This window comes from Mesorhizobium sp. WSM4840 (assembly GCF_055811755.1).
Genome location: NZ_JBVVQD010000009.1, coordinates 109106 through 165410, shown reverse-complemented (window position 1 = coordinate 165410; position 56305 = coordinate 109106). Strand labels below are relative to the sequence as shown.

Below are 56305 nucleotides of genomic sequence, written 5' to 3'. Positions count from 1 at the left end.
TTAACCTTCGCTAGCGCAGCCGCATGAAACCGCGGTGTCGGATTGATGTCAGTTTTGTTACCGTCCACAGGTGCAGAGGCGACGCGCTGTCAACCCAGGACCAGGGGGTCCTCGAGAATGTATGGCAGACGACAGTTTGCCGGGCTCGACGAGCAAATTGTATGCGCTGTTGGAGCGCTTGCCGAGATGCACGGGAGGGTTCGGGTTAGAGCCGGCAAAAATCCGGCTAGCGAAGGTTTCACGGAGTGAAGCATGGCGATCTCCAGGGAAGACCGCCTCCTGTCCGAGTCATGTGTCATGCATATGAAAGGAACCTTCAAAGACAGGGGTTTAACAAGGGCTCGCGATCGACTTCGAGCAACTTGTCCATGTTGGCGGTGCTCTGGCTGGGATCGACAGACTTGAGCGAATTGTAGAGTGCCATGCTCTCGCCCTCCAGCTCACAAGAGGCGGTGCCGCGTTGAGCTTGGCGCGCACGGATCTGGTTCTGCCGTTCGTCCAGCGCAGCTTGCGTGGTGTCCGAGTTCCTGATGATGAAGGCGTTCATGCGGTCGATCCCTGACTGAAGGAAGTCGAGAAAATCACGATCTTGCTTCGGAGCGCAGTTTTCACCGATCGCGTGGATTGATGCATAGATCATCCAGATGCAAAGGACCGCGCCGCGAGGATCCATCTTCGGCACCTGGTTGGCAGGCGCTTGTTGAGGCAAGAGAGTCACCAGCGCAACCAGGCAAAATCCTACCCATCGTCTGATCATGCCAATCCTTACGTTTTTTTCTTACGACTTTTTGCCCGGCAATCGTCAATTAAAAGGCGACAGCGTTGAGCAAGGGACGTTAGCCGCCATATTTTTCCAGAAACGCTTCCGCCGCAAGCGCGCGGAAATCGTCGAGCGCGGCGCGTAGTTGGGCGTGGTCCCAATCCCACCAGGCGAGTGCCTGATAGCGTTCCACCGTGCGGCGGTCGAAACGTTCGCGGATCGGTTTGGCCGGCACGCCGCCGACGATGGTGTAGGGCGCGACGTCCTTCGACACCACGGCGCCGGCGCCGACCGCCGCGCCATCGCCTATGGTGACGCTGGGCAGGATGGTCGAGCCGTGGCCAAGCCAGGTGTCGTGGCCGATGGTGACGCGCCTGGCACGGCGCTGGGCAAAGAATTTGCTCTCGTGCTCGGCGTCGTCCCAATAGTCCGAGGCACGATAGGTGAAATGGTGCAGCGTTGGCCGCCAGGTCGGATGGTTGGTGGCGTTGATGCGCACGCTGGCGGCGATGTTGGCGAATTTGCCGATCGTCGCGCACCAGGCGCTGCAGTCCTGCATCATGTAGGAATAGTCGCCGATCGTGCTCTCCGAAACCCGGCAGCGTTCGGCGATCTCGGTCCAGCGACCGAGCGTCGAGTTCTCGACTTCCGCCGTTTCGTGGACCAGCGGCGTTTCCGACAGTTTTCGGGTCACGCGGCGATTTTTCCGGCGGCAAAAGCGGTCACGTCGATGACGCGGTCGGCCACTGCCTCGCGCACGTCGTGGTCGTGGAAGATGCCGAGCAGGGCGACGCCGGCCGCCTTCTTGGCGGCGATCAGCGCAATCACCACGTCGCGGTTCCTGGCATCGAGCGAAGCGGTCGGCTCGTCGAGCAGCAGGATCGGGTGCTCGGTGATGAAGCCGCGCGCGATGTTGACGCGCTGCTGCTCGCCGCCGGAAAAGGTCGCCGGGGGCAGCGCCCAGAGTTTCTCCGGCAGGTTGAGCTGCGCCAGCAAGGCGCACGCCTTGCCGCGCGCGACCTCACGGTCCTCGCCGCGTTCGACCAGCGGTTCGGCAACGACGTCGAGGGCGGAGACGCGCGGCACGGTGCGCAGGAACTGGCTGACATAGCCGATCGTGAGCCGGCGCACGGCAAGCACGGTGCGCGGGCTGGCCGTCGCGAGATCGATGAGCCCGTCCTCGTGCTGGACGATGATCTGGCCTACGTCGACGGCGTAGTTGCCGTAGAGCATCTTCAGGATCGAGCTCTTGCCGGCACCGGACGGGCCGCCGAGCACGGCACATTCGCCGCTCCTGATCGAGAACGACACGCCGGCGACGACAGGCAGTTTGATGCCGTCGCGCAGATGCATGGTGAAGCTCTTGGCGACATCGGAGACGACGAGCGGGGTTGCCATCAGAATGTGCTCCATTCGCCATTCGTTTGCGGGCCAACATCCCCCTCTGGCCTGCCGGCCATCTCCCCCTCAAGGGGGGAGATTGGATGTCGCGCACGGTTTCGCCACTCTTCAAGGTTGCAGAACAAGCGAGACGGAGAGACAGCCGATCTCCCCCCTTGAGGGGGAGATGGCCGGCAGGCCAGAGGGGGGTACGCCGGAGCAATCATCTTCACACCTGCAATATCGAAGAAACAAGGAGTTGGGTGTAGGGCGCGCGTGGATCGTCAAGCACGCGGTCGGTGAGGCCGCTTTCGACGACGCGGCCGTCCTTCATCACCATCATGCGTTGCGACAGCAGACGCGCCACCGCAAGATCGTGGGTGACGACGATCGCCGCCAGGCCGAGATCGGTGACCAGGCCGCGCAACAAATCGAGCAGGCGCGCCTGCACGGAGACGTCGAGGCCGCCGGTCGGCTCGTCCATGAACACCAGCCGCGGCCCGGTGACGAGGTTGCGGGCGATCTGCAGGCGCTGGCGCATGCCGCCGGAAAAGGCGCGTGGTTCGTCGTCGATGCGGTCCTCGTCGATCTCGACGCGCGATAGCCAGTCGACGGCGGTAGCGCGGATTTTTCCATAGTGGCGGTCACCCACCGCCATCAGCCGCTCGCCGACATTGGCGCCGGCCGACACCGTCATGCGCAGTCCGTCGGCAGGGTTCTGGTGGACGAAGCCCCAGTCGGTGCGCATCAGAAAACGGCGCTCGGCCTCGCTCATGCGGTAGAGCTCGCGGAACTGGCCGTCGCGCATACGGTAGCTGGCGGTGCCAGAACTCGGCAGCAATCTGGTCGAGAGGCAGTTGAGCAGCGTCGTCTTGCCGGAACCGGATTCGCCGACCACCGCCAGCACCTCGCCCGGCCACAGGTCGAAGGTCACGTTCTCGCAACCAACGCGCGAGCCGTAGAATTTGGACAGCGCTGAAACGCGCAGCAGTGGTTCGTCGGTCATTGCGCCGGCTCCCTTTTTTCCAGGGCAGGAGGGGTTTCGGCCGCAAGGTGGCCGCGATGGCCTTGTTCGCGCCGTTTCTCGCAATGATCGGTGTCGGAGCAGACGAACATGTGGCCGCCATGGTCGTCGAGGATGACCTCGTCGAGATAGACGTTTTCGGCCGCGCACAGCGCGCAGGGCTGGTCGAAGGTCTGCACCTCGAACGGATGGTCCTCGAAGTCGAGGCTGACCACTTCGGTAAAGGGCGGCAGCGCATAGATGCGCTTCTCGCGGCCCGCGCCGAACAGTTGCAGAGCCGGCGAACGGTGCATCTTCGGATTGTCGAACTTCGGCGTCGGCGAGGGATCCATCACATAGCGGCCCTCGACCTTGACCGGATAGGCGTAGGTGGTGGCGATGCGGCCGTGCCTGGCGATATCTTCGTAGAGTTTTACATGCATGAGGCCGTATTCTTCCAGCGCATGCATTTTCCGCGTTTCCGTCTCGCGCGGCTCGAGGAAGCGCAGCGGCTCGGGAATCGGCACCTGATAGACCAGCACCTGGCCCGATGTCAGCGGATGTTCGGGGATGCGGTGGCGGGTCTGGATAATGGTCGCCTTGGCCGTCTCGGTGGTGACGGCGACATTGGCGACCTTCTTGAAGAAGGCGCGGATCGAAACGGCATTGGTGGTGTCGTCGGCGCCCTGGTCGATGACCTTCAGCACGTCGTCGGGCCCGATGATCGATGCGGTGACCTGGACGCCGCCGGTGCCCCAGCCATAGGGCATCGGCATCTCGCGCGAGGCGAACGGCACCTGATAGCCGGGAATGGCGATGCCCTTGAGGATCGCGCGGCGGATCATCCGCTTGGTCTGCTCGTCGAGATAGGCGAAGTTGTAGCTGGCGATGTCAGCTGGTCGCGCGGTCATTCCGCGGCCTCCCTTTTTTCTTCCATCTTGCCGTTCTCGCGGGCGTCATGCTCGGCGCGCATGCGGCGCACCAGGTCGAGCTCTGCCTGGAAGTCGACATAGTGCGGCAGCTTGAGGTGCTCGACGAAACCGGTCGCCTGGACATTGTCGGAATGCGAGATGACGAATTCTTCGTCCTGGGCAGCGGCGACGACATCTTCGCCGAATTCGGTTGCACGAAGCGCGCGGTCGCATAGCGCCATGGCCATCGCCTTGCGCTCGCTCTGGCCGAAGACGAGGCCGTAGCCGCGGGTGAATTGCGGCGGCGCCTTGGCCGAGCCCTTGAACTGGTTGACCATCTGGCACTCGGTGACACGCGCAGTACCCAGCGGTACGGCGAATGGCAGCTCCGGCACGTCGAGTTCCAGCTCGACCTCGCCGATGCGAACCTCGCCGACGAACGGATGGTTGCGGGCATAGCCGCGCTGGGTGGAATAGCCGAGCGCCAGCAAAAAACCCTCATCGCCGCGTGACAGCGCCTGCAGGCGGATGTCGCGCGCCATCGGGAATTCCAGCGGCTCGCGGGTGATATCGCCGGGGACATGGTCCTGCGGCATGTCACCATCGGGTTCGATCAGGCCTTCGCGGGCGAGGATGGCGGAGACGCGCGGCATGGCTTCCGCCTCGCTGGCGCGCTGCAGCGGCTCGGCGACATCGCCGCCGGCCGCAAGTTCGGGATCGAGCAGCCGGTGGGTGTAGTCGAAGGTCGGGCCGAGCAGCTGGCCGCCGGGCAGGTCCTTGTAGGTCGCCGACACGCGCCGCTCGACCAGCATCGCGCCGGTGTCGATCGCCCTGGTATAGCCGAAGCGTGGCAGCGTGGTGCGATAGGCGCGAACCAGGAAGATCGCCTCGATCATGTCGCCGCGCGCCTGAACGATGGCGAGCGCCGCCAATTCCCTATCATAGAGCGAACCTTCGCTCATCACCCGGTCGACGCCGAGCGCCAGCTGCTCGACGATCTGGTCGAGGCGAAGCGCCGGCACCGAACGGTCGCCGCGGCGGCGGTCGGCGAGCAGGGCGTGGGCGTTGGCAATGGCCGCTTCGCCGCCTTTTACTGCGACATACATATCACGCCTCCATCGTCTTGATGCGCGTCGTGCGCGGCAGGCAGGCAACGCCTTCCGGGGTGGCGAGGATGATGTCGACACCACGGGGAAAACGCTGATTGTTCTGCTTCCATTGTTCGACGAAGTGGCGCGGCATCTGCGCCGGCGCGATTGTCGCGGTTGTTTCGATGCCAGGACCTTCGAGTAGCAGAGGGGCGCCCGAGACGAGATCGCTCACCTGCAGGATCAGCGTCGTCGAGCGGTCGGGATAGTCCTGGGTGCCTTGTGAAAAGCCGTCGAGCGCCATCATCTCGGCCGGCGTGGCGATCAGCGCGAAATGCGCATCGGCTGGCGTGTTGGCCAGTGGTGCGCCGGTGTGGAAACCAAGCCAGGATTTCACCGCTGCCGGGGCCTGCAAAACGAGATCGAGCCAGAGCGGCGTGTCGTTGTCGCACAGCGCCAGCGCGATGGCGCCCGCGGTGGCCGACAGCGGCGCGGGCGGGCTGGCAAAGACCGGCAGGGGTTGCAGGATGCCCGGCCGCGCCATTGCGTCCATCACGGCGCGGAACACCGTCTGGGCGTCGAACACCGGATCGGCAAAGCCGCCCTCGATCGCTTGGGTTGCGATTTCCATCAGTCTTCTCCGCGTACCATGGTGAAGAAATCGACCTTGGTTGCCGCCGTCTCGGCGCGCCGCCGTTCACGTGCGCTGGCCAGCGCGGCCTGCAGAGGCGCAATGAGTTTGGTCTCGACCTCGTTGCGGCGGGCGGGATCCTGCCAGAGCGCGTCGGCGATCGCCGCCAGTTTTGCTTTCTGCTTGTCACGGCCGAGCGCGTAGCAGTGGCCGACCTGTCCGGATGCGAGCCGGACGGTGGCGCGGGTGACCGTCGCCTCGCCGACGTTGAACGGCGCGCCGCCGCCGCCGATGCGGCCACGCACGGTGACCAGGCCGGTTTCGGGGCCGCGCAGGAGTTCTGCTTGCGAAGGCAGGCCGGCTTGGTTCCAGAGGCGGACGATATCGTCGCCGGTCGATTGCGCCAGCGTCGCCATGACGGCCTTGCGCTCAAGCTGCTGATCGCGCGCTTCCTGTTCTCGCATGGCCGCCGTTCCTTCTCGTTCCAATTTGTATAATGATGTAGACAATTATACAAATTATACCTATTCTCTAAAGCCTGTCCATGACGGATGGATGACACGGCGAAAAAGCTCGGGGCAAAGAGATGATCGGTCAGCAGATCGCCAGCAGCTTGGAGCGGCGCAGCGGCGTCTCGCTGTGGCGGCAGATCGCCGAGCAGATCCTGCATTCGATCGCCGTCGGCGACTTCGCCGAGAATGCTGCGTTGCCACCGGAAGTTGCACTGGCCGAGCGCTATGGCGTCAACCGCCATACGGTGCGCAGCGCCATCGCCGCACTGGTGCAGGATGGCGTGCTCAGGGCCGAACAGGGGCGCGGCACCTTCGTGCTGTCGCGCAAGCGCCTGTCCTATCCGATCGGCGCCCGCACCCGGTTTTCGGAGGGCTTGCAAGGGCAGGCGTCGGAGCGTCGCAGCGTGCTACTCGAATCGGCGGTCGAGCCGGCCAGCCGGCGCGTCGCCGAAGGGCTGGGGGTTACCAAGGGTTCGACTGTCATACGCCTCGAGACACGCGGCGAAGCCGATGGGCAACCGGTCTCGCGTGCCACCGGCTGGTTTGATGCGGCTCGCTTCGCCGGCATCGATGCCGCCATGGCCGAAACCGGATCGGTGACGGCCTCATTGCGGCGTTTCGGCATCGGCGACTATCTCAGGCAATCGACGGTGCTGTCGGCCCGCCACGCGGACGCCGCCGACCTTGCCGATCTCGATCTGCAGCCCGGCGCCATCGTGCTGGTCACGGTCGCGGTCAACGTTACGCCGGACGGCGAGCCGATCCAGTTTGCGGAGTCGCGCTTTTCAGCGGAGCGCGTGGAGCTGAGGCTGTCGGTGAACGATTAGCCTTCAACGTCGTCATCCTTGGGCGAAGCAGGAGCGCAGCTCCGTCGCGAAGACCCAAGGATCCATGCCGTGACCTCGCGCGAAGAGTAAAGACGGCGCAAGACAGAGGTCGTTCGGTACTGCTGCAACGCTCGTATGTAACGGCATGGATCCTATGGTCTTCGCCGCGTCGCTTCGCTCCTTTGCTCCGCCATAGGATGACGAAGTGATGGATGTTTCGGCTAATCGCCAAGGCATGCGCTCTGCCAATCCTGCAATATCGCCCGCCGAATTTTTCGTGCCAGACCGACATCTCATCCGACCTGAATGACGGCCTTGATGAGGCCGGATTTCTCATGCGCCCAGCGGGCGAGGTCGCGCGGTGTGTCGCCAAGCGTCGTGCGATGGGTGACGAGCTTTGCCAGCGGCACAGCACCGTCGCGGATCGAAGCGGCGACATGGTCGAAGTCGGCGCGCAGCGCGTTGCGGCTGCCGATCAGCGTCATCTCGCGCTTGTGGAATTCGGGGTCGGAAAAGACGATGTCGTCCTTGACGACGCTGACCAGGACCAGCGTCCCGCCATGCGCGACATGGGCAAAGGCCGACTGCACGGACTGGGTGTTGCCGGTAGCATCGAAGACCGCGTCAAAGCCTTCGCCGCCGGTCGCCTCGCGCACCAGGTCGGTCGCAGACTGCCGCGAACCGTCGAGGGTGGCGAAGCCGAGTTCGCTTGCGGCAAAACCCAGCCTCTCGGCACTCATGTCGAGCAGCGTCACGTCGAGACCGGCGATACGGGCAAACAGCGCCGTGCCGAGGCCGATCGGCCCGGCGCCGATGACCAGCGTGCGCGCGCCAGGATCAGCCAGCGAGCGCCGCACGGCGTGCGCCCCGATCGCCAGGAATTCGACAGCGGCGGCATCCGCCAGCGACAGGCCGTTTGCCGGATAAAGATTTTGCGCCGGCACCAGGATCCGTTCGCACATGGCGCCGTCGCGGTGGACGCCGAGCACTTCGATCCTGACGCAGCAATTCGGCTTGCCTTGGCGGCAGGCGATGCATTTGCCGCAGGCGAGATACGGGTTGATGATCACCGGCTCGCCGATGGCCAGATCGACGTCCTCGCCAATTTCGATCACGGTGCCGGAGACCTCGTGACCCATGATGCGGGGATAGGCGAGGAATGGATGCTTGCCCTCGAAGATGTGATAGTCGGTGCCGCAGATGCCGACATGACTGACCGCGACCAGCGCCCAGCCCGGCGGTGGTGTGCTTGGCGCCGGGCGGTCTTCCACAACAAGATTGCCGGGCGAACGGCAGACGACGGCTTTCATGCTTCAATCCAGTTGGTTCATGGCACCGCCGGTCCCGTTAGCGCCGGGCCGGCGGATGTTAAGATAGTCTACTTGCCGCGGCGGCGCAGGCCGTCGAAATAGACGATGACGATGATCAGCACGCCGGTAATGATGCGCTGCCAGAAGGCATTGACGTTCAAGAGATTGGCGCCGTTGTTGATGGTGGCGAGGATGAAGGCGCCGAGCAGCGGTCCATGCACCGAGCCGACGGCGCCGAACAGCGAGGTGCCGCCGATCACCGACGAGGCGATCGCCTGCAACTCCCAGCCCTCGGCCTGTGTCGGATTGCCGATGCCGATGCGCGAGGCAAGCAGCACGCCGACAAAAGCTGCACAGAGGCCCGACAGCGTATAGGCCAGGTAGATGGTGCGCTGGACGTTGACACCGGACAGACGCGATGCCTCGGCGTTGGAGCCGACCGAGAACAGATATCGGCCCCAGCGGCTGTGATGCAGGAAGATGTAGGCGGGGATGCCGACCAGGATCACCATCCAGAACAGATTGGGGACGCCGAGGAAAGAGCTGCGCGAAAACAGCTGGAATGCGTCGCTGTTGATCGAGATCGAGTTGCCGTTGGTCATCAAGAGGCCGATGCCGCGCAAGGATGTCAATGTCGCCAGCGTGATGATGAAGGGTGGCAGGCCCATCTTTACGATGCCGAAACCGTGGAACAGACCGATTGCGACGCCGACCAGCAAGGTGATCAGGATGGCGAGGAAGATCGGCACGCCGGCATTGATCAACATCGCTGCGATGACGGTGGCGAAGCCGACCACGGCGCCGACGGAAAGGTCGATGCCTCCGGTGATGATGACGAAGGTCTGGCCGACCGCCAGGATGGCGATCATCGAACCTTGCCGCAGCAGGTTCGAGATGTTGTTGGCGGAGGCGAAGCTCGGCGTCGCCACCGACAGGATGACCCACAACAATACCAGCAGCGCCAGCAGTGTCAGCCCGAACAGGGCGTTGTAGTTGCGTTTCGGCCTTTCGGCCGGTATCGCCTCGGTGCTCATATCTGTCCTCCCGGTTTTTCTTGTTTCTCGGCCAGCGCTTGGGTGAGGATCTCCTCATGGTTGGCAGTGTGGAAACCATGAGTGGCCACCAGTTTGCCGCGCCGGAACACATGCAGTGTGTCGGCCAGTTCATAGACCTCGGGCAGATAGGACGAGATAAGGATGATGCCGGCGCCATTGGACAAAAGCGCACTGAACAGGCGGTAGATCTCTGCCTTGGTGCCGACATCGACGCCAACTGTCGGCTCGTCGAAGATGAACAGCTTGGCGCCGTGCGCCAGCCATTTGCCGATGACGATCTTCTGCTGGTTGCCGCCGGACAGGCTGGAGGCGAGCGCGTTGCGCGTCGGCGTCTTGATCCTGAGATTGGCGATCTGGCGATCCGCCTCGGCCTTCTCCTGCGCGCTGGAGATCAGCAGGTTGCTGGAGATGCGCTTGTAGATCGGCAGATTGAGATTGAGACCGACCGGCAGGTTGAGGCAGAGGCCCTGGTCGCGGCGGCTTTCCGGCGCCAGCGCCATGCCGAGCCTGATAGCGTCATGCTCGGAGTTGACCTGAACATCCTTGCCCTCCCAGAGGATCTGGCCGGCCGACTTGCGATGACGGCCGTAGAGGGTGGTGACGAACTCGCTGCGCCCGGCGCCGATCAGGCCGTAGAGCCCGACGATTTCGCCGGCGCGGACCGTCATCGAGACATTTTCGAAGCCCTTGCCGGAAAGATTTCGGGCTTCGAGGAGCGTCACGCCCGGGGTAAAATGCTCCTTGTGATAGACCTGCTCGATCGAGCGGTTGATCATCATCTTGACCAGCTCGGCGTCATTGGTCTCGGCGATGTTCCTGGTGCCGACAAGCGTGCCGTCGCGCAGCACCGAGACGCGGTCGGCGAGCTCGAACACCTCTTCCATGCGGTGGCTGATGTAGATGATGGTGACGCCTTCGCCCTTCAGCCGACGGATCAGCGTGAACAGCTGGTCGGCTTCCTTGCGGGTGAGGTAGGCGGTCGGTTCGTCGAAGATCAGGAACTTGGTGCCGCGCACGGTGGCACGGGCGGCGGCGATCAGTTGCTGCTGGCCTATGGTCAGGTCACCCAGCACGACATGCGCCGGCAGATCGAAGCCGAGATCGTCGATGATCTTCTGCGCTTCCCTGACCATGGCCCGCTGCTGCAGGATGCCGAAGCGGGAATCCTCTTCGCCGAGAAACATGTTGGCCGCGACGGTGAGATGGCGGCACAGGACGACCTCCTGATGCACGGCATTGATGCCGAGCGCCATCGCCTCATGCGGCGTCGCCAGCGCTGCCGGCTTGCCCTCCCAGATGACGTCGCCGGAGGTGCGCGGCATGACGCCGGTCAAAAGCTTGATCAGGGTGGATTTGCCGGCACCGTTCTCGCCGACGATGGCGTGGATTTCACCGGATTTGAAGGCAAGGTTAATCGGCTTCAGCGCGTGCGTGCCGGGATACTGCTTTTCCAGTCCCTTGAGTTCGAGGATCGTCCTGCCCGGTTCCAGCGTTGGGGCCGGATGCAGTTCCTGCGCCGTCGACGTCATGACAGTCCTCCCAGATCGGCCTCACGAGTGGCACGAGTGTAGGTCGTTTCCGGGGCAAAAAGCCCCGGAAACGGTGCGCCAATGCCGATGCTCAGTCGAGCTTCGGATTGAGCAGTGCGTCGATCTTCGGATCCTTCATGTTGGCCTTGGTGACGAGGTTGGCGCCGGTGTCGACATTGGCCTCGACCTTCTCGCCCTTCGAGGCAGCGAGCGCCGTCTTGATGCCGTCATAGCCCATCCGGTACGGATCCTGGACGACGAGGCCGGAAATGACGCCGTCATTGAGGAACTTGACCAGCTTCTCGTCGCTGTCGAAGCCGATCAGCCCGACCTTGCCGGCAAGGCTGTTCTCGGCGATCGCCTGACCGACGCCCTGCGCCATGATCAGGTTGGAGGCGAAGATGCCCTTGAGGTTCGGGTTGGCGGTGATCAGGTCGGTCGCGATGTTGAGGCCGGTCGTGGCTTGGCCGTCGGCGTATTTGTCGGCAATGAGCTTGAGGCCGGGATATTTGGCGGCAAGCTGTTCCTTGAAGCCCTGGGCGCGCTGTTCGAGCGAGCCAGCGCCCGGAAGCGCGGTGATCAGGGCGACGTCGCCCTCGATTTTGCCGCCATTGGCTTCGGCGATCGCGGCCGCCAGCCCGTCAGCGGCGACGCGGCCGCCCTGGATATTGTCTGTGGTCAGGAACGAAGTGAAGGCCTTGGAGTCGGCGCCGGAGTCGATGCCGATGATCTTGACCTTGGTGGCTGCCTCGTCGATCGGCTTGCCGAGCGCCTTGGCTTCGGTCGGTGCGATGACGACGGCAGCCGGGGTGCCGGCGACGGCGTTTTCAAGGATCGAGATCTGGCCGTTGACGTCGGTCTCCGCCTGGGCGCCGAGCTCCGGCACGTCGACGCCGAGGTCCTTGCCGGCCTTGCGGGCACCGGCCAGGACGATCTGCCAGTAGAAAGAGGTGGTGTCCTTGACGATGATCGGAATGGTTACGTCCGCCGCCGAAGCCGGCGCCGAATGCATCACGCCGGCAAGCATCGAGGCGGCGGCGAGCGCCACGAATGCGCGGCGGTTGAGAATGCTGGTCACGAATTTCATTAGACTTCCTCCCTAAGTCGCCCGGTGAACGTTGCGGAAGCCCGGTTTGGATAGGCGCTGCCCAAACAGAACTTTATCAATAAAAAACATTTACCGCATTTTGATAGTGCATAGGTTGGGTCGACGCAAGCGGTGTTTCGCATCGCCCTCCGTATGCCTCGACCGGAAGGAGTGCCGATCCTCATCGGAAACCCTCCAGATCCTCTCCGAAAAGGAATGGAATATTAATTCCAGAAACCAGTCAAGATGGAATATTCATTCTTTTCTTGAGGGCACGATTGTGACGCCTCCTGATCGCACCGTCCGCCGTTTAACCGGGGAAGGCCGCAGCGCATCAGCCGAGTTTCTGTACGACCGTGTAGGGATCATATTTGGCGAATTCTGTTTCGGGCACCTGGATGTCGAGCAGTTGCAGATTTCGTTCCAGATTGGCCGGTTTGGCGGTGCCCGTCAGCACAGAAGCCACCACAGGCTCGTGCAGCGGGAACTGGAACGCCGCCGCTGCAAGCGGGTAGCCGCCCTCGGCGGCGATTTTTTCCATGGCGCCGACGCGGTCGAGAATGTCCTCGGTGGCCGGCAGGTAGTCGAAATGCGCACCCGGCACCGGGCCGGTTGCCAGGATGCCGGAATTGAAGACGCCGCCTATGATCAGCGAGGTCTGGCGTTGTCGGCAAAGCGGCAGCAATTCGGCTTCGGCGGTGCGGTCGAGCAGCGAATAGCGGCTGGCGAGCAGGATGCAGTCGAGCGGCGCCTGGCGCAGCACATCGAGACAGATCTGAACCTCGTTGACGCCAAGGCCGTAGGCGGAAATGACCTTGGACGACTTCAGCTCTTCCAGCGCCTTCAGCCCGCCATCCATAAACTGGCGGAAATGCAGCTTCGTTTTCTCGACGCCATGCGTGTAGACGCCGATGTCGTGGACGAACAGGATGTCGATTCGATTGAGGCCAAGCCGCGCATAGCTGAACTCGACCGAGCGCATGATGCCGTCGTAGGAATAGTCGTAGTCGGGCGCAAAGGGCAGTGGATCGACATAGGAATGGTCCGGAATCCGGTCTTCCGGCACCGGCCGCAACAGGCGCCCGACCTTGGTCGACAGCACGTAGGAATCCCGCGGCTTGTCACGCAGGAAATCGCCGAAGCGGCGTTCCGAGAGGCCGAAGCCGTAGAAGGGCGCCGTATCGAAATAGCGCAAGCCGGCATCCCAGGCGACCTGCAGCGTCTGCATCGCCGCCTCGCGCGGGCAAGCTCGGTAGAGCCCGCCGACCGCCGCGCCGCCGAAGCTGACCTCGGTTATTTCCAGCGCGGTGCTGCCGACACGGCGTTTTTTCATACGAAGCCTCCCACCGGCCGTTGTCCGGCCTGTCTATTGTCGTTGTCGGTTAGCGGTCGGGCTAGAGGGTCGCCCCGAGATGCCACGGCACGAATTCATTGTCGCCGTAGCCGAACTCCTCGCTCTTGGTCTTGCGGCCGGAAGCCGTCTCGACGATCAGTTCGAAGATCTCGCGGCCCATGCCGGCGATGGTCTTTTCGCCCGAGGCGATGACGCCGCAATTCACGTCCATGTCCTCTTCCATGATGTGGTACATGGTCGAGTTGCTGGCGACCTTGATCGACGGTGTCGGCCGGCAGCCGAAGCAGGAGCCGCGGCCGGTGGTGAAGACGATGACATTGGCGCCGCCCGCCACCTGGCCGGTGGCGGAGACCGGGTCGTAGCCGGGCGTGTCCATGAACACCAGCCCGTGCCCGGTGACCTTCTCGGCATAGCCGAAGACGCCGTTGAGCGGCGTCTGGCCGCCCTTGGCGACCGCGCCCAGCGACTTCTCCAGAATAGTGGTCAGGCCGCCGCGCTTGTTGCCGGGTGAAGGATTGTTGTCGATGGAAGCGCCATGCTTGGCAACATGGTCTTCCCACCATTTCACATAGCCATCGAGCTTGGCGGCGATCTCCGGGGTCGCTGCACGATAGGCCAGCAGATGCTCGGCGCCATAGATTTCCGTCGTCTCGGAAAGGATGCCGATGCCGCCGACGCCGGCCAGGATGTCGACCGCGGCGCCGAGCGCCGGATTGGCAGTGATGCCGGACATGCCGTCGGAGCCGCCGCATTGCAGGCCGACAACGATCTCGCTGACCGGGATCGGCTCACGCTCGAGCTTGCCGACCTCCTCGGCGATCTCGGCCAGCACGCCCATTGCCTTCTCGACGGATTTGCGCGAACCGCCGGCCTCCTGGATGTTGAAATGGCGTTTTCCCGCGGCGACGCCCTTCTGGCCATAGAGGGTGAGCTGGTTGACCTCGCAGCCGAGGCCGACCATCAGCACGCCGCCGAAATTCGGATGGCGGGCATAGCCGGCCAGCGTGCGGTGCAGCACCATCATGCCGTCGCCGGTGGCGCTCATGCCGCAGCCCTGGCCGTGAACGATGGGGACGAAGCCGTCGATGCCCGGATATCTGGGCAGCAGCGTGCCGTTCGCCTCGTCGGCGATGGCGTGGCAAACGGTGGCCGAGCAATTGACGCTGGCGAGAATGCCGATGAAGTTGCGTGTGCCGGCACGGCCGTCGGCGCGACGGTAGCCCATGAAGGTGCGGGCGCGGTCGGCCTCGGTCGCGTGCACGGCTTCGCTCGGCGGCACCACCGGCAAACGCCCGGACTCGAAGACCAGATTGTGCGAATGGACATGCTCGCCGGGCGCAATGTCCTGGGTGGCGCGGCCGATCGCCTGGGCGTATTTGACCACAGCCTCGCCGGCGGCGATCGGCTTGATCGCCACCTTGTGGCCAGGTTCGATCAGCGCCGTGGCGACGGCGCCGCCCGGCAGCACCGCGCCGATCTCGATGCGGCCATTGGCGACCGCGACATTGTCGGCGGGAGACAGAAGAATGCTGTTTGCGGCGTTCACGGGCAGTTTCCTGGGTGTTCCTGGGATGCGCTAGCGGATTGACACGCGCCTGTTAAAAGATAATGTCTTTTATCGTGAAAAAACAGTTTTGCGTCAATTGTTTTTTCGTGACAGCGCCGTGCGTATCCTATGGATGCGCAGAAGACCGGACATTGAAACCAGGCTGACTTCTGAAGAGCAATTCCGCTTTTTGGGAGCCTGCGCTAGGAACGTTTATCAATATCGCGCTTCAAGCCGGCCGCTGCAAGCGCCGGCGCGCAATGGGGCAGGGATGTCGAAGAGCAATAACGTCTATAAGGACGCCTACAATCGCGGTCTGCGGCTGCTCGATGAAACGAAAAGCCTGCCGTCTGAGCCCGAGCTGGGCGCGCTGCTCGGCGTCAGCCGCACGACGATCCGCACCATCCTTGCGCGCATGGAAGAGACGGGGCTGATCACCTGGAACAAGCGCAGCAAGACGGTTTTGCGCGTGCCGCGGCCGGACGACTTTTTCCCCGAGGAAGAGACCGACACGCTGTCGCAAATCATCGAGCGCTCCTTCATGCGGCGGCTGCTTGCCGGCGGCGCCGAGCCCGGCATGCAGATCAACGAGCTCGAGCTGGCGCGCGAGATCGGCGTCGGCACCACCAGCGTGCGCGAGTTCCTGATCCGCTTTTCCCGCTTCGGGCTGATCGAGAAACGCCGCAACAGCCATTGGGTGCTGAAAGGCTTTACCCGCGCTTTCGCGCTGGAATTGACCGAAATCCGCGAGATGTTCGAACTTCGCTCGGCTGCCGCCTTTGCCGCCCTGCCGGAAGACAGCCCGGTCTGGGCCGACCTCGACCTGCTGGAAGACGAGCATCGCCTGCTGGCGCGCGAGATCGCCACGCGCTTCAACGAATTCTCGGAGCTCGACGAGCGCTTTCACCGGCTGATACACCGCGCGTCGCACAATCGCTTCATCGTCGATTTCTACGATGTCATCGCCATGATCTTCCACTACCACTACCAGTGGAACAAGGCGCAGGAGCGCGAGCGCAACGAAGTGGCGGTCGCGGAGCATCTGGCCTATATCGCAGCGCTCAAATCGCGCGATCCCGATAAGGTCGACGCCGCCTGCCGCAAGCATCTGAAGTCGGCACGGCACACGCTGCTGACGTCGATTCCGGAAGGCCAGCAGCGCCCCGATCGCGCCGCGTTGCCGCAGCAGTGATTTGGCGATTTTCCACCTGCTGAGCCCGTGCTAGACATCTGGCCGTTGCTGCGTGAAGAGGCAGGTCTTTGAATATCCGGCGGAGACGATGGAGCATGCCGGCCGCGTTCGCCGTGGCCTGCTTGCTCGTGCTTCAGTCGGCGCTTGGCGCATTCGCCTTCGGCTTAAGCCCGAATGCTTCGCAACTCGACGCCTTCGGCAATGTCATCTGCACCCAGGAGGGCGCGGCCCAGCTTCCAGGCGGCGATCCGCAGCAGCACATGCCGGCTTGCTGCATGCTTGGCTGCGGCATGGCCTCGGCTGTCTACGCACCGCCGCCCGCTGCCGCCACGGTGTCCGGCATTTTTTCCGTCGAAACCGTCGCCTTTGTGCTGCCGGCGTTCAGGCATCTCGACTTTGCCCGCGACCGCTCTCCGTCGAATCCGCGCGCGCCGCCGGCGTCGGCCTGATCCGTCCCAGTTCGCCTTGCGGAATTTTTCGCGGGCGAATTCGTTCAACATCGAAACTGTTCGCGACCGGCCGACGGCGCGATTTCTCAGTTCTGGAGCTATCATGTCTCATTCTTTTCGCGCGCGGTTCGGCCGCAACAGGTCCTTCCTGCACAGCTTCGAGGAGCGACTCGGCATCACCGTGTTCCTCCTCGCCCTCCTGTTCGTCAGCGCCCAGGCCGTTTTCGCGCATGAGTTTAGGGTTGGCGACCTCAAGATCGTGCATCCCTGGTCGCGCGCCACGCCGCCTGGCGCCAAAGTGGCCGGCGGCTACTTCAGTATCACCAACACCGGCAGTTCGCCGGACCGGCTGCTGTCGATCTCCTCGGAAATTTCGGCCAAGACCGAACTGCATGAGATGGGCGTCAAGGACGGTGTCATGACCATGCGGCCGGTCAGCGGCGGCCTCGAAATCCTGGCCGGCGGCAAGGTCGCGCTGGCACCCGGCGGCTATCATCTGATGTTCTTCGGGTTGAAGCGTCAGCCCAAGCAAGGCGAGACGTTTTCCGCCACGCTGACCTTCGAAAAGGCCGGCACGGTGACCGTCGAGTTCGCCGTCGAGGGCATGGGCGAAACGGGCGGCATGGCTGACCATGCTAATTGATCCGGAAAAATCTTAAAGGTCGCAATCAGAAGCACCGTTATGGAAATCAGAGAGACCATCATGAACAAGTATCTTTTGTCGGCCTGCGCGTTTCTCGTCTTCGGGACGGGTGCGGCTTTCGCCCATGTCACGCTCGAAACCCAGGAGGCGCCTGTCGGCTCGACCTACAAGGCGATCCTGCGCGTGCCGCATGGCTGTGAGGGCAAGGCGACGACCGCGGTGCGCGTGCAAATCCCGGAAGGAGTGATTTCAGTGAAGCCGATGCCGAAAGCCGGCTGGACGCTGCAGGTCAAGAACGGCAGATACGAGAAATCCTATCAGCTACATGGTCAAGAGGTGTCCAGCGGCGTCAAGGAAGTCAACTGGAGCGGCGGCAGCCTGCCGGACGAATTCTACGACGAATTCGTCTTCCGCGGCACACTGGCGGCGGATCTGCCGGCAGGCCAAACGCTCTACTTCCCGGTGGTGCAGGAATGCGACGGCGCCGCCGAACGCTGGATCGAGATTCCAGCGGCCGGGCAGGATGAGGACGCGCTGGAATATCCGGCGCCGAGCCTCAAGCTTGCGCCGAAGCAATGATTGTTTGGCGGCGCGCTTTGTTCGAAAGAGCGCGCCGCTGTTTTTGTGACATGAGTGCTGCATCCCTGCTGCGAACGGTGTGCACAACCGGCCGATTTGCGATCTGCCTGTTGGCTGCGATCGTGCTGCTTGCCGCCATTGCCGCGCCAAATCAGGCCTTCGCCCACGCGGCGCTGGTCACAACCGAGCCGGCGGACGGCGCCGTGCTGGAGCAGAGTCCCGCGCAGTTGTCGCTGACCTTCAGCGAGCCGGTGTCGCCGCTGGTGCTGACCTTGGTACGGCCTGATGGAACGCCGGTTTCGCTGACGTCATTTCGGCTCAACGGCCAGACGCTCGACATCGACAATCCGCAAAGGCTCGAATCGGGCACGCATGTGCTGAGCTGGCGGGTGATCTCCGCCGATGGCCATCCGGTCGGCGGCTCGGTGCTGTTTTCGATCGGCGCGCCGAGTGCTGCGCCGGCCGTCTCCGACGCGGTCGACCGGGGCCTGAGGTCGGCAATCTGGATCGGCAAGGTCTTTCTCTATGTCGGCCTGTTTCTCGGCGTCGGCGGCGCCTTTGCCATCGCCTGGCTGGCAAAGGGCGGGCGTTCCGGCCGTCGCTTCGTCATCGCCGCAATCCTGTGCGGCCTTGCCGCGGCGCCCTTGTCGCTCGGCTTGCAGGGACTGGACGCGCTTGGTGCACCGCTCGCCCGGCTGGCGCAGCTGGGCGTCTGGCAAGCCGGGCTCGGCACCAGCTTCGGCCGGACGGTGCTGGTCGCGCTGGTGGCGCTCGGGCTTGGCCTGCTGTCGCTGGTCGGGCCGCGCGGCGGCGCAAAGCTGTTTGGCTTTGCCGGTCTGGCCGGTGTCGGTGCCGCGCTCGCCGCCAGCGGGCATGCAAGTGCCGCCGAACCGCAATGGCTGACAAGGCCGATGGTGTTTCTGCACGGCGCGGGAATCGCGTTCTGGGCCGGGGCGCTGGCGCCGCTCGGTCTCGCCATGCGGCGGAAGCCGGCAGAGGCCGCGCCTTTCCTGCATCGGTTTTCCCAGGCGATCCTGCCTGTCGTGGCCGTGCTTGCGGCCACTGGCTTCGTGCTGGCTGTGATCCAGGTGCAGGCGCCCGCAGCTTTGCTCGAGACCGCCTATGGCCGGCTGCTGCTGGTCAAGCTGGCGCTGCTGTTGTTTCTGTTCGCCCTGGCGGCCATCAACCGCTGGAGGCTGACCGGTCCGGCGGAAGCGGGAAAGACGGAAGCACAGAGGAGGCTGGTCCGCTCGATCGGCATTGAAGTGCTGATCGTTCTGGGGATTTTCGGCGTTGCCGCCGGCTGGCGCTTCACGCCGCCGCCACGCGCCCTGGCGATCGCAGCAGCGCAGCCGGCATCGGTGCATATCCACTCGCCGAAGGCGATGGCCGACCTCAGCATCACGCCCGGCCATGTTGGAGCGGTTGCCGCCTCGATCATCATCATGACCGGCGATTTCGGCCCGCTCGACGCTGAACAAGTGACGCTGGTGCTGTCAAAACCCGACTCGGGGATCGAGCCGATCAAGCGCGCGGCGAAAAAACCAGGCGACGGCACCTGGCGCGTCGACGATCTCGTCGTCCCGGTTCCCGGCCGATGGACGGCGCGGCTCGATATTCTCGTCTCGGATTTTGAGATCGTGACGATAGAGGCGCCGATCGACATCAGGCCGTGAGGACAAGCTTGCCGTTTGCAACACAATTCGGCGAGTGCGGTTGACGCCGCCTTGAAGGCCCGTCAATCATCCCGGCAAGAATGGCATCCCAACAAAAATGGTCGTCGCCGTAAAATCGCGGCCTCAACAAAAGATCTGAAAGCAGGGAAGAAACGATGGAAAAAGCCGAAATCGGCCTGATCGGCCTTGGCACGATGGGCTCCAACCTGGCGCTCAATATCGCCGAGAAGGGGCACCGCATAGCCGTCTTCAACCGCACCGCCGCGCGCACCGACGCCTTCGTCGAGAATGCCGGCGCGCTGAAGAACGTGGTCGTGCCCTGCTACAGCCTGGAGGAACTCGCCGCCGCCATTCGGCCGCCGCGGCCGATCATCATCATGGTGCTGGCCGGCAAGCCGGTCGACGAGCAGATCGCGGCGCTGCGCGGCGTGTTGTCGGCCAACGACATCGTCATCGATGCCGGCAACGCCAATTTCCGCGATACGATGCGACGCTTTTCCGAGCTTTCCGATTCGGGTCTCACCTTCATCGGCATGGGCGTGTCCGGCGGCGAGGAGGGCGCACGCCATGGACCGTCGATCATGGTCGGCGGCACGGAACAGTCCTGGAAACGCGTCGAAAAGGTGCTGACCGCCATTTCGGCCAAGTTCAGGGATGAGCCCTGTGCGGCATGGCTTGGCACCGATGGCGCCGGGCATTTCGTCAAGACCATCCACAACGGCATCGAATATGCCGACATGCAGATGATCGCCGAGATCTACGGCATCTTGCGCGACGGCTTAAGCATGGGGCCGAAAGAGATCGCGCAGGTGTTTGCCGGCTGGAACAAGGGCCGGCTCAATTCCTACCTGATCGAGATCACCGCCAAGGTGCTGGCCGCCGACGATCCGAAGACAGGCAAGCCGGTGGTCGACGTCATCCTCGACCGTGCCGGCCAGAAGGGCACCGGCAAATGGTCGGTCATCGAGGCGCAGCAGCTCGGCATTCCGGCCACGGCGATTGAGGCCGCGGTGGCGGCGCGCGTGCTGTCGTCGATCAAGGACGAGCGCCTGGCCGCCGAAAAGGCCTATGGCAAAGGCGGCGTGACCAGCATTTCCGGAGACAGGGACGCGCTTCTCGACGATCTCGAACTGGCGCTGTTCGCCGGCAAGATATCAGCCTATGCGCAAGGCTTCGCGGTGATGAGCGGCGCGTCGAAGGAATTCAACTGGAACCTGCCGATGCCGACTATCGCCAAGATCTGGCGGGCCGGCTGCATCATCCGCTCGCAATTGCTGGACACCATGGCGGAAGCCTTCGGCAGCGGCGGGGCGGCCACCAATCTTTTGATGGCACCGGCCTTCATCGCGATGATGCAGGAAGCGCACCCGTCGCTGCGACGCATCGTGGCAAGGGCGTCGGAGGCTGGCTCGCCGGTGCCGGCGCTGTCTTCGGCGCTGGCCTATTTCGACAGCTACCGCCAGGGCCGCGGCACCTCGAACCTGATCCAGGCGCAACGCGATTTCTTCGGCGCGCACGGCTTTGAGCGCATCGACGGGCCGGGCGCTTTCCATGGGCCCTGGGGGAGTGGCGCGGCGGGTTAGCGCCGCGAAATCGGACGCGATGACCCGCGTTGCCCTTTGCTGGAAGCGGACATGGTGGTGAATTGCGCGCGATTGCCAACAGTGTGCACCGAATTTTTGATTTGGCTATTTGCCGTATGGAACTACCTCACGGCGCCGTTCGTCTTCACACTGCACGGTGTCGAAGCACGAGAAATCGCCCCTTGGAGAGAGGGCGCGCAAACGTGGCGACGGCTGGCCGTCACGTTCCCTAAGACCATCGCCAACCATAACGCCGATCAGGTCTTTTATTACGACGATGCGTTCATGCAGCGGCGCATGGACTATTCGCCCGACGTGACGGGAAACCCGCCGGTCGCACACTACGCTTATGATCACAAAACCTTTGACGGGTTCGTATTCCCGACACGGCGGCGTGTGCTACTGCATGACGCCGAGGGGGTCGCAAACCAAGCATTCGCACCTATCACGGTCGACGTGTCCGATGTGACAGTCGACCGAAGATAATCTCCCACCAGGCACCATGTTATCAACGGGTACAACCACAATGACCGAACAGATAAACCTCCATCGGCGGCACCTTTTGGGCGCGGCCGTCACCACCGTCGCGATCGCTCAGTTCGCCATGACCGGCTCCGCAAGCGCACAACCCAGCACGACGAAAACGGGTGCCACAACAATCAAACCGGGCACGAATACATCGTTCGGCCCGTTGAAACAGGTCACCGCCGGCGTGCTCAACGTCGGATATGCGGAGCTTGGACCGGCCGACGGTGCGCCGGTCATCCTCCTGCATGGCTGGCCCTATGACATTCACACTTATATCGACGTTGCACCCATTTTGGCGTCGAGGGGCATTCGCGTCATCGTCCCCTATCTGCGCGGCTACGGCTCGACGCAGTTTCTCTCCAGCGAAACACCGCGAAATGGCCAGCAGGCCGTGGTCGCCGTTGACGTCATCGCGCTGATGGATGCACTGCAGATCGATAAGGCGATTGTCGGCGGTTGCGACTGGGGCGCACGCACGGCCAACATCGTCGCGGCGCTATGGCCGGGACGCTGCAAGGCCCTTGTTTCGGTCAGCGGCTACCTGATCGGCAGCCAGGAGGCCAACAAGATGCCACTGCCGCCGAAAGCCGAACTGCAATGGTGGTACCAGTATTACTTCGCCACCGAACGCGGCCAGGTCGGCTACGAAAAGTATCGGTGGGATTTTGCCAAGCTGATCTGGCAGATTGCCTCGCCGCAGTGGAATTTCGACGATGCCACGTTCGAGCGCAGCGCCAGGGCCTTCGACAATCCGGATCATGTGGCGGTCGTTATCCACAATTACCGCTGGCGGCTCGGCCTCGCAGAAGGCGAACCGCAATATGACGTTCTGGAGCAGCGGCTTGCAAAGGCGCCGGTGATCGGCGTGCCGACGATCACCCTTGAGGGTGACGCCAACGGCGCTCCGCATCCCGACCCCAGTGCCTATGCCAAGAAGTTTTCGGGCAAGTACGAGCACCGCCTCATTACCGGCGGCATAGGGCATAATCTTCCGCAAGAAGCCCCGCGGGCATTTGCAGACGCCATACTGGAGGTGGCGAGCCTGGCCTGAGCAAATCGCCATACCGCGATACATGATCGAGGGTGCCCAGGGCGAAACTGATGAAATCACAACCGCACCGAGCAACACGCCGGGGGCCCGATGTCATCGAGCAGGATACGAAATGAACACTGGCCGGGACCGCTTTCGTCGCCCTTTGCAGTGGCTCCTCGCACCCATTGTGGGGGCAGCAGCGGGCTTGGCCTACGCGCTGATGTTCGACGTCGAGGCCCTGCACTCTGCAGTCAGGGGCGTGTTCATCGGAACTCCTATTCTGTTGTATGAGCGCGGCGTTATCTTGCGCCGATGGCGCGATATCATCCGGCAAGCGGCAACGCCGGTCTTCGTCGTGACTACGATCGCAACCTACGGTTTGATGATCTTGATCGGCAACGCCGCCGCCGGCACAGCGCTTCACCATCTCATCGGCTATATGAGCACCGCGCGGGAAGCCATGGTGATGTCGGAGTCCGGTCTTCTGTATTCACTCGGTGTCTCCACGCTCGTCGCATTCGTGTTCCGACTGCGTGACCTTATCGGGCCGAGCCTGTTCACCAGCTTGCTTCTTGGGCGCTATCACCGGCCCATCGAGGAGGAGCGCATCTTTCTGTTTCTCGATGTCAGCGGATCCACGCACTTCGCGGAGCGATACGGCGATTTGGAAACCCAGGCCTATCTCGGACAGATATTCAACGCACTTGCGTCTCCCGTTCGTCGCTCCCAGGGCTCTATTGATGACTATATCGGGGATATGGCGCTGGTCACCTGGCCTATGGATCGCGGCATGCGGGACGCCGCGTGTCTTCGTTGCGTCTTCGACTTCGCGGCGGCCATAAGGGATCAGGCGGCGGCGTGGCAAGCGCGTTTCGGGCAAGTGCCGGAGTTTCGCGCCGTCCTGCATTGCGGGTCGGTGGTGACGGCTGAGATTGGCCTTGAGCGACACAAGATTGCGTATTTCGGCGATGTCGTGAATACCACTGGACGTCTGGAGTCGCTATCCAAGGCGCTCGGTCAACCTATTCTGGTCTCCGCAGATATTCTCGCCGGTATCCGTGTTCTACCTCCACATCTCGTCGCGGAGAACCTCGGATTTCATGTGATTAGAGGCCGAGATGAACCGCTTCAGATCTCAGCCGTGAGGCTAGCATTGGGAAGCTGATTGGAGTGGCGCCACCATTACTATCTCCGTGCATCCACCTATCTTCGATGCCCATTTTCTACGGCAGTCGCCGTCACCCCTGTACGCTTTTGAAGGTCCAGGTTCCGCAGCTGCCGGTCCGTTTTCGGCCAGAAGGGCACCGGCAAATGGTCGGTCATCGAGGCGCAGCAGCTCGGCATTCCGGCCACCGCGATCGAGGCCGCGGTTGCAGCGCGCGTGCTGTCGTCGATCAAAGACGAGCGCCTGGCCGCCGAAAAGGCCTATGGCAAAGGCGGCGTGACCAGCATTTCCGGAGACAGGGACGCGCTTCTCGACGATCTCGAACTGGCGCTGTTCGCCGGCAAGATATCAGCCTATGCGCAAGGCTTCGCGGTGATGAGCGGCGCGTCGAAGGAATTCAACTGGAACCTGCCGATGCCGACTATCGCCAAGATCTGGCGGGCCGGCTGCATCATCCGCTCGCAATTGCTGGACACCATGGCGGAAGCCTTCGGCAGCGGCGGGGCGGCCACCAATCTTTTGATGGCACCGGCCTTCATCGCGATGATGCAGGAGGCGCATCCATCGCTGCGGCGCATCGTGGCAAGGGCGTCGGAGGCTGGCTCGCCGGTGCCGGCGCTGTCGTCCGCGCTCGCTTATTTCGACAGCTACCGCCAGGGCCGTGGCACCTCGAATCTGATCCAGGCGCAACGCGATTTCTTCGGCGCGCACGGCTTCGAGCGCATCGACGGGCCGGGCGCGTTCCATGGCCCTTGGGGGAGCGGAGCGGCAGGTTAGCGCCGCAACCTCGGCCGTAGAGTGCGATCTAACTTGCCCAGAAGCAGACATCGGAGGTGAACACATAAGGTCGCTCTGCGCGTGCACTGTCCGTCGTCGTTTGAGCGCCCGCTATAAGAGCCCCCTAAATCACACGTTTGTTTTGTTCGTTCAGTCCATGGTTTCATGCATGCGGACCAAGGATGTTCGCCCTCGCTTCCATAATATGGTTGTACATACTTAGCTCCGCCCCTACGCTGTCCCGGTCCCTGATGGCCGCTAGAATTTCCCGATGGTTGGTAATGTATCCCCTCATTCTGTCCGGTGTGAGTGATTGCTCTTTCATCCGACCCCAAAGGTTTCCGGCCCGCACCTCATGGATTACTTCGTACAGTGACGAAAGAAGACCGTTTCTTGCCGCCTCGATGACGATGCGGTGAAAGACGGCATCCCACTTTTCGAACTCTAGAAGCGTCTCGGCGGCGCTCCCCTTGTCGATCGATTTTTGTAGTTGATCGATCTCCTGCGGCGTCGCTCTGAGCGCGGCCAATCCGGCGACTTTTGGCTCGATGATCAAACGCGTCTCGAACACCTCTGCTGGATAGGTGCGGACCGCGTTGCCCGCGTTGCCTGGCGGACGGCGTAGTGCCGTTGACGTGACTCCGCTGCCTGCAATGAACGTGCCCCTTCCCACGTGCCTTGTCAGGCGCCCCTCGTTCTCGAGGGAAGCGAGCATCCTCCGCAACGCGGTGCGAGGCAGGCCAAGCTTTAGCGCCAAATCGCGCTCGGGTGGCAGGCGGTCGCCTGGCTCCAATCCCTCCGCCTCGATGAAATCCTTCAGTACGACGCTCATCATCCTACCTTAAAACTTTTTTCGCAACCAATTTGATCCATGTTGACACCAATATCAAGACCAATGTTAAGTTGATCGCATGTTTTAACCCAATTTGGTTGCGAATGGTGTCCTACGTGAAGCCAAATCCAGTACAGAAGACTTACGCGGAATCCCAGAATGACGTGGCCGCGGTCGCCGGCAAAGCGCGGACGCAACTCTTCATCGGCGGGCGGTGGCTGAATGCGAAAAGCGCACTCGCCTTCGACGTGGTCGATCCTTCGACGGCCCGAGTCATTGCAACAGTCGCCGACGGCGACGTCGCGGATGCGATCGCCTCGGTAGATGCTGCCGCTGCTGCCGCCGAGCCTTGCAAGGAGGCGGCCGACCGAGTCGTCAGCTGCTCCATGGAACTCGGCGGGAACGCACCGTTCGTCGTGTTCGACGACGAGATGGTCGGTATCGCCAAGGCGGCTGTAGACGGCGTGCTCGTAGATCTGGACGCGCATGGCGCGGTGGCCGGTTAGTGATGCTCGGTCGTAAGGTCTCGCCCATGGACGAAGTCCTGAAGGTCAAAGATCTCGTTAAGGTATTCGGCTCCACGAAGGTGCTGGGCGGGGTCAGCTTCAGCATGAAGGAAGGCGAGGTCGTCTCGATGATCGGATCGTCGGGATGCGGGAAAAGCACCGCGCTTCGCTGCACCAATTTTTTGGAGACGCCGACCTCGGGACAGATCGAATTCATGGGAGAGGCCATCTCTGTGACCTCCGACGCGCGCGGAGAGCCGAAGATTGTCAACGCGGCTGCGGTGAGAGGGTTTCGACGCCAGATCGGAATGGTGTTCCAGAACTTCAATCTTTGGCCACATCGCACCGTCCTCGGCAACGTGACGGAGGCACTCGTTTACGTGCTTAAACTTTCTCGGAAGGAGGCAGAAGAGATTGCGCTCTGGGCGCTGTCGAGGGTCGGCATGGAAACCTTCCGCGACCGCTACCCGCAGCAGCTTTCGGGCGGCCAGCAGCAGCGCGTCGCCTTCGCGCGCGTCCTGGCGATGCGCCCGAAATTGATGCTGTGTGACGAGCCGACCTCCGCGCTCGATCCCGAACTGGTCGGAGAGGTCTTGAAGATCATACGCAAACTTGCGGAGGATGGTGCGACAATCCTCCTCGTGACGCACGAAATGCGGTTCGCGAGAGACGTGTCGAACCGAATGATATTCCTGCAAAAGGGCCGCCTCGAGCAGGATGATACGCCGGGCGAGCTGTTTCGAAACCCCGCGAGCGAAGCGGTGAAGCGGTTTCTTTCGAGCGTCATGCCGGCCAATGCCTGATGGCAGGCCACCAGATAATTAGAAGCCAAATAAAGGGGTAACAGAGATGAACGTCAGCAAGTTTATCAGGTACGCATTCGCATCCGGGCTGCTCGTCGCCGCTGCGTCGACTATGGCCTCGGCCGAAGAAGGTGTTTTGCGAATCGGCACCGAAGGCGATGCGCCGAAGTTCAGCATGGCCGACCCGAGCGGCAACGTCACCGGCTTCGACGCGGACATCGCCAATGGCATCTGCGCCGAACTGAAGGTCCAATGTAAGTTCGTCGTCCAGACGTTCAGTTCGCTTGTCCCGTCAATGGACAGCGACCGATTTGACGTCATCATCTCAGGTCTTGGCATTACAGCCGAGCGGGAAAAGAAGATCGATTATTCAATCCCTTATGCAACGACGCCTCTTTACTTCGCGGTCGCAAAGGATTCGCCGCTGGCCGCCTTGAAAAGCCTTAACGAAATCAAGGAGGCGATCGCCGGCAAGACCGTCGGTGTCGTCACAGGCACTACCTACGCTAGGTTCATCGAGAAGCGGATGACGGGCGCCGATCTGAAAACCTACGATGCTGTTACCCAGTTGACTGCAGACCTTGCTAGCGGCCGCATCGACGTAGCTTTCGGAGATTCACCGACCTGGGTCGACTTCCTGGCAACGCCGGACGGCGCGAACTTCGCGAAAATCGATGTCAGGATAATTTCCATGGACGATCCGGAAGTCCTCGGCCGAGGCATGGGCGTCGGGATGCGCAAAGGCAACACCGATCTCAAGGCAAAGGTCGACGCGGCCCTGTGCAAGATGATCAACGACGGCACGGTCAAGAAAGCTTCCATGCAGTGGTTCCAGGACGACTACACCATTCCCTGCAAGCAGTGATCCTTCGATAGTGGCGGCCTGCCTTGGCGTCGCCCAAGGCAGGCGGATGGGATGGAGTTTATGCAGGATTTCTGGGTTCTGATGGTGGAGCATGGCTGGGCGCTGGCTCTCCTGCGCGGCAGTGCAGTGACAATTGCGATCGGGCTGCTCGGCATGCTGCTTGGTTTCGTGGTGGCGACGCCACTGGCCATCCTGCGCTGGCAGAAGGTCATGGTCGTCTCACAGATGGTGGACGCCTACAGCATCTTGATCCGCGGCATTCCGGGACTGCTGGTGATCTACCTGCTGTTCTACGGTTCCTTGGACTGGGTGAGAACGGTCGCGGGAACGTTCGGCTATGAGCAGGTTGCCGAGAATGCCTATCCGATGATCGTCGGCGTCATAGCGATTGCCTTGATCTCCTGTGCGTACTCAATCGAGGTCATCCGCGGCGCTCTCCAAGCCGTGCCCCCCGGGATGCTGGAAGCCGCCCGGTCCTTGGCGCTCCCGCCAATGGTGACATTCTTTCGCATCACCTTTCCGCTCGCCTTGCGGCTCGCGCTCGGCGGCATCAACAATGTGTGGCAGATGACGATCAAGGATACGTCGCTCATCTCGGTCGTTGGCCTCCAGGAACTGATGCGGACCGCTGCGATCGCCGCCGGCATCACCCGGTCGCCGCTGCTCTTCTACTGCATTGCCGCAGCCTTGTTCTTCGCCATGACGCTCGCGAGCCAAACCGCATTCTCGAGGATCGAACGGGTCCTCAACCGCGGCTTCGGAGGGATGTGACATGGACTTGGGCATCGTGACGTATGCGTTCCCGTTTCTGCTGGAGGGCGTCAAGATCACGCTTCTCATCGCAGTCTTCGGCGTTGTTCTGGGTCTGCCGCTAGGAGTCCTCGTCGGCCTTGCGCGCGGATCGAGAAACCGGGTGCTTCGCAGTTTTTGCGACGCCTATTGCGCGATATTTCGCGGCACGCCGATGTTGGTCCAGATCTTCGTAATCTATTTCGGATTGGCTCAAGTGAGCTTCATACGCCACAACCCGATCCTGTGGTGGATGATAGGCGACGGCCTAAACGCGGCCATTCTTGCCGTGGTGCTGAACTCCGGCGCCTACACCGCCGAGACATTTCGCACGGCTTTTCTCTCCTTGCCCAAGGGCGTGATCGAAGCCGCGCAAGCCTGCGGAATGTCGCCTTGGCATATTTTCGCGCGCGTCAAGTTCCCGCTGGCGGTGCGACAGGCGCTGCCCGCCTACAGCAGCGAAGTCGCCATCATCATTAAGGAGTCTAGCCTCGCCTCCACGATTACCGTTCTGGAGGTCACCGGCTACGCCAAGCGCCTGATGAGCGAGACGTTCGCGGTGATGGACATCTTCATCATAACCGCCGCCATCTATCTCACAATCAGCGTCGTTGCACTGATGGTGATGAAGCTCCTCGAAAAACGATTGTCGATCCCCGGCTGAAGCCAGTCCTGAAAGGCCAACAATATGTCCAACCTCACCTTTATCGACCAGAACGATTTGCCCCGGCCCCGCGAAGGCAAGCCTGCGCCGGACAGGCTCATCGAAGGCGATCCGCGCTTTCTGAGCTGGGACATCGCACAGACCGCCGACGGAGTGGTCCAGTCCGGCTTATGGGAGGCGACGCCGGGCGTCTATCGCTCGATAAAAGGCAAGACTTTCGAGGTCTGCGTCATCCTATCAGGCGTATCCGAGCTGACCGAGGACGGCAAGGAGCCGCGTCGCATTATGGCCGGCGACGCATTTGTCATGCATCCGGGCTTCTCCGGCGTCTGGAAGGTCATCGAAACCACGCGCAAGCTCTGGGTTAGTCGAGACTAGTCGGCGCCCGAGCTTTCCTTGCAACCCGGAAGCAGTATCGGTTCATGACACAGACGCTTTCCACATCGATCAAATCCACGCCATACTGGTGGGAGGATTGCTCCTTTCCGCCTTTGCCGGTCCGCAAGCTCGATCGGAGCTGCGACGTGGCGATCGTTGGCGGCGGCTATACGGGCCTGTCGGCGGCGATCGAGTTGACGCGTGCGGGCAAGCACGTCCAGCTTTTTGACCGCCAGTCGCTGGGTCAGGCGGCCTCCAGCCGCAACGGTGGAATGGCAAGCGGCAGCATCCGGCCCAGCCGCAAGGAGTTGGTCAGGCGCTTCGGTCTGGACAGGGCGAACGGCATCCTCCTGGAGGGGCAGGCCGCGCGGCAGGACCTTTGGCGGTTTCTCGAGGCGGAGAATATTGATGCTGAGTTCGTGCTGACCGGATCGTTCGAGGGCGCGATGACCGCCGGGGAGACGGAAGAGCTTCGACGTCATGCCGGCTTTCTTGGCGACAGCCTTGGCATCGAAGCCTTCCCCGTCAACGGATCGGACGTCCGGAAATATATCGGAACCGACCTCTATGTCGGTGGCATGATCCGTATGGATATCGGCGGTCTTCAGCCCGCGAAGCTGCTCGCCGGCATGATCCGCGTCGCGCGCGCGACCGACGCCATTCTGCACGAGAACACTGCGGTCCTAGGTTCCACCAGCGATACCGCTGGCGTGCGGGTCACTACCGATCGCGGCGACGTCCTAGCGAAGAAACTCCTCGTATGCACCGACGGATACACCGACGGGTTCGATCCCTGGTTACGGCGTCGGCTCGTGCCGGTCCGCAGCCGGATTATCGCGACCGAGCCCGTCGGCAAGGAGTTTATGGACTGGCTGATGCCCGCGCGCATGATGCATGGCGACATGCGCAGGCTGAGCTACTACTACCGCCCGTCGCCCGACGGGTCCCGTATCTTGTTCGGCGGACGCGACGGCACGACCGCAGGCGATCCGCTCACGCCGACCGTCAATCTGCGGACGGAGCTCGCCAGGCTTTTCCCGGAACTGGACAATATCGGCATCACGCATAGCTGGTTCGGCAATGTCGCCATGCACCGGGATATGATCCCGCGCATCTTTTCGCGCGGCAACACCATTTACGCGACTGGCTATTGCGGTTCCGGCATTGTCTGGGCGCGGTGGCTCGGCAAGAAGGCGGCGCTCAAGATCCTCGAGCACGCGGAGCAGCCGCGCTCCGCATTCGATTTCGATCAGTCGCCCAAGGCCGTGCCGTTTTACCGCGGCCGTCCATGGTTCATTCCGCTCGTGTACTGGATGTATGAGCGCCATGACCGGAAGACGCTGCGCCGTCGCAAGGATGCGTGAGGCGGCATGGCATTCCTGTTCCTCTGTGATGCGACGCGAGGGGCCGTGTTCGCCGAGGTGTTCTCGAAGCACCTGCCGGACGTTCGGTTCTGCATGGACCCGGACGCCATCGGCGACGACGACATCCGCTTCATCATGACGTGGGACGTGCCAGCAAACCTTCGGCGGTATTCCAACCTCCAGGCTGTGTTCTGCATCGGCGCGGGAGTCGACCAGTTTGCCCGGGCCTCGATTCCTCCAGATGTGAAGCTCGTTCGCATGGTAGACGAGGGTATTACCAGGATGGTCGTCGAATATGTCGCTATGGCTGTCCTTTCGCTTCATCGAAATCTGCATCTCTACATCGATCAGCAGCGCCGTCGCCTCTGGAAGGAATTCGAGCAACACCCGCAGGCCGCCGACCGCAGGGTTTCCGTGCTGGGCATGGGCGTGCTGGGTGAGGCCGCACTTCGCGGGCTACAGACCTTCGGTTTCCGGCTCTCGGGGTGGAGCCGATCACAGCGATCCATCGACGGCGTGACTTGTCATAAGGGCGAAGCTGGGTTGCGGGAGATGCTTGCACGGACGGACATACTCGTCTGCCTGCTGCCGCTAACCGGGAATACGACCGGAATTCTGAACGACCACCTGTTCGGCGCCCTTCCGCGCGGCGCCTGCCTCGTCCACGCCGGCAGGAGACGTCAGCTCGACGCCGACGCGCTGCTGTCGTCCTTGGATAGCGGCAGGCTGTCCGGCGCATTCATCGACGTGACCGATCCGGAGCCGCTGCCGCCAGAGCATCCTCTCTGGGCGCATCCGCGCGTCGTCATCACACTGCATATCGCGGCAAGCACGCAAGCGGATAGCGCGGCGTTAACGACCGTGCAGAATGTAAAGCGTCTGCTTGGCGGCGCCGATCCAAGAGGACTGGTGGATCTCGCGGAACTTTCCGGATCCACTTTCGCCGATCAACGATCAAGGAAAGGCCAGCTGACGTGAACGTTGCTGCAAAACCCTCTTCGCCTCTCAGTCTAGGTATCGCTTCGCTGCCCATCGGCCTTTTCATCGACGGACAATGGAGAGGCGGCACGGAGGGGAAAAACATAGAGGTCATTGATCCATCGAGCGGAGACGTGATCGTGTCTGTGGCGGATGCGACGGTCGACGACGCGATGGAGGCGGTAGCGGCCGCGCACAGAGCCGCGAAGGGCTGGGCGGCCACCGCTCCGCGCAAGCGTTCTGAGATCCTGCGCCGCTGCTTCGAGCTAATGATCGAAAACAAGGACATGCTGGCCGAGCTCATAAGCCTGGAAAACGGCAAGACCTTGAACGACGCGCAGGGCGAGGTGGTCTACGCAGCGGAGTTCTTTCGCTGGTTTGCGGAGGAGGCCGTTCGTCTCAATGGCGAGATATCGACGGCACCGAGCGGCGCAAACAAGATCATCGTTCAACATCAGCCGATCGGGGTCGCGGTTTTGGTCACCCCTTGGAACTTCCCGGCTGCCATGGCCACTCGCAAGATCGGACCGGCGCTGGCGGCGGGCTGCACATGCGTCTTGAAGCCTGCTACGGAGACGCCGCTGACCGCGCTCGTCCTGGCCAACCTTTATAAGCAAGCCGGAGTGCCTGACGGCGTGGTCAACGTGGTCACCACCTCGCAGTCTGGCCCAGTCGTCAGCGCCATGCTGAACGATCCCCGCGTGCGTAAGCTCTCCTTCACTGGTTCCACCGAGGTCGGCAGGACACTCCTGCGCGAAGCAGCTGGAACGATCGTGTCGTGCTCTATGGAACTCGGCGGAAATGCCCCCTTCATCATCTTCGACGATGCCGACTTGGATGCGGCCATCGAGGGCGCAATGGTGGCGAAGATGCGCAACGGCGGAGAAGCTTGTACGGCGGCGAACCGCTTCTACGTCCAGTCCGGCATTGCCGAGCCATTTTCCGCCGGGCTCGTCGAACGAATGAAGGTGATGAAGGTCGGGGCCGGATACGATCCCAAATCGCAATGCGGTCCGTTGATCAACAGGAAGGCCGTCGAGCGGCTCACCGGCTTGGTAACGGACGCCACAACGAGAGGCGCCAAGGTGCTTGTGGGCGGCGCACCGCTCGACGGTAAAGGATACTTCTTCGCTCCAACCGTGCTGTCCGGCGTCTCGCCGGATTCGAGGATTTCGGCTGAGGAGATTTTCGGTCCGATTGCCGCACTCACGACTTTCGATACCGACGACGAGGTTATCGAGCTGGCCAATGCCACGGAATACGGTCTCATGTCGTATGTCTATACCCGAGATCTGGCGCGCGGCATGCGCGTCTCGGAGCGGATGGACAGCGGCATGGTCGGGCTGAATCGCGGTCTCGTGTCGGACCCCGCAGCGCCATTCGGCGGAACGAAGCAAAGCGGGCTCGGCCGCGAGGGCGCCCACCATGGGATTCTTGAGTTCTGCGAGACCAAGTACATAGCAGTCACTTGGTAGGACGGTCGATCTGCATGCGGGGCTTGCGCTTCCGGAGCTACCGCGGCCGCGAAGCGGCTCCGGAGATGGAAGGTACTCCTGAAACGGTTTGTACAATGCGGAGGAACTTTCACTATCTTGCTTGGAAGATAGAAGCTTCCTGTTTGGTTTCGGCCCTACAGCTGCCGGTCTGGAACGCGCCGCATCTACGCCGTTCGACGCGCGGAACGGACAGCCTGAAAGCGGTCGTTCGTTCGGGTTCGGGGCCTAGCCATCTCGGGACGGCTGACTGTGGGATTCACCGGCCAGACTGCTTACGCAGCCTCTTCGTCTCCTGTATCCTGCCGCACAGCGGCTTCCATCTCGGCAACGTCATCCGTGAAGTCGATGATCATCTGAATGGGCTCTTCCTCCGGATGCTCGTCATTGAAGTGGTCGACATCCTGTTTGATTTGGAAACAGTCATCCGCGATCGATTTACGACGCTGACCGAAAGACTTTTCTAAGAAGGAGCGTGGTGCCATGTCGATATCAGCCCACAGGCTCAGCTGCTGGCCTTCGATCCAGGTACGGATCGAATGTTTGGCGCGATACTTGCGCCCTTTCTCATCGACACGCTTCTCCTGGCGCAGGCTGTCCGCCAAAGCGTCGCGACAGATTTTCACGATGTCGCGCGGGGCGGGCCTGTAAAGCCCGCGCTCGATCGCCCAGGCCGCGACCTCATCCAGCGAAACGGGGTCCGTACTTACTTCCTCGGTATAGCGTCCAAAGATCGCTTGCATCTGTTCGCTGAAGGTCGCCACGTGTAGATCCTATCCCTAAAGCTGTGCTTCGGCCACATTGCCCCAGCCATCGGCGATGGCCTCCTTGAGGAGATGCCCACGGACCGGAACCTGATACTTGCGCAGATAATCGAAGCGTTTCATCCGCTTCTGGAGCTGGCCAACCACGATCGCGGGGTGGATGGCCAATAGCGCCGCGAAACCGACAACGTCGCGCTCCGAGAAATAGGGATGCTTGCGGGCATAGAAGGACGACATCTTCGCTGACGGGACGCAGAAGTCGGCGGCCGCAGTGTTGGCAACAGTCTCCTCGTCCGCCTCTCCGTTTGCATCGTTGGCGCTCTCGCCCGTCAGGTGATCGACTATCCCGATCGATTGTTTGCCATGACCCTGCAGTACATGCTCGATCTCATGCCGTAGTACGAACCAGAAGTTATCGAGCCGATCGTACAGCGTAGACATGCCGATCACGGGGGACCCATCGTCAAGCCAGGTACAGACCCCATCGATCTTGGCGTTGGGCAGAACCTCGACGACGACAAAGCGGACTCCGCAGCCCGCCAAGAAGCTTGGCACGAAGGCGACCGCTTCGGGATCGACCATCAAGCTGCGCAATTTGGGCAGAAGTGCACCGAGCTTTTCGGTCGAAAAAGTTTCGACCTCCATCTGTCTGGCAAGCTGGCGTACTCGAAACACCCACGCGAGCTGATGCGGCGGCGTAGCGTCATAATGCGTGCGCTTCGCAGCGAATGCGATGTCACCCAGCATATCGTCATTGGCTGCTTCGAAGAAGCGAGACATTTGGAGATGGAGCAGGGATGCTTCGCCGTCCTGAATCCAACCGCGCCGGATCATGTCGCGTACGGGGAAGTGAGCCTGCAGCCCGGCCCGAGTCTTCACCGCCGGATCCGGCTCCTTGGCATTCTGCAGGTCATAACGGCCCTGAAGGTTCAGGAAGAACTCCGGCGACGTATCGAACGCGTCGCTGAGCAGGCGCGCCATATCGGGGGTGATGCCACGCTTGCCGGACAAAAGCGGATTGAGCTGCTGCTCGGTCTGGCCAAGAATGAAGGCGAGATCGCGCTGCGACCATCCACGCGCTTCCAGCTCCATCTTGATAAACGTGCCCGGTGGCTCGATGGCTACCTGATTGCTGTTCCCCGTCATGCCACCACCCGCAGATGCTCTTCCATTGCTGTAATGACCACCGTCATGATGCCGTTCTTTTCTATGATTTTGACCACTATCGCCCATTGCGGCGAGAGCACCACGAGGTGCTCCGCCGATCCAGCGCGCGGCTTCAAGCCAAGACTCCTCCAGTTGTGCAGCGTGCGCGCATCAGGCGCTGCCCGCATGACGCTAAAGCGTTGACGCGCAGTCTGGATGACGGCGACTGGCAAGCGGCTGTCCGCTGCGGCTTCCGTCTCAATCAGCGCTAGGCGCGGGTCTGCGAACTCGATGTCCATCAGCTTCGAACATAGCCGATAATTCCGCCTTGTCAACGCGACTTAACGCAAGTAGTTAAGTTCTATTCGGGGCGAGATGGCGCTGTGTTCGCCTTAGTGCTTGGGCAGCCTGCCTATTGGCGCACATAGATGGCGGCGCACTAGCGATGGATTAGGGAGAACAGCAAGATGCCGCCAACGAGACGAACCGGGTTGATCTGAGCTACGACAAAATCACAGAATATTCAGGGATTGCGCGCCAGCACATCACCTCTGCACTCACCATTCTTTCGGTAAACGGGTGGATCGTCGTGGATCGCCAGCAAAGCGACCTCAACGAATTTGCGACGGCCAACTCATATCGGCTGCGCTATCTAGAACCATACCGCCACGCGGGGACAAGAGGCCGGGCAGAAATTGACGCTCGGACTCGGGCCTTACGAGAGATGATTTCATAAAGGGCCAAGGACGCTGCGACTATCGAAGGCGATATGAAACAGAATTGCTAGTTGGGTTTCAGCAGCGTCCGCAAAAGCCAATGACCGCTTTTCCCTTCCACGGTCTGAAACCGGACCGACTGGATGCGGCCCAAGGCGCCAGTCAGCAGCGCGCATTTTGCAGCCAGTGGAATCACTTGGCGCCGCAGAAATGCGCTAAGACAAATAGATGGAGCGGGATGCCCAGTTCAATTTGAATGTATTCGCTCTAGTCGGGAGGGCGATAGGCCAGAACCCCGGTCGGCTTGCTCAGGCTCTGCAAGGAGCCAGGTGTTGCGCCGCCGATCCAGCCCAGCACCGAGCGGGCGAGTTCCGCGCCGGCCAGCCGGAAGTTCTCGTTGACCACCAGCAATTCCCGGCGGAACAGATGCAGCAGGTCGGACGACTGCTTGGACACCACGTCGACGTCCCGGCCGAGCTTGAGGCCGGCGTCCTCGATGCCGGCGACGATGGCGAGTGTCGCGGCAGCGGCACTGCTGACGAAACCGTCCGGCCTGACATCGCGGCGCATCAGCTGCGCGGTCCTCATCCTGATCTGCTCGATCGAATGGTCGACCGAAACGGTGTTGAACGGGATCTCGCTGGCGCCGACCTCGCTCAGCGCATCGGTGAAGCCGCTCAGCGTATGACTGTGGTAGGTCAGCTCGACTGGGGGCGCCAGCAGAGCCAGCCTGCGGCGGCCGATGCCGGCCAGGTGGCGCACAGCCTCGGTCGCGAACGCGTAGTTGTCGAAATCATGATAGGGGTGGATCAGCCCCATATCGGTGCGGCCATGCGTGGCAAAGGGGATGCCACGCTCGAGCATGTAACGGGCCCTGGGGTCGTTCGGCTGCGTGCGCGAAATGATGACGCCGTCGGCGGAGCCGGTTTCCACCAGATAGCGTATCGGGTCCAGGGGGTCCTGCGAACGTGAGTAGGGCGTGACGATCAGGTGATAGGGTGTGTCGGCGATGACTTCCGAGACGCCGTAGATGATATCCGAGACAAAACTCATGATCTCGCGCTCGGTGTTGAGCACGAGGCTGATGACATTGGTCTTGCCGGTCCGCAGGCGCACACCGGCACGGTTGGGGCGGTAACCGATCTGCCTGGCGACGAGCTGGACGCGTCGCCTGGTTTCGGCGCCGATCTCGGGCGCGTCCTTCAGGGCCCGCGACACGGTGGTGACGCCCAGCCCGGTCATGAAGGCAAGCGTCTTCAACGTCGGCCGGCCCTGTGCCGACGCCTCGTCGTCCTTTTCCGTCTGATGTCTGTCCATTCGTCCCGCCCGTCAGGCGCATAGCAGTTGCCGTGCAGGCCGGCAATCGGCGGATCGCGGCTCGCCCGCGACTCCGCCTGATGAACACTCTATATACTGAAACGTTACAGATTGTCACTTGCCGTCGCCCAGCGGTTGGTGGCAGGTTCTTTGCACGGAGCGACGCTCCATTCGACGCAAGGTCGCTGGACGTTGCAGGGCGTGCTCGCGCAACGAGATTCGCCGAATTTCACGCTTTGCAGCGCCATTTTTGCAGTGCAACCTACCTGCTGCGGTGCAGCAAGTAGGTTGCAATGAGCGAATTTGTTCGCGCCTCAAAAAAATATTGGACCGCGTTCCATTCGGGGGTTGCACGCCCTACGCAATTGCCGTATCGAAAATCTGTAACGTTTCAGATTCTGGGAGGAGCCGAAATGCGATACCAATTCATGACCGCTGCGTTGGCGGTGACAACCGCGCTGCCATTCGCCGGCCCGGCGGCAGCGACGGATCTGGAAGTCACCCATTGGTGGACTTCGGGCGGCGAGGCGGCGGCGGTCGCCGAATTCGCCAAGGCGTTCGACGCGACAGGCAATCGTTGGGTCGACGGCGCTATCGCCGGTTCCGGCGGTACGGCACGGCCGATCATGATCAGCCGCATCACTGGCGGCGACCCCATGGGCGCCACCCAGTTCAACCACGGAAGGCAAGCGGAAGAATTGGTGCAGGCCGGTCTGATGCGCGATTTGACCGAACTGGCCACCAGGGACAAGTGGGCGGAAATCGTTCAGCCGAAGAGCCTGCTCGACGGCTGTACCCTCGACGGCAAGATCTATTGCGTGCCGGTCAACATTCACTCCTGGCAGTGGCTGTGGCTGTCGAACGCGGCCTTCGAAAAGGCCGGTGTGCCGGTGCCGAAGAATTGGAATGAATATGTCGCAGCCGCCCCTGCGCTGGAGAAGGCAGGCATCATACCGCTGGCGGTCGGCGGGCAGCCCTGGCAATCCTCCGGGGCATTTGACGTGCTGCTCACGGCGGTCGGTGGCACCGACGCTTTCTTGAAGGTCTATCGCGACAAGGATGCGGAATTCGCCGCCGGGCCCGAAGTCGCCAAGGTGTTCAAGGCTGCGGACGATGCCCGCAAGATGGCGAAGAACACCAATGTGCAGGACTGGAACCAGGCCACCAATCTCGTCATCTCCGGCAAGGCCGGCGGCCAGATCATGGGCGACTGGGCGCAGGGCGAGTTCCAGGTTGCCGGCCAGACCGCCGGCAAGGACTACACGTGCCTTCCCGGCCTTGGCCTGAACGAGGTCATCGCCACCGGCGGCGACGCCTTCTACTTCCCGCTGCTGCAGGACGCTGAAAAGTCCAAGGCGCAGGAAGCGCTGGCCAAAACGCTGCTCGATCCCAAGACCCAGGTCGCCTTCAACCTCAAGAAGGGTTCGCTGCCGGTGCGCGGCGATATCGACCTCAAGGCTGCGAACGACTGCATGAAGAAAGGGCTCGAGATCCTGGCCAAAGGCAGCGTCATGCCCTGGACGGACCAGCTGCTGTCGCAGGATACCCAAAAGCAGAAGGAGGACCTTTTCTCCGAGTTCTTCGCCAAGCCGGACATGACTGTGGAAGAGGCGCAAAAGCGCTTCGCCGACATCGTCGCCTCAGCGGACTGACGATCGACGAACCGCTCGCTCCCGGCCCGCCGCGGGGCCGGGAGCTCCGGGTCAAGGCCATGACCCTTCGGCCTTGACCCTTCCGCCCTGACCCTTCGGCCTTACCCGATCCAGCCCGGCTGTGCAGATGAGCAAGAGCGAACGCCCCAACCAACTCTTCCGCAACCTTAACGCCAAGGTCGCCTCTATTCCGATGGTCCTCACCGCACTGGTGATCTTCGTCGGCGGCAGCGCCTGGACGGTGCTCTATTCCTTCACCAATTCAAAACTGCTGCCGCGGCTGAACTTCGTCGGGCTCGACCAGTATTATCGTCTGTGGTCGACGCCGCGTTGGCTGGTCTCGATCGAGAACCTCCTGGTCTACGGTGTGCTGTCGCTGGTGTTCTCTCTGGTCATCGGCTTCATACTGGCGGCGCTGCTCGACCAGAAGATCCGCTTCGAGGACACGTTCCGCACCATCTTCCTCTACCCCTTCGCGCTGTCCTTCATCGTCACCGGTCTGGTCTGGCAGTGGCTGCTCAACCCGGAGTTCGGAATCCAGGGGGTGGTGCGCGGCCTCGGCTGGGAAAGCTTCAGCTTCGATCCGCTCTACAATTCCGACATCGTCATCTACGGCATCCTGATCGCCGCGCTCTGGCAAGGCACCGGGCTGATCATGTGCCTGATGCTGGCGGGCCTGCGCGGCATCGACGAGGATATCTGGAAGGCCGCGCGGGTGGACGGGATACCGACCCTAAAAACCTATCTCTTCATCATCATTCCGATGATGCGACCGGTCTTTATCACCGCGCTGGTCATCATCGCCGCCGGTATCGTCAAGGTCTATGACCTGGTCGTCGCCCAGACCAGCGGCGGTCCCGGCATCGCCTCCGAAGTGCCGGCCAAATATGTCTATGACTACATGTTCTTCGCCCAGAACCTCGGCCAGGGTTTTGCTGCCTCGACCATGATGCTGCTGTCGGTGGTGGTCGTCATCGTTCCCTGGGCCTATCTCGAATTCGGAGGCAAGAAGCGTGGCTGATCTTGCCGTTCCCCTGCCTGCCACTACGGGCTCTATCGGGCTTGAGGCATCCGGGCCGCGAGGGCCCAAGCCGCGGCATGTGTTCTCGCGCCGCAACATCTTCCTCTATGGCACGCTCATCGTGGTGGCGCTCTATTATCTGCTACCGCTCTATGTGATGGTGGTGACGTCGCTCAAGGGCATGCCGGAGATACGCCTCGGCAATATCTTCTCACCGCCGCTCGAGATCACCTTCGAGCCTTGGGTGAAGGCCTGGTCCAGCGCCTGCACCGGCCTCAACTGCGACGGGCTCTCGCGCGGCTTCTGGAACTCGGTGCGCATCACCGTTCCGTCGGTCATCCTGTCGATCGCCATCGCTTCGGTGAACGGCTACGCGCTCGCCAACTGGCGCTTCAAGGGCGCCGACACTTTCTTCGTGATCCTGATCGTCGGCGCCTTCATCCCCTATCAGGTGATGATCTATCCGATCGTCATCATCCTGCGCGAAATCGGCCTCTACGGCAGCCTGAGCGGCCTGGTGATCGTCCATTCCATTTTCGGCATGCCGATCCTGACGCTGTTGTTCCGAAATTACTTCTCTTCGATGCCGGAGGAACTGTTCCGGGCGGCGCGCGTCGACGGCGCCGGCTTCTGGGGCATCTATTTCCGCATCATGCTGCCGATGTCGCTGCCGATCTTCGTCGTCGCCATCATCCTGCAGGTGACCGGCATCTGGAACGACTTCCTGTTCGGCGTCGTCTACACCCGCCCCGACACCTATCCGATGACGGTGCAGCTCAACAACATCGTCAACTCGGTGCAAGGCGTGAAGGAATACAACGTCAACATGGCCGCCACCATCCTGACCGGCCTGGTACCGCTCGTCGTCTACTTCGTTTCCGGCAAGCTTTTCGTGCGTGGCATCGCCGCCGGCGCGGTGAAAGGATGATGATGACAAGGCTCGAAAATCCCAGCGTTTCAATCCAGGACCTGTCGCTGAATTTCGGCGCAGTTTCGGTGCTGGAAACGCTCAACATCGATGTCGCCGAGGGCGAGTTCATCGTGCTGCTCGGGCCGTCCGGCTGCGGCAAGTCGACCTTGCTCAACTGCATCGCCGGACTGCTCGACGTTTCGGACGGCCGCATCTTCATCAAGGGCAAGAACGTCACCTGGGAGGAGCCCAAGGACCGTGGCATCGGCATGGTGTTCCAGTCCTATGCGCTCTACCCGCAGATGACTGTCGAAAAGAACCTGTCCTTCGGGCTGCGCGTTGCCGGCATCCCCAGGGACGAAATCGCCAAGCGCATCGCGCGGGCCGCCGAGATCCTGCAGATCGAGCCATTGCTGCAGCGCAAGCCGTCGGCGCTTTCGGGCGGCCAGCGCCAGCGTGTGGCGATCGGGCGGGCGCTGGTGCGCGACGTCGACGTCTTCCTGTTCGACGAGCCGCTTTCCAATCTCGACGCCAAGCTGCGCGCGGAGCTGCGTGTCGAGATAAAACTGCTGCACAGCAAGCTGCAGAACACGATGATCTATGTCACCCACGACCAGATCGAGGCGATGACGCTGGCCGACCGCATCGCGGTGATGAAGGGCGGCGTCATCCAGCAGCTCGACGCACCGCAGACCATCTACAACCGCCCGGTCAACCGTTTCGTCGCCGGCTTCCTCGGCTCGCCGGCGATGAATTTCCTCGATGGCCGGCTGGAGAAAAATGATGGCACCTGGCACTTCGTCGCCGAGGATGTGCGGATCCCGCTCGCCACCTACGCTTTCGAAAAGGAGCCCGTGCCGGGGGCGGCCGTGTTCGGTATCCGGCCCGAGCATGTCGCGTTCAACAGCGGCTCCGGATGGCCGTTCACAGCCACGGCAAATGTCGTCGTCGTCGAACCCATGGGGTCCGACACGCTGGTCTGGCTGAAGCTCGGAAATCAGAATTTCACGGTTAGGGTGACATCCGAGCGCACGCCAAACAATGCCGACACGGTGAGCATCGGTTTTGACCCGATGCGCGCTTCGCTGTTCGACGCCGCAACCGGCGCCCGCCTGTAACTCCCCAGAATTTCACCTCAAGCCCATCCATCCCCCAGAGAACGGAGAGACGATGAACTGGTCATTCCAACTTTACAGCGCCCGCAATTTCCAACCTTGGGAAGCGGTGCTCAAGATGCTGGGCGAGCTCGGCTATGCGCAAGTCGAAGGGTTCGGCGGCGTCTATGACGACCCCAAGGCGTTTCGTGCCGAACTCGACAAGAACGGGCTCGCCATGCCGACCGGCCATTTCTCGATCGATGCGCTCGAGAACGATTTTGACGGCGTGCGCAAAATCGCCGACGCGCTCGGCATCACGCTGCTCATCTGCCCCTATCTGGTCGCCGAGAGCAGGCCGACCGACGCGGCCGGCTGGCGCGGCTTCGGCGCACGCCTGGCCAAGGTCGGCGAGACGGCTGAGAAAGCCGGCTACGGCTTTGCCTGGCACAATCATGATTTCGAGTTCAAAAAGCTTGCCGATGGTTCGGTGCCGCAGGACCATATCCTGACGGCAGCGCCCGACATCGGCTGGGAGATGGACGTCGCCTGGGTGGTGCGCGGCGGCGACGATCCGCTGCCCTGGATCGAGAAATATGGCAAACGCATCGCCGCCGTCCATGTCAAGGACATCGCCAAGCCAGGCGAGGGTCTCGACGAGGACGGCTGGTCGGATGTCGGCCACGGCACGATCGACTGGGCCGGTCTGATCAAGGCGCTGCGCGCCAAGAGCGCCGCCAAATACTACGTCATGGAACAGGACAACCCCAACGACATCGAGCGCTTCGCCCGCCGCTCGATCGCAGCCGCCAAGACCTATTAGGAGCAAACCAGCATGGCAAAAAAACTTGGGATCGGCGTCATCGGCTGCGGCAACATTTCAAAGGCGTATTTCTCGTTCGCGCCGCTGTTTCGCGGCATCGAGATGCGCGCCTGCGCGGATATCAACATGGATGCGGCCAAGGCGCGGGCGAAGGAGTTCAAGCTGCGCGCCGAGACAGTCGAAGGGCTGCTCAAGGCTGGCGATATCGACATCATCGTCAACCTCACCGTTCCGGCGGTGCACTACGAGGTGTCGAAACAGATCCTCGATGCCGGCAAGCACGTCTATTCGGAAAAGCCATTCGTGCTGTCGGTCAAGGAAGGGCTCGACCTGAAGAAGATGGCCGAGAGAGATGGACTGCGCATCGGCTCGGCTCCCGACACTTTCCTCGGCGGCGCGCACCAGCTTGTCCGCAACCTGATCGATACTGGAAAGCTCGGCAAGATCACCAGCGGCACATGCCACGTGATGAACCATGGGATGGAGCATTGGCACCCCAATCCGGACTTCTTCTTCCAGCCTGGCGCTGGCCCGGTGCTCGATATCGGACCCTACTACATCACCAATTTGATCCAGCTGATCGGGCCGGTAAAGCAGGTGGCGGCGTTCGCTTCGATCCCGACGACGGAGCGTACCATCTCGTCCAAGCCTCGCGCGGGCGAAAAAGTCCTGGTCGCCACGCCGACGACGATCCACGGCGTGATGGAGTTCGAGAATGGCGCCGTGGTGACGCTCAATACCAGCTGGGACGTTTGGAGCCATGGCCATGCGCCGATGGAACTCTACGGCGAGTTGGGCACGGTGTTTTTGCCGGATCCGAATTTCTTCGGCGGTGACGTTTGCATCACCGATGCCGCCAAGCCGGTCAAGAAGCTGCCGAAGTGGAAGCATCCGTTCGGCGTGGCCAACCAGATGCATTCGCACGGCATGATGGCTAACTATCGCACCGCCGGTCTCGCCGACATGGCGCTGGCGATCACGGAAGGCCGGCCGCATCGGTGCTCGATGGAACTTGCGCTGCATGCCGTGGACGTGATGACCGGCATGTTGCGGTCGGGCGCGAGCGGAAAGTTCGTTGCCATGCAGACCACCTGCGAACGGCCTGCGGCACTGGGCGTCAAGGACGCGGAAGGGCTGTTGGCGAAGAAGAAAGGGCTCTTGGCAAAGAAGAAATAGGCGTAAGAGGCTGTTTGGAAACTCTCCTCCAGCGGCCATCTGATGGCGTTTTCTGCGCTTACCTACAGCGCCGCGCGTCCTTTGGACGCGCAAAGGACGCTGTAGCACTTTTGATTTTGCGCATGATCCTCTCCGAAAATCCGTCCGATTTTCGGGGTCATGCGGGCTCACGGACCCAAATGTCCGCTCCGCTCCGGTTCTCGAAACCACCACCATATGACTCGCCGGAGCGACTTTCCAAACAGCCTCTAAGCGCTTCAGTGATTGCGACACGTGCTGTTTTCCGTCGACCCCTCTCCCCATGAAAAAGGGGAGAGGCTAAGGGTGAGGGCAGAGCCGACTCACCTTTTCGCGGTGGCACTGCCGGGCTCGCTTTTGCTTTGAGGATCTCCCATGCCCTATGTCCCCGCCGAAAACCGCTACGAGAAAATGGTCTATAATCGCTGCGGGCGATCCGGCCTGAAATTGCCGGCGATCTCGCTCGGCCTCTGGCACAATTTCGGTGACGACACACCGCACCGGACCAAGCAGGCGATCGCGCGCAAGGCCTTCGATCTCGGCATCACGCATTTCGACCTCGCCAACAATTACGGCCCGCCGCCCGGTTCGGCGGAGACGGCTTTTGGCGAAATCCTGCGGACAGATTTCTCCTCCTATCGCGACGAGCTGATCATCTCGACCAAGGCCGGTTATGAGATGTGGGCCGGACCCTATGGCGAATGGGGCGGGCGCAAATATGTGCTGGCCAGCCTCGACCAGAGCCTGAAGCGGATGGGGCTCGACTATGTCGACATCTTCTATTCGCACCGCTTCGACCCTGATACTCCGCTGGAAGAAACGATGGGCGCCCTCGATCACGCGGTGCGCTCGGGTAAGGCGCTTTATGCCGGCATCTCCTCCTACAATTCGCAGCGCACGCGCGAGGCCGCCGACATTTTGAAGCAGCTCGGCACGCCTTGCATCATCCATCAGCCGAGCTATTCGATGCTCAACCGCTGGGTCGAGGACGATGGTCTGCTCGACACGCTGGAGGGGCTCGGCGTCGGCTCGATCGTGTTCACGCCGCTGGCGCAAGGCATGCTGACCGACAAATATCTCGGCGGCATCCCGGAGGGCAGCCGCGCCAGCCAAGGCAAGTCGCTGAGGCCGGCCTTCATCAACGACAAGACCATCGCCAACATCAAGGCGCTGAACGCGATTGCCAGCCGACGCGGGCAGACGCTGGCGCAGATGGCGCTGGCCTGGGTGCTGCGCAAGGGCCGGGTGACCTCGGCGCTGATCGGCGCCAGCCGACCGGAACAGGTCGAGGATTGCGTCGGCGCGCTGAAGGCGCTCGACTTCAGCGATGCCGAGCTCGCCGATATCGACACCTACGCGCGCGAAGCCGATATCAATCTGTGGGCCGCCCCCGCCGAGCGCAAGGGTCCGCCACGGAAGTGATCCGCCACGGAAGTGATTGGCAGCGCATAGCCGAACAGGTACGGCGGGAACTGCTCCCGCCGTTTTTTTACTCGGCCGCCAATGTCTGCTTCGAAATTTGGGCCTGCCCGGAGTTGGCCGGCTTCTGGGCCATGCAGACACAGAAACAGTAGCAAAAAGGCCGGTTCGTCGCTATCTGGAGAGAACTGGAGCCGCTTGCAGTGCAACCGGCGCAATACGGGTTGGAAACAGGATCATGGCGGCAAGGGATGTGCTGACGAAAAACCAGCTGTGCGTGCTCGAGAAACTCGAGGCCGCCAGCGGGCCGCTTAGCGCCTATACATTGCTCGACCAGCTTCGCGATCGGGGTTTTCGAGCACCGCTGCAAGTCTATCGCGCGCTCGACACGCTGGTGAAGTCCGGCTTCGTGCACCGGCTCGAAAGCCTCAATTCCTTTGTCGCCTGCGCCGAGCCGCACGACCACAGCCATTCGATGACCGCCTTTGCCATCTGCGACACATGCGGGCAGGTGACCGAATTTTCCGACCATGATGTCGGACACCGGCTCGACGAATGGGTACGCTCGACCGGCTTCGCCGCCAAGAAGGCGGTGATCGAGTTCCGCGGCACCTGTGCGAAATGCCTGACCGAGGCGGCTTAAGGTGTATTGATATTCAGGTGATGCCGGCCTGCAAATGGCGGCTTCCTGCGCTTCCGGTGCTCACGTACCCAAAGGTACGCTCCGCTCCGGTTCTCGGAAGCCACCATTTTCGACTCGGCCTGACCTGAATCTCAACACACCTTGGTTTGGGCGCATCAATGAGCCTCTTCTCAATTGTCGGCGTGCGCTGGCGTCGAGGCGGCTTAGATCGGGAAAGCCTGAGGGCAAAGCTCTAAGACAGGGCAAGTAAGCGGATCGGTCCTCGAGGCCTCGCTGGGTGCCAATGACTGCACTAGGAAACGGGGACGGCACCTAGGAAACGGGCCTTCTTGAGGTATGCCGGATGTGCAGGATCTCGATTGCATCGGCACGGGCGCGGTAGAAAACCTTGTAGGGATAGTGACCTATGAAGAGAACGCGAACGTCAGGGATGTCGGTCGCGTGGCCACTTTCCGGAAATTCGGCAAGTCGCGAAATCCCAGCCTGGATCCGGGAAATGACTGAATAGGCGCCCTGAGGTGACCGCTCTTCGAGGTAATTGAAAATCGCCTCGCGTTCGGCAAAGGCTTGCCGCGTGAATCGGACCTTCATCGCCTGCGGCGAATGTCGGCGGCTCGAACCGTATCCTCATCTACGAAAGTGCCGTGATCGGCCTCTGCGAGTCCTGCTGTCACGGCGCGGCGCTCTGTTTCCGACGTGGCATACAGACCCGTTCGGCGCGCCTCGATGACGCGGGCATAGTCGGCTAGCTCCTCTTGGTCTTCGCGAGGCCAAGCTGCCGCATGCTTTACCAGATTCTCAAGTGTCTTGGTGATCATGGGGGCAATATAGCACACGGCTGCTTGTCGTGAACCTTGAACCGAAAAATGGCACACAAGCTGAGGGAAGGGAGTCACCAGATACTGCCTTCCTAAACGGGAAGTCGATAGCAGGCCCGAACTAATGCGCCTCTTCCCAATTGTCGGCGGCGCGGGCGTCGACGTGCAGCGGCACCGACATCGACACCGCTGGCATCGCGGCGTTCTCCATCACATGGCGCACGACGGGGATCGTCGCCTCGACCTCCGCTTCGGCCGTCTCGAAGACCAGTTCGTCATGCACTTGCAGCAGCATGCGGGCGGAGAGCTTCGCCTTTTCCAGCGCTTCGTCCATGCGTATCATGGCGCGGCGGATGATGTCGGCCGCGGTGCCCTGCAGCCGGGCATTGATCGAGGCGCGCTCGTTGAAGGCACGGACTGACGGGTTTGACGACCGTATCTCCGGATAGTGGATGCGGCGGCCGAAGATCGTTTCGACATAGCCGTATTCGCGGGCATAGGCCTTGGTCGCGTCGATATAATCGCGGATGCCGGGGAAGCGTTCGAAGTATTTCTTGATATAGGCGCCGGCCTCTTCGCGCGGGATCGACAGCTGGTTGGCCAGGCCAAAGGCGGAAATGCCGTAGATGATGCCAAAATTGATCGCCTTGGCGCGGCGGCGAATCTCCGCGGGCATGCCCTCGACCGGCACGTTGAACATCTCCGACGCGGTGATGGCGTGGATGTCAGCGCCGTCGGCAAACGCCTGCTTGAGCTGCGGGATCTCGGCGACATGGGCGAGCACGCGCAACTCGATCTGGCTGTAGTCGGCGGAAACCAGCTTGTTGCCCTTGTCGGCGATGAAAGCCGTCCTGATCTTTCGCCCCTCGACGGTGCGTACCGGAATGTTCTGCAAATTGGGATCGGAGGACGACAGCCGGCCCGTAGTCGTCGCGGCAAGCGCGTATGAGGTGTGGACGCGCTTCGTATCGGGATGGACGAAACCGGGCAGCGCATCGGTATAAGTCGATTTCAATTTGGTCAGCTGGCGCCAGTCGACGATCTTGCGCGGCAGCTCGTGGCCCTCGGCGGCGAGGTCCTCGAGGAGCTGAGCCGAGGTCGACCATTGGCCGGTCTTGGTCTTGGAGCCCCCCGGCAGGCCCATCCTGCCGAACAAGATGTCGCCGAGCTGTTTTGGCGAGCCGATATTGATGCGCTCGCCAACAAGCTGATAGATTTCATCCTCCAGCCGCGCGGCGCCCTGTGCCAGTTCGCCGGAGAGCCGTGACAGGATCTGCCGGTCGACGGAGATGCCGCGCTGCTCCATCCTTGCCAGAACCGGCACCAGCGGCCGTTCCAGCCGCTCGTAGACCGAGACCAGGCCCTTGGCGGCAAGCCGTGGCTTCAGCACCCGCCAGAGCCGGAGCGTCACATCGGCATGCTCCGCGGCATAAGCCGTTGCCTTGTCGATATCGACCTGGTCGAAGCCGACGAAGCTTCTTCCAGAGCCGGCCAGCTCCTTGAGAGTGATGGTCGAGTGGCCGAGCCACTTTTCCGACAGAGCCGCCATGCTGTGGCCGCCGGACGTGCCTGCATCGAGCACGTAGGAAATCAGCATGGTGTCGTCGAAGGGGGCGACATCGATGCCGTGGCGGCTCATGACGACGAGGTCGTATTTCAGCTCCTGCACGATTTTGAGAACCGACTTGTCCTCCAGCAACGGCTTCAGGATGCCAAGCGCCTCACGGATCGGGATCTGGTTTTCGACCATTCCGCCGCCGAGCAGGTCGCCGTTGCCGCTTTTATGAGCGAGCGGCACATAGGCGGCGCGACCGGGCGCGGTGGCTATGGACAGGCCGATCAGCTCGGCCCGCATCGGATCGGCTGACGTGGTCTCGGTGTCGAAGGCGACGATGCCGGTCTCCATCGCCTCGGCCACCCATGCCTTCAGCACTGCTGTGTCGCGGATGCAGACGTAGGCGCTGGTGTCGATCTTGCTGGCGGTGGCGTCCTCGAAGCGAAGCGCCGAGAGCAGCGAAGGGGTGTCGCCTTCCTTGGGTTCCACCTTGACGGTGGCCGGCACCGCTTCCCCGGCTTCGTCTGTCACTGTGCCTGCCGCTCTTTCGGCGGCTGCCGGCACCCCAAACCCGACATCGGGACCATGCGCGGTGTCGGCGCGCTCGATAATGACGGGAACGGCCTTGACATCAGCCGCTTCCGTTCCGGTCGCTTCCGCCACGCGGCGGGTCAGCGAGGAGAATTCCATCGTCTTGAGGAAGCCGATCAGCTTTGGTCCGTCGGGCGGATGCAATACGAAATCGTCGAGTCCGCTGATCCCCGGCACGTCGTTCTTCAGCGTCACCAGTTCACGCGAAATGCGCGCCTTGTCGGCGTTGGCAATGATCGATTCGCGCCGTTTGTCCTGCTTGATCTCGCCGGCGCGGGCGAGCAGCGTATCGAGATCGCCGAACTGTTCCAGCAATTGCGCCGCGGTCTTCGGCCCGATGCCGGGCACGCCCGGCACATTGTCGACCGAATCGCCGGTCAGCGCCTGCAGGTCGATCATTTTTTCCGGCGGCACGCCCCATTTCTCGATCACCTCGGGAACGCCGATCTGGCGGTCCTTCATCGGGTCGTACATGGCGACCGAAGGGCCGACCAGTTGCATCAGATCCTTGTCGGAGGAAATGATGGTGGTGTCGCCGCCGGCTTCGCAGGCAAGCCGGCAATAGGTGGCGATCAGGTCGTCGGCCTCGTAGCCTTCTGTCTCGAGGCAGGGCAGGTTGAAGGCCCTGGTCGCCTGGCGGATCAGGCCGAACTGCGGGATCAGATCTTCCGGCGGCGCCGAGCGGTTGGCCTTGTATTCGGGGTAGAGGTCGTTGCGGAAGGTTTTCGACGAATAGTCGAAGATGACGGCGAAATGCGTCGGCACGATGCCGACATCGGTATTGCGGGCGTCCTGCGTCAGCTTCCACACCATGTTGCAGAAGCCGAGCACGGCACTGGTCGGCAGCCCGTCGGATTTGCGGGTTAGCGGCGGTAGCGCGTGATAGGCACGGAAGATGTAGCCGGAGCCGTCGACAAGGAAGAGATGATCGCCTTTTTTCATGGGACGAAGGGATAGCGCGGCGGGGCGTCGTGGTCCATGCCAAAGGCGGTCTCAATCACCGGTTCCGGCAACATCCCTGACAAGTCGAGCCGATCACGGGTATGTTACGAAAGTGTAATCTTCGTGCCCTTGAATCGCCACGTTCGGAGACACAGATAAACGCCATCGGCATTTTTCGCCGAGGTCCGGAGCAAGGCCCGTCCCCCGCCTATCCCGGACACTTGCGGCAGCCTATCCCCCTCTCCGGGCTGCCGCATCGTTTCGAGTAAAGGCCGCCGTGGTTTCCCCTCCACCACGGCGGCATTTTTTTGCTCTTTGGAGCCCGTGGTCCAACGACCGTCGGCTTTTCGTTTCTGCCTCGCAGCTTTAGGGTTGCCGCTCAGAATCGAAAGGCCTGATAAAAATGTCCAGAATTTCTCCCGTCCTCGACCGCCTCGACAACAACCTCGACGAGAGCCTGGAGCGCCTGTTCGGCCTGCTCAGGATCAAGTCGATCTCGACCGACCCGACCTATGCCGCAGACTGCCGCAAGGCGGCGGAATGGCTGGTGGCGGAGCTCAAACTGATCGGCTTCGACGCCAGCGTGCGCGACACGCCAGGCCATCCGATGGTGGTGGCGCACCATGACGGGCCGGCGGGCGCACCGCATGTCCTGTTCTATGGCCATTACGACGTGCAGCCGGTCGACCCGATCGAGCTGTGGGAAAGCGATCCGTTCGCGCCTTCGGTGAAGGAGATCGAGCCCAGCCATCAGGTGATCACGGGACGTGGTTCGGCCGACGACAAGGGGCAACTGATGACCTTCGTCGAGGCTTGCCGCGCCTGGAAGCAAGTGCATGGCGGGCTGCCGTGCCGCATCACGATCCTGTTCGAAGGCGAGGAGGAGTCCGGCTCGCCATCGCTGAAGCCGTTCCTCGAGGCAAATGCGGCCGAACTCAAGGCCGACTTTGCGCTTGTCTGCGACACCGGCATGTGGGACCGCGATACGCCGTCCATCTGCGTCGCGCTGCGCGGGCTGGTCGGCGAGGAGATCACGGTGAAGGCCGCCGACCGCGACTTGCATTCCGGTCTCTATGGCGGTGCTGCCGCCAATCCAATCCGCATCCTGGCCGGGATACTGGCCGACATCCACGACCAGAACGGTCGCGTCACCATTCCCGGTTTCTATGACGGCGTCGAGGAGACGCCTTCGCAGATCCTGAAGTCATGGGAGGCGCTCGGCGAAACCGCCGAGACGTTCCTCGGACCTGTCGGCCTGTCGATCCCATCCGGCGAAAAGGGCCGCTCAGTGCTCGAACTCACCTGGGCGCGGCCGACGGCCGAGTTCAACGGCATTACCGGCGGCTATACCGGCAAGGGGTTCAAGACGGTGATCGCGGCGGAAGCCTCGGCAAAAGTGTCCTTCCGCCTCGTCCACAAGCAGAATCCCCAGAAGATCCGAGCCGCTTTCCAGGCCTTCGTCAGGGAGCGCATCCCTGCCGACTGCTCAGTCGATTTCCACCCGCATGGCGGCTCGCCGGCGATCCAGCTTTCCTACGACTCGCCGTTTCTCGCCAAGGCCAAGGACGCGCTGTCCGACGAATGGCCGAAACCGGCGGTGATGACGGGAAGCGGCGGCTCGATTCCGGTGGTCGGCGATTTCCAGACCTATCTCGGCATCGAATCGTTGCTGGTCGGTTTCGGGCTCGACGATGACCGCATCCATTCGCCGAACGAGAAATACGAGATGAGTTCCTTCCACAAGGGACAACGCTCCTGGGCGCGCATTCTCGATGCGCTGACACGCTGACAGGGCAAGATTTCAACTTTCTGTTGATTTTTCATCGGATCGCGGCAAGGACGGGCTAAAGCGCGTCGCGTTTGACCTGCCTGATGCGACGCGCTTTAGGGTTGTTGTTTTATGCATGTCGTTATCGCAAAACCGCTGCACACTTTTGCGCGACATGCATTAGAGCGACGTGCGTCCAGTCGCGACCGGAGAAGACGATGAGCGATATCCGCTTCCATAAGAACGACCTACCGGGGCTCTTGCACTACGACGTCGGGGCGGTCGCCATCGACACGGAGACGCTGGGACTCAATCCGCATCGCGACCGGCTTTGCGTGGTGCAGATCTCGCCGGGCGACGGTTCCGCCGACGTCATCCAGATCGCGCCCGGCCAGAAGAAGGCGCCAAACCTCGTCAGCCTGCTCAAGAACCGCAGCATAACCAAGCTGTTCCATTTCGGCCGTTTCGATCTCGCCGTGCTCTACAACGCCTTCGGCGTCATGCCGGAGCCGGTGTTCTGCACCAAGATCGCCTCGCGGCTTACCCGAACCTACACCGACCGGCACGGGCTGAAGGACATCTGCTTTGAGCTTCTCGGCGTCAGCCTTTCGAAGGCGCAGCAATCGTCGGACTGGGCGGCGGAAACGCTGTCGCCCGAACAACTCGAATACGCCGCCTCAGACGTGCTCTATCTGCACCAGCTGCGCGATGTTCTGACAGCGCGGCTGGCGCGCGACAACCGGAGCAAGGAGGCCGAGGCCTGCTTCCGCTTCCTGCCGACGCGTGCGAAACTCGACCTGATGGGCTGGGATGAGGCAGACATCTTCGCCCACAGCTAAGGTGGAACCAGGTGTTCACCGCGATGTTCTGTCGGTCATGGAGTGGATGAAATGGCTGCCAGAAAACCAATCGACACAGCGCCCAAGGATGGCTCCAAGGTCACCGTCTACTGGAAGGACAGCGACGGCGTGATAAACGAATCCATCGCGCAGTACCGGTCGCTAGAGAGGCTGAAAGCGGCCGGCGGCGACTGGGACGAGAACGACACCGGCTGGTGGGCCTATACCGACGGTCATACGCAAAGGAAGATCGAACCGATCAGCTGGCGGCCTGCATCCGGGGATGACGACGACGAATGACGCCGCTGGCGGCGCCGGCTCCTTTCCAATAGTTTGGACCTGTTGCAATCGGAGGTCGATTCGGAGCTTTCTGCTCCACGGCCGTTCGCTCAGGAGGGATATGCAATGGGTACTGAGAGCCTGCTTGTCTTCATCATCATCGGCGCCATTGCCGGTTGGCTCGCCGGCCTGATGGTCAAGGGGTTCGGCCTCGGCCTTGTCGGCAATATCGCCGTCGGCATTGTCGGTGCCTTCATCGCCGGCTGGCTCTTCCCAACGCTGGGGTTCGCCATAGGCGGTGGCATATTTGCCTCCATCGTCCACGCCACGATCGGCGCGGTCATCCTGCTCGTGCTGATCAAGCTGGTGAAGCAGGCCTGATCCTCGAAGCACATCAAGGGCGCGCCATGAAACAGAACATGCTCTATCTCATCATCGGCGCGCTCGTCGTGGTGGTCATCGCGCTCGGCGTCTATGTCTATCGCGAGCAAACCAGGCCGAAGGGCGTGGAACTCAAGATCGACGAAAAAGGCATTTCGATCCAGCAGAACTGAGCGCGCCGGGTTGGCGCGGCAAAGGTGCCGACGATCTATCCCATCAGGCCGAAAATCGACGATAAGGCAGGGGCCGCTCCATCCTTCGATGCACCCGGAGAGAAGCCAAGCTGGATATGGAATGAGAGTGACGTATCGATATATTCGCGGTATGATCTTGGTACAGGGAGTTTGGGGCCAACCCACCTACTATTAGGAGGTTGCCATGAGGCACCAAACACTGGACCAACTGCATACGGTGGCAAAGGTACACAGAGACCCAACACCTCCTGCAATGGACCGAACCCAGCGTCTCGAACGTTGGTCAAAACTTCTTGAACGGCAGCCCAACCGACTCCTCACCGCACTTATCGGGACCGAATATCGTTCGTCACCCGAGCGCGAAATTATGCGTGGCGAAGGCTCGCCAATATCGGTTGCCTTCGAGGATTCGATCCTGCGCGATGAGGGGCTGAAAGACGATACTTATGGCGAAGCAAAGCGTTTCTTCGAATTGACCGACAATGAGCTCCACGAAATTGTCTGCTACTGCCATGTGGGCGAGACGATGCAATCATCCTGGGCAGCGCTTTCCGTTCGTGCTGCGATTGGCTAACGCATGATCCCCAGGGCGCGTAACTTTGGTGACAAGGTCATGCGTAGATTCAATGGTTTAGAGCGCGATCGAACGCACTTTACCGATCGCGCTCTAATGACGAGCATAGATTGCGGCTACCTTGCCATGGGCGGTCCGCGCCGAACGACTGCGGCTGGGCAGTTGATGCCGAAATGCGAGACCGCTCCGCCGTCTCGCGATAGACGTCATTGTTGCCGACCGCCAGGAGCAAGGAACGGAGCGGTGACGTGCCGTAACGCATTGAATTAACTTTGAACCATTTAACCCGCCCTTAAATCGCCGCATCTACTCTTCACCCCGAACGCCATGGAGCGACGTGCGTCCGTTCGGACGCACAGAGTGCGCTCTACGACTTTGAAGCTTCGCATCGGCCCGAAAATTGCGAGTTTCGGGCCGATGCGATAGGCATCGGGACAGACAGCACAGCGCATGGCGAACCGCAGAGACAGCCGCATCGAACCGAGCTTCGAGGGACCGCCACGGGCGAAATCCTCGGCCGGTTTTTCGGTGAGCGAGGAGGATCGCGTCGTGCCGAGCAACCGCAAGACCTCTGCAAAGCGCCAATCGGCCAAGACAAAATCGTCGCGTCGAGGACGCGGCAAAAGCCGGCGCGGCCTGTTCGGCGTGCTCGGCCGGTTGGCCTACTGGTGCTTCGTTCTGGCCATCTGGGGCGGCATCGCCACCGCCGGCATCGTTGTCTATTACGGTGCGAAAATGCCGGCGGCCACCACCTGGGCCATTCCCGACCGCGCACCCAATATCAGGATCGTCTCCGTCGACGGAAAGCTGCTTGCCAATCGCGGCATGAGCGGCGGCGAAGCCGTCGGCCTGCATGAAATGTCGGCCTATATTCCCGAGGCCGTCATCGCCATCGAAGATCGCCGCTTCTATTCGCATTTGGGCATCGACCCGATCGGTCTGTCCAGAGCCATGGTGGCCAACGTTCTCGGCGGGCGTTTTTCGCAGGGCGGCTCGACGCTGACGCAGCAATTGGCGAAAAACCTGTTCCTGACGCCCGATCGCACGCTGGAACGCAAGGTGCAGGAAGTGCTTCTGGCGCTGTGGCTCGAGCACAAGCACACCAAGGACCAGATCCTCGAAATGTACCTCAACCGGGTCTATTTCGGCTCCGGCGCCTATGGTGTCGAAGCGGCCTCGCGCCGCTATTTCGGCAAGAGCGCGCGCGATGTCACGCTGCCCGAAGCCGCACTCCTCGCTGGCCTGTTGAAGGCGCCCTCGCGACTGTCTCCGGCGCGTGACCCGAAGGCGGCCGAGCAGCGCGCGCAGCTCGTTCTCGCCGCCATGCGCGACGAAGGCAAGATCAGCGCCAAGGAACTGACCACGGCGATGACCGCGCCGGCGTCGCGGGTGGCATCCTACTGGACGGGCTCGGAAAACTATGTCGCCGACACCATCGTGGAAGAACTGCCCGACCTGATCGGCGACGTGCGCGGCGACATCATCGTCGACACCACCGTCGACCTCACGCTGCAGAAGCTCGCCGAACAATCGATCCGCCGACTGATCGACGGGAGCGGCAAAAAGCTCAATGCCAGCCAGGGCGTGCTGGTGTCGATAGACAATTCCGGCGCGGTACGTGCCATGGTCGGCGGCTATGATTATTCGACCAGCCAGTTCGACCGCGCCTCGGAGGCGCGCCGCCAACCGGGCTCGGCGTTTAAACCGTTCGTTTACATGGCGGCGCTGGAGGCCGGCCGTACGCCCGACAGCGTGCGCAATGACGCGCCGATCAGAATAGGCAAATGGACGCCAACCAATTACGGCGGCAAGTATTTCGGCAAGGTGACGCTGGCGACGGCGCTAGCTAAATCGCTGAACTCGGTGGCCGCCCAGCTGACGATGGAAGTCGGACCTGACGCCGTCGTCGAGGCGGCGCATCGCATGGGCATCCAGTCCGACCTCACGGCCAACACCTCGATCGCGCTCGGCACCTCTGAAGTGACGCCGCTTGAATTGACGTCGGCCTATGTCCCCTTCGCCAATGGCGGCCACCGGCCGGACGTCCATTTTATCCGCCGCGTGACGACAGCCGGCGGCAAGGTGCTCTACGACAACAATGGCGGCGGCGCCCCGCGCGTCGTCAAGCCCGAGATCGTCGGTATGATGAACTCGATGATGACCGGCACTGTCGAAATCGGCACTGCCAGGAAGGCGGCCTTTGCCTGGCCGGCCGCCGGCAAGACCGGCACCAGCCAGAATTCGCGCGACGCCTGGTTCATCGGCTATACCGCCAATCTCACCACCGGCGTCTGGTTCGGCAATGACGATGGCAGTCCGATGAAGAAGGTCACCGGCGGCGCGCTGCCGGCGCAGGCCTGGCATGAATTCATGGT

General features: G+C 62.0%; 55 protein-coding genes and 1 pseudogene (1 of these 56 only partly in view). 35 read left to right on the top strand and 21 right to left on the bottom strand.

The annotated features are described in order from the left end of the window. Positions 1 to 316: 316 nt before the first annotated feature. From AC0L3I_RS14970 to phnG, 8 genes are all read right to left on the bottom strand, one after another. Positions 317 to 757, bottom strand: coding sequence for a hypothetical protein (locus tag AC0L3I_RS14970; protein WP_473487832.1), 441 nt, complete (start codon positions 755 to 757; stop codon positions 317 to 319). A 79-nt stretch (positions 758 to 836) separates the two neighbouring features. Next, the gene (locus tag AC0L3I_RS14965) at positions 837 to 1454 is read right to left on the bottom strand and encodes a DapH/DapD/GlmU-related protein (protein WP_473487833.1); all 618 of its coding nucleotides are present in this window, start codon (positions 1452 to 1454) and stop codon (positions 837 to 839) included. After that, complete coding sequence (gene phnL, locus AC0L3I_RS14960; RefSeq protein WP_473487834.1) at positions 1451 to 2158, bottom strand: phosphonate C-P lyase system protein PhnL; 708 nt, start codon at positions 2156 to 2158, stop codon at positions 1451 to 1453. Before phnL ends, AC0L3I_RS14965 begins: the two co-directional genes overlap by 4 nt. A gap of 211 nt (positions 2159 to 2369) precedes the next feature. Then, a complete protein-coding gene (phnK, locus tag AC0L3I_RS14955; protein WP_065009749.1) occupies positions 2370 to 3146 on the bottom strand; it encodes a phosphonate C-P lyase system protein PhnK in 777 nt (258 codons plus the stop codon). Then, positions 3143 to 4054 carry an alpha-D-ribose 1-methylphosphonate 5-phosphate C-P-lyase PhnJ gene (locus AC0L3I_RS14950; RefSeq protein WP_473487835.1) on the bottom strand — a complete coding sequence of 304 codons (912 nt, stop codon included), beginning with the start codon at positions 4052 to 4054 and terminating at the stop codon, positions 3143 to 3145. The genes phnK and AC0L3I_RS14950 overlap by 4 nt, the downstream gene beginning before the upstream one ends. Then, complete coding sequence (locus AC0L3I_RS14945) at positions 4051 to 5160, bottom strand: carbon-phosphorus lyase complex subunit (protein WP_473487836.1); 1110 nt, start codon at positions 5158 to 5160, stop codon at positions 4051 to 4053. Before AC0L3I_RS14945 ends, AC0L3I_RS14950 begins: the two co-directional genes overlap by 4 nt. 1 nt (position 5161) lies before the next feature. Beyond that, positions 5162 to 5773, bottom strand: coding sequence for a phosphonate C-P lyase system protein PhnH (gene phnH / locus AC0L3I_RS14940; protein ID WP_473487837.1), 612 nt, complete (start codon positions 5771 to 5773; stop codon positions 5162 to 5164). Beyond that, positions 5773 to 6237, bottom strand: a complete 465-nt coding sequence (phnG, locus tag AC0L3I_RS14935; RefSeq protein ID WP_473487838.1) for a phosphonate C-P lyase system protein PhnG — start codon at positions 6235 to 6237, stop codon at positions 5773 to 5775. Before phnG ends, phnH begins: the two co-directional genes overlap by 1 nt. Positions 6238 to 6359: 122 nt before the next feature. Between phnG and phnF the strand changes: the two genes are divergently transcribed. After that, the gene (phnF, locus tag AC0L3I_RS14930) at positions 6360 to 7112 is read left to right on the top strand and encodes a phosphonate metabolism transcriptional regulator PhnF (protein WP_473527353.1); all 753 of its coding nucleotides are present in this window, start codon (positions 6360 to 6362) and stop codon (positions 7110 to 7112) included. 293 nt (positions 7113 to 7405) lie between these two features. Here the strand turns inward: phnF and AC0L3I_RS14925 are convergent, their stop codons facing one another. The 6 genes from AC0L3I_RS14925 to AC0L3I_RS14900 form a co-directional block, all read right to left on the bottom strand. Then, entirely contained in the window at positions 7406 to 8422 is a 1017-nt protein-coding gene (locus tag AC0L3I_RS14925; protein WP_473527352.1) for a zinc-binding alcohol dehydrogenase family protein, read from the bottom strand. A 68-nt stretch (positions 8423 to 8490) separates the two neighbouring features. Further along, positions 8491 to 9456 (bottom strand): ABC transporter permease, encoded by a 966-nt coding sequence (locus tag AC0L3I_RS14920; protein ID WP_473527351.1) that lies wholly within the window; start codon positions 9454 to 9456, stop codon positions 8491 to 8493. Next, positions 9453 to 11006, bottom strand: coding sequence for a sugar ABC transporter ATP-binding protein (locus AC0L3I_RS14915; protein WP_473527350.1), 1554 nt, complete (start codon positions 11004 to 11006; stop codon positions 9453 to 9455). Before AC0L3I_RS14915 ends, AC0L3I_RS14920 begins: the two co-directional genes overlap by 4 nt. Positions 11007 to 11097: 91 nt before the next feature. Beyond that, a complete protein-coding gene (locus AC0L3I_RS14910; protein WP_292209167.1) occupies positions 11098 to 12093 on the bottom strand; it encodes an ABC transporter substrate-binding protein in 996 nt (331 codons plus the stop codon). A gap of 334 nt (positions 12094 to 12427) precedes the next feature. Next, complete coding sequence (locus AC0L3I_RS14905) at positions 12428 to 13426, bottom strand: aldo/keto reductase (protein WP_473527349.1); 999 nt, start codon at positions 13424 to 13426, stop codon at positions 12428 to 12430. 61 nt (positions 13427 to 13487) lie between these two features. Beyond that, on the bottom strand, positions 13488 to 14993 hold the full coding sequence (locus AC0L3I_RS14900; RefSeq protein ID WP_473527348.1) for a UxaA family hydrolase: 1506 nt from the start codon (positions 14991 to 14993) through the stop codon (positions 13488 to 13490). 271 nt (positions 14994 to 15264) lie between these two features. Between AC0L3I_RS14900 and AC0L3I_RS14895 the strand changes: the two genes are divergently transcribed. The 10 genes and pseudogenes from AC0L3I_RS14895 to AC0L3I_RS14850 form a co-directional block, all read left to right on the top strand. Then, the gene (locus AC0L3I_RS14895; protein WP_473527347.1) at positions 15265 to 16185 is read left to right on the top strand and encodes a GntR family transcriptional regulator; all 921 of its coding nucleotides are present in this window, start codon (positions 15265 to 15267) and stop codon (positions 16183 to 16185) included. A gap of 95 nt (positions 16186 to 16280) precedes the next feature. Further along, a complete protein-coding gene (locus AC0L3I_RS14890; protein ID WP_473527346.1) occupies positions 16281 to 16634 on the top strand; it encodes a DUF2946 family protein in 354 nt (117 codons plus the stop codon). A 103-nt stretch (positions 16635 to 16737) separates the two neighbouring features. Further along, entirely contained in the window at positions 16738 to 17277 is a 540-nt protein-coding gene (locus AC0L3I_RS14885; RefSeq protein ID WP_473527345.1) for a copper chaperone PCu(A)C, read from the top strand. Positions 17278 to 17337: 60 nt separating this feature from the next. Further along, positions 17338 to 17856 (top strand): YcnI family copper-binding membrane protein, encoded by a 519-nt coding sequence (locus AC0L3I_RS14880; RefSeq protein ID WP_473527344.1) that lies wholly within the window; start codon positions 17338 to 17340, stop codon positions 17854 to 17856. 50 nt (positions 17857 to 17906) lie between these two features. Then, positions 17907 to 19532 (top strand): copper resistance CopC/CopD family protein, encoded by a 1626-nt coding sequence (locus tag AC0L3I_RS14875; RefSeq protein ID WP_473527343.1) that lies wholly within the window; start codon positions 17907 to 17909, stop codon positions 19530 to 19532. A gap of 155 nt (positions 19533 to 19687) precedes the next feature. Then, positions 19688 to 21115 (top strand): NADP-dependent phosphogluconate dehydrogenase, encoded by a 1428-nt coding sequence (gene gndA / locus AC0L3I_RS14870; RefSeq protein WP_473527342.1) that lies wholly within the window; start codon positions 19688 to 19690, stop codon positions 21113 to 21115. 36 nt (positions 21116 to 21151) lie between these two features. Then, positions 21152 to 21601, top strand: a complete 450-nt coding sequence (locus AC0L3I_RS14865) for a hypothetical protein (RefSeq protein WP_473527341.1) — start codon at positions 21152 to 21154, stop codon at positions 21599 to 21601. A 40-nt stretch (positions 21602 to 21641) separates the two neighbouring features. After that, positions 21642 to 22694 carry an alpha/beta fold hydrolase gene (locus AC0L3I_RS14860; RefSeq protein ID WP_473527340.1) on the top strand — a complete coding sequence of 351 codons (1053 nt, stop codon included), beginning with the start codon at positions 21642 to 21644 and terminating at the stop codon, positions 22692 to 22694. 112 nt (positions 22695 to 22806) lie between these two features. After that, entirely contained in the window at positions 22807 to 23841 is a 1035-nt protein-coding gene (locus tag AC0L3I_RS14855; RefSeq protein WP_473487853.1) for an adenylate/guanylate cyclase domain-containing protein, read from the top strand. Positions 23842 to 23967: 126 nt separating this feature from the next. Next, positions 23968 to 24618: pseudogene (locus tag AC0L3I_RS14850) on the top strand (NADP(+)-dependent, decarboxylating phosphogluconate dehydrogenase); the annotation flags it as partial. A gap of 163 nt (positions 24619 to 24781) precedes the next feature. Here AC0L3I_RS14850 and AC0L3I_RS14845 read toward each other — a convergent pair. Then, the gene (locus AC0L3I_RS14845) at positions 24782 to 25450 is read right to left on the bottom strand and encodes a FadR/GntR family transcriptional regulator (protein ID WP_473487881.1); all 669 of its coding nucleotides are present in this window, start codon (positions 25448 to 25450) and stop codon (positions 24782 to 24784) included. Positions 25451 to 25482: 32 nt separating this feature from the next. Between AC0L3I_RS14845 and AC0L3I_RS14840 the strand changes: the two genes are divergently transcribed. From AC0L3I_RS14840 to AC0L3I_RS14800, 9 genes are read left to right on the top strand one after another with little or no spacing between them, the layout of a single operon-like run. Next, positions 25483 to 25956, top strand: coding sequence for a hypothetical protein (locus AC0L3I_RS14840; protein ID WP_473487884.1), 474 nt, complete (start codon positions 25483 to 25485; stop codon positions 25954 to 25956). 26 nt (positions 25957 to 25982) lie between these two features. Continuing rightward, positions 25983 to 26759 (top strand): amino acid ABC transporter ATP-binding protein, encoded by a 777-nt coding sequence (locus AC0L3I_RS14835; protein WP_473487854.1) that lies wholly within the window; start codon positions 25983 to 25985, stop codon positions 26757 to 26759. 46 nt (positions 26760 to 26805) lie between these two features. Continuing rightward, complete coding sequence (locus AC0L3I_RS14830) at positions 26806 to 27624, top strand: transporter substrate-binding domain-containing protein (protein WP_473487855.1); 819 nt, start codon at positions 26806 to 26808, stop codon at positions 27622 to 27624. Positions 27625 to 27684: 60 nt separating this feature from the next. After that, positions 27685 to 28395, top strand: a complete 711-nt coding sequence (locus tag AC0L3I_RS14825; RefSeq protein WP_473487882.1) for an ABC transporter permease — start codon at positions 27685 to 27687, stop codon at positions 28393 to 28395. Position 28396: 1 nt separating this feature from the next. Continuing rightward, complete coding sequence (locus tag AC0L3I_RS14820) at positions 28397 to 29077, top strand: ABC transporter permease (RefSeq protein WP_473487856.1); 681 nt, start codon at positions 28397 to 28399, stop codon at positions 29075 to 29077. Positions 29078 to 29101: 24 nt separating this feature from the next. Next, complete coding sequence (locus AC0L3I_RS14815; RefSeq protein ID WP_473487857.1) at positions 29102 to 29455, top strand: cupin domain-containing protein; 354 nt, start codon at positions 29102 to 29104, stop codon at positions 29453 to 29455. A gap of 44 nt (positions 29456 to 29499) precedes the next feature. Next, positions 29500 to 30819 (top strand): NAD(P)/FAD-dependent oxidoreductase, encoded by a 1320-nt coding sequence (locus AC0L3I_RS14810; protein WP_473487858.1) that lies wholly within the window; start codon positions 29500 to 29502, stop codon positions 30817 to 30819. 6 nt (positions 30820 to 30825) lie between these two features. Continuing rightward, positions 30826 to 31797 (top strand): 2-hydroxyacid dehydrogenase, encoded by a 972-nt coding sequence (locus tag AC0L3I_RS14805; protein ID WP_473527339.1) that lies wholly within the window; start codon positions 30826 to 30828, stop codon positions 31795 to 31797. Continuing rightward, positions 31794 to 33272 carry an NAD-dependent succinate-semialdehyde dehydrogenase gene (locus AC0L3I_RS14800; protein WP_473487860.1) on the top strand — a complete coding sequence of 493 codons (1479 nt, stop codon included), beginning with the start codon at positions 31794 to 31796 and terminating at the stop codon, positions 33270 to 33272. The genes AC0L3I_RS14805 and AC0L3I_RS14800 overlap by 4 nt, the downstream gene beginning before the upstream one ends. Before the next feature lie 293 nt (positions 33273 to 33565). On the opposite strand, the gene AC0L3I_RS14795 is transcribed toward AC0L3I_RS14800, so the two are convergent. The 4 genes from AC0L3I_RS14795 to AC0L3I_RS14780 form a co-directional block, all read right to left on the bottom strand. Beyond that, positions 33566 to 34054 carry a hypothetical protein gene (locus tag AC0L3I_RS14795; RefSeq protein WP_473487861.1) on the bottom strand — a complete coding sequence of 163 codons (489 nt, stop codon included), beginning with the start codon at positions 34052 to 34054 and terminating at the stop codon, positions 33566 to 33568. A 15-nt stretch (positions 34055 to 34069) separates the two neighbouring features. After that, complete coding sequence (locus tag AC0L3I_RS14790) at positions 34070 to 35200, bottom strand: HigA family addiction module antitoxin (protein ID WP_473487862.1); 1131 nt, start codon at positions 35198 to 35200, stop codon at positions 34070 to 34072. After that, entirely contained in the window at positions 35197 to 35499 is a 303-nt protein-coding gene (locus tag AC0L3I_RS14785; RefSeq protein ID WP_473487863.1) for a hypothetical protein, read from the bottom strand. The genes AC0L3I_RS14790 and AC0L3I_RS14785 overlap by 4 nt, the downstream gene beginning before the upstream one ends. Positions 35500 to 36183: 684 nt before the next feature. Then, positions 36184 to 37233 (bottom strand): LacI family transcriptional regulator, encoded by a 1050-nt coding sequence (locus tag AC0L3I_RS14780; RefSeq protein WP_473527338.1) that lies wholly within the window; start codon positions 37231 to 37233, stop codon positions 36184 to 36186. A 413-nt stretch (positions 37234 to 37646) separates the two neighbouring features. Between AC0L3I_RS14780 and AC0L3I_RS14775 the strand changes: the two genes are divergently transcribed. The 8 genes from AC0L3I_RS14775 to AC0L3I_RS14740 all read left to right on the top strand — a co-directional run bounded on the left by AC0L3I_RS14775 (position 37647) and on the right by AC0L3I_RS14740 (position 45989). Further along, positions 37647 to 38885 (top strand): ABC transporter substrate-binding protein, encoded by a 1239-nt coding sequence (locus AC0L3I_RS14775; protein WP_473527337.1) that lies wholly within the window; start codon positions 37647 to 37649, stop codon positions 38883 to 38885. A gap of 127 nt (positions 38886 to 39012) precedes the next feature. Beyond that, the gene (locus AC0L3I_RS14770) at positions 39013 to 39906 is read left to right on the top strand and encodes a carbohydrate ABC transporter permease (RefSeq protein ID WP_023797405.1); all 894 of its coding nucleotides are present in this window, start codon (positions 39013 to 39015) and stop codon (positions 39904 to 39906) included. Beyond that, a complete protein-coding gene (locus AC0L3I_RS14765) occupies positions 39899 to 40834 on the top strand; it encodes a carbohydrate ABC transporter permease (RefSeq protein WP_473527336.1) in 936 nt (311 codons plus the stop codon). The genes AC0L3I_RS14770 and AC0L3I_RS14765 overlap by 8 nt, the downstream gene beginning before the upstream one ends. A 2-nt stretch (positions 40835 to 40836) precedes the next feature. Further along, a complete protein-coding gene (locus tag AC0L3I_RS14760; protein WP_473527385.1) occupies positions 40837 to 41934 on the top strand; it encodes an ABC transporter ATP-binding protein in 1098 nt (365 codons plus the stop codon). A gap of 52 nt (positions 41935 to 41986) precedes the next feature. After that, positions 41987 to 42733 carry a sugar phosphate isomerase/epimerase family protein gene (locus AC0L3I_RS14755; RefSeq protein WP_473527335.1) on the top strand — a complete coding sequence of 249 codons (747 nt, stop codon included), beginning with the start codon at positions 41987 to 41989 and terminating at the stop codon, positions 42731 to 42733. Positions 42734 to 42745: 12 nt separating this feature from the next. Then, the gene (locus AC0L3I_RS14750) at positions 42746 to 43909 is read left to right on the top strand and encodes a Gfo/Idh/MocA family protein (RefSeq protein WP_473487867.1); all 1164 of its coding nucleotides are present in this window, start codon (positions 42746 to 42748) and stop codon (positions 43907 to 43909) included. Between the two features lie 393 nt (positions 43910 to 44302). Continuing rightward, the gene (gene mgrA, locus AC0L3I_RS14745) at positions 44303 to 45349 is read left to right on the top strand and encodes an L-glyceraldehyde 3-phosphate reductase (RefSeq protein ID WP_473527334.1); all 1047 of its coding nucleotides are present in this window, start codon (positions 44303 to 44305) and stop codon (positions 45347 to 45349) included. Between the two features lie 235 nt (positions 45350 to 45584). Next, positions 45585 to 45989, top strand: a complete 405-nt coding sequence (locus AC0L3I_RS14740) for a Fur family transcriptional regulator (protein WP_473527333.1) — start codon at positions 45585 to 45587, stop codon at positions 45987 to 45989. Between the two features lie 312 nt (positions 45990 to 46301). Here AC0L3I_RS14740 and AC0L3I_RS14735 read toward each other — a convergent pair whose 3' ends face one another. Then, a complete protein-coding gene (locus tag AC0L3I_RS14735; protein ID WP_292483446.1) occupies positions 46302 to 46580 on the bottom strand; it encodes a type II toxin-antitoxin system RelE/ParE family toxin in 279 nt (92 codons plus the stop codon). 348 nt (positions 46581 to 46928) lie between these two features. Beyond that, on the bottom strand, positions 46929 to 49895 hold the full coding sequence (gene polA, locus AC0L3I_RS14730) for a DNA polymerase I (protein ID WP_473527332.1): 2967 nt from the start codon (positions 49893 to 49895) through the stop codon (positions 46929 to 46931). 403 nt (positions 49896 to 50298) lie between these two features. Here polA and AC0L3I_RS14725 point away from each other — a divergent pair, with 403 nt between their 5' ends. The 7 genes from AC0L3I_RS14725 to AC0L3I_RS14695 form a co-directional block, all read left to right on the top strand. Then, positions 50299 to 51684, top strand: coding sequence for a M20/M25/M40 family metallo-hydrolase (locus AC0L3I_RS14725; RefSeq protein WP_473527331.1), 1386 nt, complete (start codon positions 50299 to 50301; stop codon positions 51682 to 51684). A 197-nt stretch (positions 51685 to 51881) separates the two neighbouring features. Next, complete coding sequence (locus tag AC0L3I_RS14720; protein WP_095496889.1) at positions 51882 to 52502, top strand: ribonuclease D; 621 nt, start codon at positions 51882 to 51884, stop codon at positions 52500 to 52502. Between the two features lie 51 nt (positions 52503 to 52553). Next, complete coding sequence (locus AC0L3I_RS14715) at positions 52554 to 52802, top strand: hypothetical protein (protein ID WP_473527330.1); 249 nt, start codon at positions 52554 to 52556, stop codon at positions 52800 to 52802. Positions 52803 to 52907: 105 nt separating this feature from the next. Continuing rightward, positions 52908 to 53162: a GlsB/YeaQ/YmgE family stress response membrane protein gene (locus AC0L3I_RS14710; RefSeq protein ID WP_123151714.1), complete on the top strand. Its 255-nt coding sequence runs from the start codon at positions 52908 to 52910 to the stop codon at positions 53160 to 53162. A 26-nt stretch (positions 53163 to 53188) separates the two neighbouring features. After that, positions 53189 to 53335 carry a hypothetical protein gene (locus AC0L3I_RS14705; RefSeq protein ID WP_473487872.1) on the top strand — a complete coding sequence of 49 codons (147 nt, stop codon included), beginning with the start codon at positions 53189 to 53191 and terminating at the stop codon, positions 53333 to 53335. A gap of 205 nt (positions 53336 to 53540) precedes the next feature. Continuing rightward, on the top strand, positions 53541 to 53930 hold the full coding sequence (locus AC0L3I_RS14700; RefSeq protein WP_095496886.1) for a hypothetical protein: 390 nt from the start codon (positions 53541 to 53543) through the stop codon (positions 53928 to 53930). 450 nt (positions 53931 to 54380) lie between these two features. Further along, positions 54381 to 56305: the 5' portion of a transglycosylase domain-containing protein gene (locus AC0L3I_RS14695; RefSeq protein ID WP_473527329.1), read on the top strand. Its footprint extends 331 nt past the window's final position; only the first 1925 of its 2256 coding nucleotides appear in the window; it begins with the start codon at positions 54381 to 54383; the stop codon falls past the right edge of the window.

Excerpts from the sequence above, each read along its gene's own strand:
- AC0L3I_RS14750 (WP_473487867.1), top strand. The coding sequence starts at position 42,746 with ATGGCAAAAAAACTTGGGATCGGCGTCATCGGCTGCGGCAACATTTCA.
- AC0L3I_RS14715 (WP_473527330.1), top strand. The coding sequence starts at position 52,554 with ATGGCTGCCAGAAAACCAATCGACACAGCGCCCAAGGATGGCTCCAAG.
- AC0L3I_RS14905 (WP_473527349.1), bottom strand. The coding sequence starts at position 13,426 with ATGAAAAAACGCCGTGTCGGCAGCACCGCGCTGGAAATAACCGAGGTC.
- AC0L3I_RS14890 (WP_473527346.1), top strand. The coding sequence starts at position 16,281 with ATGCCGGCCGCGTTCGCCGTGGCCTGCTTGCTCGTGCTTCAGTCGGCG.
- AC0L3I_RS14735 (WP_292483446.1), bottom strand. The coding sequence starts at position 46,580 with ATGAAGGTCCGATTCACGCGGCAAGCCTTTGCCGAACGCGAGGCGATT.
- phnH (WP_473487837.1), bottom strand. The coding sequence starts at position 5,773 with ATGGAAATCGCAACCCAAGCGATCGAGGGCGGCTTTGCCGATCCGGTG.
- AC0L3I_RS14925 (WP_473527352.1), bottom strand. The coding sequence starts at position 8,422 with ATGAAAGCCGTCGTCTGCCGTTCGCCCGGCAATCTTGTTGTGGAAGAC.
- AC0L3I_RS14740 (WP_473527333.1), top strand. The coding sequence starts at position 45,585 with ATGGCGGCAAGGGATGTGCTGACGAAAAACCAGCTGTGCGTGCTCGAG.
- AC0L3I_RS14710 (WP_123151714.1), top strand. The coding sequence starts at position 52,908 with ATGGGTACTGAGAGCCTGCTTGTCTTCATCATCATCGGCGCCATTGCC.
- AC0L3I_RS14825 (WP_473487882.1), top strand. The coding sequence starts at position 27,685 with ATGCAGGATTTCTGGGTTCTGATGGTGGAGCATGGCTGGGCGCTGGCT.
- AC0L3I_RS14915 (WP_473527350.1), bottom strand. The coding sequence starts at position 11,006 with ATGACGTCGACGGCGCAGGAACTGCATCCGGCCCCAACGCTGGAACCG.
- AC0L3I_RS14880 (WP_473527344.1), top strand. The coding sequence starts at position 17,338 with ATGAACAAGTATCTTTTGTCGGCCTGCGCGTTTCTCGTCTTCGGGACG.
- AC0L3I_RS14785 (WP_473487863.1), bottom strand. The coding sequence starts at position 35,499 with ATGGACATCGAGTTCGCAGACCCGCGCCTAGCGCTGATTGAGACGGAA.
- AC0L3I_RS14810 (WP_473487858.1), top strand. The coding sequence starts at position 29,500 with ATGACACAGACGCTTTCCACATCGATCAAATCCACGCCATACTGGTGG.
- AC0L3I_RS14805 (WP_473527339.1), top strand. The coding sequence starts at position 30,826 with ATGGCATTCCTGTTCCTCTGTGATGCGACGCGAGGGGCCGTGTTCGCC.
- phnF (WP_473527353.1), top strand. The coding sequence starts at position 6,360 with ATGATCGGTCAGCAGATCGCCAGCAGCTTGGAGCGGCGCAGCGGCGTC.
- gndA (WP_473527342.1), top strand. The coding sequence starts at position 19,688 with ATGGAAAAAGCCGAAATCGGCCTGATCGGCCTTGGCACGATGGGCTCC.
- AC0L3I_RS14875 (WP_473527343.1), top strand. The coding sequence starts at position 17,907 with ATGAGTGCTGCATCCCTGCTGCGAACGGTGTGCACAACCGGCCGATTT.
- AC0L3I_RS14885 (WP_473527345.1), top strand. The coding sequence starts at position 16,738 with ATGTCTCATTCTTTTCGCGCGCGGTTCGGCCGCAACAGGTCCTTCCTG.
- AC0L3I_RS14700 (WP_095496886.1), top strand. The coding sequence starts at position 53,541 with ATGAGGCACCAAACACTGGACCAACTGCATACGGTGGCAAAGGTACAC.
- AC0L3I_RS14860 (WP_473527340.1), top strand. The coding sequence starts at position 21,642 with ATGACCGAACAGATAAACCTCCATCGGCGGCACCTTTTGGGCGCGGCC.
- AC0L3I_RS14720 (WP_095496889.1), top strand. The coding sequence starts at position 51,882 with ATGAGCGATATCCGCTTCCATAAGAACGACCTACCGGGGCTCTTGCAC.
- AC0L3I_RS14780 (WP_473527338.1), bottom strand. The coding sequence starts at position 37,233 with ATGGACAGACATCAGACGGAAAAGGACGACGAGGCGTCGGCACAGGGC.
- AC0L3I_RS14775 (WP_473527337.1), top strand. The coding sequence starts at position 37,647 with ATGCGATACCAATTCATGACCGCTGCGTTGGCGGTGACAACCGCGCTG.
- AC0L3I_RS14705 (WP_473487872.1), top strand. The coding sequence starts at position 53,189 with ATGAAACAGAACATGCTCTATCTCATCATCGGCGCGCTCGTCGTGGTG.
- AC0L3I_RS14970 (WP_473487832.1), bottom strand. The coding sequence starts at position 757 with ATGATCAGACGATGGGTAGGATTTTGCCTGGTTGCGCTGGTGACTCTC.
- mgrA (WP_473527334.1), top strand. The coding sequence starts at position 44,303 with ATGCCCTATGTCCCCGCCGAAAACCGCTACGAGAAAATGGTCTATAAT.
- AC0L3I_RS14830 (WP_473487855.1), top strand. The coding sequence starts at position 26,806 with ATGAACGTCAGCAAGTTTATCAGGTACGCATTCGCATCCGGGCTGCTC.
- AC0L3I_RS14815 (WP_473487857.1), top strand. The coding sequence starts at position 29,102 with ATGTCCAACCTCACCTTTATCGACCAGAACGATTTGCCCCGGCCCCGC.
- phnL (WP_473487834.1), bottom strand. The coding sequence starts at position 2,158 with ATGGCAACCCCGCTCGTCGTCTCCGATGTCGCCAAGAGCTTCACCATG.
- phnG (WP_473487838.1), bottom strand. The coding sequence starts at position 6,237 with ATGCGAGAACAGGAAGCGCGCGATCAGCAGCTTGAGCGCAAGGCCGTC.
- AC0L3I_RS14790 (WP_473487862.1), bottom strand. The coding sequence starts at position 35,200 with ATGACGGGGAACAGCAATCAGGTAGCCATCGAGCCACCGGGCACGTTT.
- AC0L3I_RS14760 (WP_473527385.1), top strand. The coding sequence starts at position 40,837 with ATGACAAGGCTCGAAAATCCCAGCGTTTCAATCCAGGACCTGTCGCTG.
- AC0L3I_RS14835 (WP_473487854.1), top strand. The coding sequence starts at position 25,983 with ATGGACGAAGTCCTGAAGGTCAAAGATCTCGTTAAGGTATTCGGCTCC.
- AC0L3I_RS14855 (WP_473487853.1), top strand. The coding sequence starts at position 22,807 with ATGAACACTGGCCGGGACCGCTTTCGTCGCCCTTTGCAGTGGCTCCTC.
- AC0L3I_RS14725 (WP_473527331.1), top strand. The coding sequence starts at position 50,299 with ATGTCCAGAATTTCTCCCGTCCTCGACCGCCTCGACAACAACCTCGAC.
- phnK (WP_065009749.1), bottom strand. The coding sequence starts at position 3,146 with ATGACCGACGAACCACTGCTGCGCGTTTCAGCGCTGTCCAAATTCTAC.
- AC0L3I_RS14895 (WP_473527347.1), top strand. The coding sequence starts at position 15,265 with ATGTCGAAGAGCAATAACGTCTATAAGGACGCCTACAATCGCGGTCTG.
- AC0L3I_RS14770 (WP_023797405.1), top strand. The coding sequence starts at position 39,013 with ATGAGCAAGAGCGAACGCCCCAACCAACTCTTCCGCAACCTTAACGCC.
- AC0L3I_RS14820 (WP_473487856.1), top strand. The coding sequence starts at position 28,397 with ATGGACTTGGGCATCGTGACGTATGCGTTCCCGTTTCTGCTGGAGGGC.
- AC0L3I_RS14755 (WP_473527335.1), top strand. The coding sequence starts at position 41,987 with ATGAACTGGTCATTCCAACTTTACAGCGCCCGCAATTTCCAACCTTGG.
- AC0L3I_RS14910 (WP_292209167.1), bottom strand. The coding sequence starts at position 12,093 with ATGAAATTCGTGACCAGCATTCTCAACCGCCGCGCATTCGTGGCGCTC.
- AC0L3I_RS14950 (WP_473487835.1), bottom strand. The coding sequence starts at position 4,054 with ATGACCGCGCGACCAGCTGACATCGCCAGCTACAACTTCGCCTATCTC.
- polA (WP_473527332.1), bottom strand. The coding sequence starts at position 49,895 with ATGAAAAAAGGCGATCATCTCTTCCTTGTCGACGGCTCCGGCTACATC.
- AC0L3I_RS14845 (WP_473487881.1), bottom strand. The coding sequence starts at position 25,450 with ATGAGCGTCGTACTGAAGGATTTCATCGAGGCGGAGGGATTGGAGCCA.
- AC0L3I_RS14920 (WP_473527351.1), bottom strand. The coding sequence starts at position 9,456 with ATGAGCACCGAGGCGATACCGGCCGAAAGGCCGAAACGCAACTACAAC.
- AC0L3I_RS14945 (WP_473487836.1), bottom strand. The coding sequence starts at position 5,160 with ATGTATGTCGCAGTAAAAGGCGGCGAAGCGGCCATTGCCAACGCCCAC.